This is a genomic window from Streptomyces sp. NPDC060194 (assembly GCF_042728285.1).
In the GTDB taxonomy this organism is placed as follows: domain Bacteria; phylum Actinomycetota; class Actinomycetes; order Streptomycetales; family Streptomycetaceae; genus Streptomyces.
The window spans coordinates 1-49,241 of the sequence record NZ_JBHWZH010000036.1; the positions used below are offsets into that span (position 1 = coordinate 1).

The 49,241-nt window shown below is 71.6% G+C and carries 61 protein-coding genes; 53 read left to right on the forward strand and 8 right to left on the reverse strand.

The window, feature by feature from the left end; all coding sequences use genetic code 11:
* Positions 1-450 precede the first annotated feature (450 nt).
* The 31 genes from rpsJ (at position 451) to truA (ending at position 18,276) form a co-directional block, all read left to right on the forward strand.
* Positions 451-759 carry a 30S ribosomal protein S10 gene (gene rpsJ, locus ACFWEG_RS10660; RefSeq protein WP_014054162.1) on the forward strand — a complete coding sequence of 103 codons (309 nt, stop codon included), beginning with the start codon at positions 451-453 and terminating at the stop codon, positions 757-759.
* Between the two features lie 14 nt (positions 760-773).
* Positions 774-1,418, forward strand: a complete 645-nt coding sequence (gene rplC / locus ACFWEG_RS10665) for a 50S ribosomal protein L3 (protein ID WP_387211933.1) — start codon at positions 774-776, stop codon at positions 1,416-1,418.
* Between the two features lie 7 nt (positions 1,419-1,425).
* Positions 1,426-2,079: a 50S ribosomal protein L4 gene (gene rplD / locus ACFWEG_RS10670; RefSeq protein WP_387211936.1), complete on the forward strand. Its 654-nt coding sequence runs from the start codon at positions 1,426-1,428 to the stop codon at positions 2,077-2,079.
* Positions 2,079-2,498, forward strand: a complete 420-nt coding sequence (gene rplW, locus ACFWEG_RS10675; protein WP_387211939.1) for a 50S ribosomal protein L23 — start codon at positions 2,079-2,081, stop codon at positions 2,496-2,498. The genes rplD and rplW overlap by 1 nt, the downstream gene beginning before the upstream one ends.
* Positions 2,499-2,537: 39 nt before the next feature.
* Entirely contained in the window at positions 2,538-3,374 is an 837-nt protein-coding gene (rplB, locus tag ACFWEG_RS10680; protein ID WP_387211942.1) for a 50S ribosomal protein L2, read from the forward strand.
* Between the two features lie 14 nt (positions 3,375-3,388).
* The gene (gene rpsS / locus ACFWEG_RS10685; RefSeq protein ID WP_283853425.1) at positions 3,389-3,670 is read left to right on the forward strand and encodes a 30S ribosomal protein S19; all 282 of its coding nucleotides are present in this window, start codon (positions 3,389-3,391) and stop codon (positions 3,668-3,670) included.
* A 40-nt stretch (positions 3,671-3,710) separates the two neighbouring features.
* The gene (gene rplV / locus ACFWEG_RS10690) at positions 3,711-4,058 is read left to right on the forward strand and encodes a 50S ribosomal protein L22 (RefSeq protein ID WP_004571827.1); all 348 of its coding nucleotides are present in this window, start codon (positions 3,711-3,713) and stop codon (positions 4,056-4,058) included.
* The gene (gene rpsC / locus ACFWEG_RS10695; protein ID WP_387211945.1) at positions 4,058-4,900 is read left to right on the forward strand and encodes a 30S ribosomal protein S3; all 843 of its coding nucleotides are present in this window, start codon (positions 4,058-4,060) and stop codon (positions 4,898-4,900) included. The genes rplV and rpsC overlap by 1 nt, the downstream gene beginning before the upstream one ends.
* Before the next feature lie 5 nt (positions 4,901-4,905).
* Positions 4,906-5,325, forward strand: coding sequence for a 50S ribosomal protein L16 (gene rplP, locus ACFWEG_RS10700; RefSeq protein WP_017239579.1), 420 nt, complete (start codon positions 4,906-4,908; stop codon positions 5,323-5,325).
* Entirely contained in the window at positions 5,325-5,549 is a 225-nt protein-coding gene (rpmC, locus tag ACFWEG_RS10705; RefSeq protein WP_387211948.1) for a 50S ribosomal protein L29, read from the forward strand. The genes rplP and rpmC overlap by 1 nt, the downstream gene beginning before the upstream one ends.
* Positions 5,549-5,836 carry a 30S ribosomal protein S17 gene (gene rpsQ, locus ACFWEG_RS10710; RefSeq protein ID WP_387211951.1) on the forward strand — a complete coding sequence of 96 codons (288 nt, stop codon included), beginning with the start codon at positions 5,549-5,551 and terminating at the stop codon, positions 5,834-5,836. The genes rpmC and rpsQ overlap by 1 nt, the downstream gene beginning before the upstream one ends.
* Before the next feature lie 118 nt (positions 5,837-5,954).
* Complete coding sequence (gene rplN / locus ACFWEG_RS10715; protein WP_003966950.1) at positions 5,955-6,323, forward strand: 50S ribosomal protein L14; 369 nt, start codon at positions 5,955-5,957, stop codon at positions 6,321-6,323.
* Between the two features lie 2 nt (positions 6,324-6,325).
* Entirely contained in the window at positions 6,326-6,649 is a 324-nt protein-coding gene (gene rplX, locus ACFWEG_RS10720; protein WP_387211954.1) for a 50S ribosomal protein L24, read from the forward strand.
* Positions 6,649-7,206: a 50S ribosomal protein L5 gene (rplE, locus tag ACFWEG_RS10725; protein ID WP_387211957.1), complete on the forward strand. Its 558-nt coding sequence runs from the start codon at positions 6,649-6,651 to the stop codon at positions 7,204-7,206. Before rplX ends, rplE begins: the two co-directional genes overlap by 1 nt.
* Before the next feature lie 2 nt (positions 7,207-7,208).
* Entirely contained in the window at positions 7,209-7,394 is a 186-nt protein-coding gene (locus tag ACFWEG_RS10730; RefSeq protein ID WP_024491590.1) for a type Z 30S ribosomal protein S14, read from the forward strand.
* A 254-nt stretch (positions 7,395-7,648) separates the two neighbouring features.
* Positions 7,649-8,047, forward strand: a complete 399-nt coding sequence (gene rpsH / locus ACFWEG_RS10735; RefSeq protein WP_018528360.1) for a 30S ribosomal protein S8 — start codon at positions 7,649-7,651, stop codon at positions 8,045-8,047.
* A 21-nt stretch (positions 8,048-8,068) separates the two neighbouring features.
* Positions 8,069-8,608, forward strand: a complete 540-nt coding sequence (rplF, locus tag ACFWEG_RS10740; RefSeq protein WP_387211960.1) for a 50S ribosomal protein L6 — start codon at positions 8,069-8,071, stop codon at positions 8,606-8,608.
* 3 nt (positions 8,609-8,611) lie between these two features.
* On the forward strand, positions 8,612-8,995 hold the full coding sequence (gene rplR, locus ACFWEG_RS10745) for a 50S ribosomal protein L18 (RefSeq protein ID WP_387211963.1): 384 nt from the start codon (positions 8,612-8,614) through the stop codon (positions 8,993-8,995).
* 46 nt (positions 8,996-9,041) lie between these two features.
* The gene (rpsE, locus tag ACFWEG_RS10750; protein WP_006126891.1) at positions 9,042-9,644 is read left to right on the forward strand and encodes a 30S ribosomal protein S5; all 603 of its coding nucleotides are present in this window, start codon (positions 9,042-9,044) and stop codon (positions 9,642-9,644) included.
* Positions 9,644-9,826, forward strand: coding sequence for a 50S ribosomal protein L30 (gene rpmD / locus ACFWEG_RS10755; protein WP_056552385.1), 183 nt, complete (start codon positions 9,644-9,646; stop codon positions 9,824-9,826). Before rpsE ends, rpmD begins: the two co-directional genes overlap by 1 nt.
* 2 nt (positions 9,827-9,828) lie before the next feature.
* Complete coding sequence (gene rplO, locus ACFWEG_RS10760) at positions 9,829-10,284, forward strand: 50S ribosomal protein L15 (protein ID WP_387211967.1); 456 nt, start codon at positions 9,829-9,831, stop codon at positions 10,282-10,284.
* 383 nt (positions 10,285-10,667) lie between these two features.
* Entirely contained in the window at positions 10,668-11,978 is a 1,311-nt protein-coding gene (gene secY / locus ACFWEG_RS10765; protein WP_387211970.1) for a preprotein translocase subunit SecY, read from the forward strand.
* Entirely contained in the window at positions 11,978-12,640 is a 663-nt protein-coding gene (locus ACFWEG_RS10770) for an adenylate kinase (protein WP_387211973.1), read from the forward strand. The genes secY and ACFWEG_RS10770 overlap by 1 nt, the downstream gene beginning before the upstream one ends.
* A gap of 323 nt (positions 12,641-12,963) precedes the next feature.
* Complete coding sequence (gene map, locus ACFWEG_RS10775; RefSeq protein WP_387211976.1) at positions 12,964-13,800, forward strand: type I methionyl aminopeptidase; 837 nt, start codon at positions 12,964-12,966, stop codon at positions 13,798-13,800.
* A 192-nt stretch (positions 13,801-13,992) separates the two neighbouring features.
* Positions 13,993-14,214, forward strand: a complete 222-nt coding sequence (gene infA, locus ACFWEG_RS10780; protein ID WP_003956442.1) for a translation initiation factor IF-1 — start codon at positions 13,993-13,995, stop codon at positions 14,212-14,214.
* 54 nt (positions 14,215-14,268) lie between these two features.
* Positions 14,269-14,382, forward strand: a complete 114-nt coding sequence (gene rpmJ / locus ACFWEG_RS10785) for a 50S ribosomal protein L36 (RefSeq protein ID WP_003956441.1) — start codon at positions 14,269-14,271, stop codon at positions 14,380-14,382.
* 220 nt (positions 14,383-14,602) lie between these two features.
* Complete coding sequence (gene rpsM, locus ACFWEG_RS10790) at positions 14,603-14,983, forward strand: 30S ribosomal protein S13 (protein ID WP_387211979.1); 381 nt, start codon at positions 14,603-14,605, stop codon at positions 14,981-14,983.
* Between the two features lie 72 nt (positions 14,984-15,055).
* On the forward strand, positions 15,056-15,460 hold the full coding sequence (rpsK, locus tag ACFWEG_RS10795) for a 30S ribosomal protein S11 (RefSeq protein ID WP_003948617.1): 405 nt from the start codon (positions 15,056-15,058) through the stop codon (positions 15,458-15,460).
* 152 nt (positions 15,461-15,612) lie between these two features.
* On the forward strand, positions 15,613-16,635 hold the full coding sequence (locus ACFWEG_RS10800; protein ID WP_003966937.1) for a DNA-directed RNA polymerase subunit alpha: 1,023 nt from the start codon (positions 15,613-15,615) through the stop codon (positions 16,633-16,635).
* Between the two features lie 192 nt (positions 16,636-16,827).
* Entirely contained in the window at positions 16,828-17,313 is a 486-nt protein-coding gene (gene rplQ, locus ACFWEG_RS10805) for a 50S ribosomal protein L17 (protein ID WP_387211982.1), read from the forward strand.
* A 96-nt stretch (positions 17,314-17,409) separates the two neighbouring features.
* Positions 17,410-18,276, forward strand: coding sequence for a tRNA pseudouridine(38-40) synthase TruA (gene truA, locus ACFWEG_RS10810; protein ID WP_387211985.1), 867 nt, complete (start codon positions 17,410-17,412; stop codon positions 18,274-18,276).
* Between the two features lie 36 nt (positions 18,277-18,312).
* Here truA and galU read toward each other — a convergent pair whose 3' ends face one another.
* Positions 18,313-19,224, reverse strand: coding sequence for a UTP--glucose-1-phosphate uridylyltransferase GalU (gene galU / locus ACFWEG_RS10815; RefSeq protein ID WP_387211988.1), 912 nt, complete (start codon positions 19,222-19,224; stop codon positions 18,313-18,315).
* Between the two features lie 313 nt (positions 19,225-19,537).
* Between galU and ACFWEG_RS10820 the strand changes: the two genes are divergently transcribed.
* The 5 genes from ACFWEG_RS10820 (at position 19,538) to ACFWEG_RS10840 (ending at position 26,700) form a co-directional block, all read left to right on the forward strand.
* Positions 19,538-21,163: a glycosyltransferase family 2 protein gene (locus ACFWEG_RS10820; RefSeq protein ID WP_387211991.1), complete on the forward strand. Its 1,626-nt coding sequence runs from the start codon at positions 19,538-19,540 to the stop codon at positions 21,161-21,163.
* Positions 21,160-22,191 (forward strand): glycoside hydrolase family 26 protein, encoded by a 1,032-nt coding sequence (locus ACFWEG_RS10825; protein ID WP_387211994.1) that lies wholly within the window; start codon positions 21,160-21,162, stop codon positions 22,189-22,191. The genes ACFWEG_RS10820 and ACFWEG_RS10825 overlap by 4 nt, the downstream gene beginning before the upstream one ends.
* Positions 22,188-24,119 carry a glycosyltransferase family 39 protein gene (locus tag ACFWEG_RS10830; RefSeq protein WP_387211997.1) on the forward strand — a complete coding sequence of 644 codons (1,932 nt, stop codon included), beginning with the start codon at positions 22,188-22,190 and terminating at the stop codon, positions 24,117-24,119. Before ACFWEG_RS10825 ends, ACFWEG_RS10830 begins: the two co-directional genes overlap by 4 nt.
* Positions 24,116-25,762 carry a glycosyltransferase family 39 protein gene (locus tag ACFWEG_RS10835; protein WP_387212000.1) on the forward strand — a complete coding sequence of 549 codons (1,647 nt, stop codon included), beginning with the start codon at positions 24,116-24,118 and terminating at the stop codon, positions 25,760-25,762. The genes ACFWEG_RS10830 and ACFWEG_RS10835 overlap by 4 nt, the downstream gene beginning before the upstream one ends.
* 203 nt (positions 25,763-25,965) lie before the next feature.
* The gene (locus ACFWEG_RS10840) at positions 25,966-26,700 is read left to right on the forward strand and encodes a polyprenol monophosphomannose synthase (protein ID WP_387212062.1); all 735 of its coding nucleotides are present in this window, start codon (positions 25,966-25,968) and stop codon (positions 26,698-26,700) included.
* Between the two features lie 52 nt (positions 26,701-26,752).
* Here ACFWEG_RS10840 and ACFWEG_RS10845 read toward each other — a convergent pair whose 3' ends face one another.
* Positions 26,753-27,418, reverse strand: a complete 666-nt coding sequence (locus tag ACFWEG_RS10845) for a GtrA family protein (protein WP_387212002.1) — start codon at positions 27,416-27,418, stop codon at positions 26,753-26,755.
* Between the two features lie 94 nt (positions 27,419-27,512).
* A complete protein-coding gene (locus ACFWEG_RS10850) occupies positions 27,513-28,391 on the reverse strand; it encodes a hypothetical protein (RefSeq protein ID WP_387212005.1) in 879 nt (292 codons plus the stop codon).
* Positions 28,392-28,471: 80 nt separating this feature from the next.
* Here ACFWEG_RS10850 and ACFWEG_RS10855 point away from each other — a divergent pair, with 80 nt between their 5' ends.
* The 4 genes from ACFWEG_RS10855 to glmM all read left to right on the forward strand — a co-directional run bounded on the left by ACFWEG_RS10855 (position 28,472) and on the right by glmM (position 33,048).
* The gene (locus ACFWEG_RS10855) at positions 28,472-30,091 is read left to right on the forward strand and encodes an ATP-binding cassette domain-containing protein (protein WP_387212008.1); all 1,620 of its coding nucleotides are present in this window, start codon (positions 28,472-28,474) and stop codon (positions 30,089-30,091) included.
* Between the two features lie 436 nt (positions 30,092-30,527).
* Positions 30,528-30,971 (forward strand): 50S ribosomal protein L13, encoded by a 444-nt coding sequence (rplM, locus tag ACFWEG_RS10860; protein WP_387212011.1) that lies wholly within the window; start codon positions 30,528-30,530, stop codon positions 30,969-30,971.
* 42 nt (positions 30,972-31,013) lie between these two features.
* Positions 31,014-31,541 carry a 30S ribosomal protein S9 gene (rpsI, locus tag ACFWEG_RS10865; RefSeq protein WP_387212014.1) on the forward strand — a complete coding sequence of 176 codons (528 nt, stop codon included), beginning with the start codon at positions 31,014-31,016 and terminating at the stop codon, positions 31,539-31,541.
* 148 nt (positions 31,542-31,689) lie between these two features.
* The gene (gene glmM, locus ACFWEG_RS10870) at positions 31,690-33,048 is read left to right on the forward strand and encodes a phosphoglucosamine mutase (RefSeq protein ID WP_387212017.1); all 1,359 of its coding nucleotides are present in this window, start codon (positions 31,690-31,692) and stop codon (positions 33,046-33,048) included.
* Between the two features lie 140 nt (positions 33,049-33,188).
* Here the strand turns inward: glmM and ACFWEG_RS10875 are convergent, their stop codons facing one another.
* Together ACFWEG_RS10875 and coaA are read right to left on the reverse strand one after the other, a co-directional pair.
* Positions 33,189-34,160, reverse strand: coding sequence for a DUF389 domain-containing protein (locus ACFWEG_RS10875; RefSeq protein ID WP_387212020.1), 972 nt, complete (start codon positions 34,158-34,160; stop codon positions 33,189-33,191).
* Between the two features lie 61 nt (positions 34,161-34,221).
* Positions 34,222-35,211, reverse strand: coding sequence for a type I pantothenate kinase (gene coaA, locus ACFWEG_RS10880; RefSeq protein WP_387212065.1), 990 nt, complete (start codon positions 35,209-35,211; stop codon positions 34,222-34,224).
* 128 nt (positions 35,212-35,339) lie between these two features.
* Between coaA and ACFWEG_RS10885 the strand changes: the two genes are divergently transcribed.
* The 6 genes from ACFWEG_RS10885 to ACFWEG_RS10910 all read left to right on the forward strand — a co-directional run bounded on the left by ACFWEG_RS10885 (position 35,340) and on the right by ACFWEG_RS10910 (position 41,055).
* Positions 35,340-35,711: a holo-ACP synthase gene (locus ACFWEG_RS10885; protein ID WP_387212023.1), complete on the forward strand. Its 372-nt coding sequence runs from the start codon at positions 35,340-35,342 to the stop codon at positions 35,709-35,711.
* A 397-nt stretch (positions 35,712-36,108) separates the two neighbouring features.
* On the forward strand, positions 36,109-37,554 hold the full coding sequence (locus ACFWEG_RS10890) for an NAD(P)H-hydrate dehydratase (protein ID WP_387212026.1): 1,446 nt from the start codon (positions 36,109-36,111) through the stop codon (positions 37,552-37,554).
* 79 nt (positions 37,555-37,633) lie between these two features.
* Positions 37,634-38,812 carry an alanine racemase gene (gene alr / locus ACFWEG_RS10895; RefSeq protein WP_387212029.1) on the forward strand — a complete coding sequence of 393 codons (1,179 nt, stop codon included), beginning with the start codon at positions 37,634-37,636 and terminating at the stop codon, positions 38,810-38,812.
* Between the two features lie 14 nt (positions 38,813-38,826).
* Positions 38,827-40,137 (forward strand): alpha/beta fold hydrolase, encoded by a 1,311-nt coding sequence (locus tag ACFWEG_RS10900; protein ID WP_387212032.1) that lies wholly within the window; start codon positions 38,827-38,829, stop codon positions 40,135-40,137.
* Between the two features lie 11 nt (positions 40,138-40,148).
* A complete protein-coding gene (tsaE, locus tag ACFWEG_RS10905) occupies positions 40,149-40,679 on the forward strand; it encodes a tRNA (adenosine(37)-N6)-threonylcarbamoyltransferase complex ATPase subunit type 1 TsaE (RefSeq protein ID WP_387212035.1) in 531 nt (176 codons plus the stop codon).
* Positions 40,680-40,878: 199 nt separating this feature from the next.
* Positions 40,879-41,055: a hypothetical protein gene (locus tag ACFWEG_RS10910; protein ID WP_387212074.1), complete on the forward strand. Its 177-nt coding sequence runs from the start codon at positions 40,879-40,881 to the stop codon at positions 41,053-41,055.
* Positions 41,056-41,092: 37 nt separating this feature from the next.
* On the opposite strand, the gene ACFWEG_RS10915 is transcribed toward ACFWEG_RS10910, so the two are convergent.
* Positions 41,093-41,647 (reverse strand): hypothetical protein, encoded by a 555-nt coding sequence (locus tag ACFWEG_RS10915; protein ID WP_387212038.1) that lies wholly within the window; start codon positions 41,645-41,647, stop codon positions 41,093-41,095.
* 215 nt (positions 41,648-41,862) lie between these two features.
* On the opposite strand from ACFWEG_RS10915, the gene tsaB reads away from it, so the two are divergent.
* Genes tsaB through ACFWEG_RS10940 form a run of 5 tightly spaced genes read left to right on the forward strand, consistent with a single transcriptional unit; the run spans position 41,863 to position 44,955 of the window.
* A complete protein-coding gene (tsaB, locus tag ACFWEG_RS10920) occupies positions 41,863-42,516 on the forward strand; it encodes a tRNA (adenosine(37)-N6)-threonylcarbamoyltransferase complex dimerization subunit type 1 TsaB (RefSeq protein ID WP_387212041.1) in 654 nt (217 codons plus the stop codon).
* A 29-nt stretch (positions 42,517-42,545) separates the two neighbouring features.
* Positions 42,546-42,989, forward strand: coding sequence for a ribosomal protein S18-alanine N-acetyltransferase (gene rimI, locus ACFWEG_RS10925; protein WP_387212068.1), 444 nt, complete (start codon positions 42,546-42,548; stop codon positions 42,987-42,989).
* A gap of 19 nt (positions 42,990-43,008) precedes the next feature.
* Positions 43,009-44,115, forward strand: coding sequence for a tRNA (adenosine(37)-N6)-threonylcarbamoyltransferase complex transferase subunit TsaD (tsaD, locus tag ACFWEG_RS10930; RefSeq protein ID WP_387212044.1), 1,107 nt, complete (start codon positions 43,009-43,011; stop codon positions 44,113-44,115).
* Positions 44,112-44,369 carry a hypothetical protein gene (locus ACFWEG_RS10935; RefSeq protein ID WP_387212047.1) on the forward strand — a complete coding sequence of 86 codons (258 nt, stop codon included), beginning with the start codon at positions 44,112-44,114 and terminating at the stop codon, positions 44,367-44,369. Before tsaD ends, ACFWEG_RS10935 begins: the two co-directional genes overlap by 4 nt.
* Before the next feature lie 58 nt (positions 44,370-44,427).
* Entirely contained in the window at positions 44,428-44,955 is a 528-nt protein-coding gene (locus ACFWEG_RS10940; protein WP_387212050.1) for a hypothetical protein, read from the forward strand.
* A gap of 199 nt (positions 44,956-45,154) precedes the next feature.
* Here ACFWEG_RS10940 and ACFWEG_RS10945 read toward each other — a convergent pair whose 3' ends face one another.
* Positions 45,155-46,330 carry a methyltransferase domain-containing protein gene (locus tag ACFWEG_RS10945; protein WP_387212053.1) on the reverse strand — a complete coding sequence of 392 codons (1,176 nt, stop codon included), beginning with the start codon at positions 46,328-46,330 and terminating at the stop codon, positions 45,155-45,157.
* 20 nt (positions 46,331-46,350) lie between these two features.
* Positions 46,351-46,926, reverse strand: a complete 576-nt coding sequence (locus ACFWEG_RS10950; protein ID WP_387212056.1) for a Uma2 family endonuclease — start codon at positions 46,924-46,926, stop codon at positions 46,351-46,353.
* A gap of 210 nt (positions 46,927-47,136) precedes the next feature.
* Between ACFWEG_RS10950 and groES the strand changes: the two genes are divergently transcribed.
* Both groES and groL read left to right on the forward strand, forming a co-directional pair.
* Complete coding sequence (gene groES, locus ACFWEG_RS10955) at positions 47,137-47,445, forward strand: co-chaperone GroES (protein WP_387212071.1); 309 nt, start codon at positions 47,137-47,139, stop codon at positions 47,443-47,445.
* A 111-nt stretch (positions 47,446-47,556) separates the two neighbouring features.
* Positions 47,557-49,185, forward strand: a complete 1,629-nt coding sequence (gene groL, locus ACFWEG_RS10960; protein ID WP_387212059.1) for a chaperonin GroEL — start codon at positions 47,557-47,559, stop codon at positions 49,183-49,185.
* The last annotated feature ends 56 nt before the right edge of the window (positions 49,186-49,241 follow it).

The following is a 49,241-nucleotide window of genomic DNA, read 5'->3' on the forward strand; positions in this document are numbered from 1 at the left end:
GTCCTCACGGACGGGGCGCGGGGCCCCTGGCCTGTCCCCGGGTTTGAGGTCCGTCACATCGGGGGTAATCTCTTCCGCCCGATTGGCCCTGAGAGGGTCGGGTGTGCCAGACTGTCCGGGTTGCTCGATCGAGTGCCAATGCCGTGCGCCTCCCGCCGGGAGGACCGGAAGCGAGTCCCGCAGTACTCGTCACCGCCCTTCGCGGTGGAAGTACGGGAATCTTCCGGGAAGTGCGGTGGGGTCCCTCGATCAGGCGCCTGGTGGGTGTTCTTCCCCTGCCGCTCTCCTCGAAGTGAGGCAATCCGTGTACGGATCCTTGTTGGCGGGAGTGCGACACGCCCGACCGCGTGGGTCGGAGTGAAGGACCGGAGGACCGGGTCCGTCGGAAGGAAGACGGGCACAGCGCACCAGGTCCCAGAGCGTTTCTAGAGACAGGACTACTGAGTAGCCATGGCGGGACAGAAGATCCGCATCCGGCTCAAGGCCTACGACCACGAGGTCATCGACTCCTCGGCGAAGAAGATCGTCGAGACGGTGACCCGCACTGGTGCGTCGGTCGCGGGCCCGGTGCCGCTGCCCACTGAGAAGAACGTGTACTGCGTCATCAAGTCGCCGCACAAGTACAAGGACGCGCGCGAGCACTTCGAGATGCGCACGCACAAGCGCCTCATCGACATCCTCGACCCCACGCCGAAGACGGTTGACTCGCTCATGCGTCTCGACCTGCCGGCCGGTGTCGACATCGAGATCAAGCTCTGAAGGGACGGGCCGAGATGAGCAAGAACATCAAGGGCGTCCTGGGCGAGAAGCTCGGCATGACCCAGGTCTGGGACGAGAACAACCGGGTCGTCCCGGTGACCGTCGTCAAGGCCGGTCCGTGCGTCGTGACGCAGGTCCGTACGAACGACCGCGACGGCTACGAGTCGGTCCAGATCGCCTTCGGCGAGATCGACCCGCGCAAGGTGAACAAGCCCCTCAAGGGCCACTTCGCCAAGGCCGACGTGACCCCCCGCCGCCACCTGGTGGAGATCCGCACCCCCGACTCCTCCGAGTACACGCTCGGCCAGGAGATCACCGCTGAGGTGTTCGAGTCCGGCGTCAAGGTCGACGTCACGGGCAAGAGCAAGGGCAAGGGCTTCGCCGGTGTCATGAAGCGTCACAACTTCGCCGGCGGCAAGGCCTCGCACGGTGCCCACCGCGTGCACCGCAAGCCCGGTTCCATCGGTGGCTGTGCCACCCCCGGCCGTGTCTTCAAGGGCATGCGCATGGCGGGCCGCATGGGCAACGAGCGGGTCACCACCCAGAACCTGACCGTCCACGCCGTTGACGCCGAGAAGGGTCTGCTGCTCATCAAGGGCGCCGTCCCCGGCCCCAACGGTGGCCTCGTCCTGGTCCGCACCGCGGCCAAGGGGGTTTGAGGAACCGATGAGCACCATTGACATCCTGTCGCCGTCCGGCGAGAAGAACGGGACCGTCGAGCTCCCCGCGGAGATCTTCGGTGTCGAGAAGATCAGCATCCCGCTGATCCACCAGGTCGTCGTCGCGCAGCTGGCCGCCGCCCGTCAGGGCACGCACAAGGTCAAGCGTCGTGGCGAGGTCCGCGGTGGTGGGCGCAAGCCGTACCGCCAGAAGGGCACCGGCCGTGCGCGCCAGGGCTCGACCCGCGCGCCGCAGTTCGCCGGCGGTGGCGTCGTCCACGGCCCGCAGCCGCGTGACTACTCGCAGCGGACCCCGAAGAAGATGAAGGCCGCGGCCCTGCGCCACGCCCTCACCGACCGGGCCCGCAACGCTCGCATCCACGTCGTCTCCGACGTGGTCGAGGGCGCCGTCTCCACGAAGGCCGCGAAGACGCTGTTCGCGAAGGTCAGCGAGCGCAAGCACGTGCTCCTGGTCGCCGAGCGCGCCGACGAGCTCTCGTGGCTCTCCGCCCGCAACCTGCCCCAGGTGCACATCCTGGAGCCGGGCCAGCTGAACACGTACGACGTGCTCGTCTCTGACGACGTGGTCTTCACCAAGGCCGCCTTCGAGTCCTTCGTGTCCGGCCCGCAGGCCACCGACACCGAGGGAGATGAAAGCTGATGGCTATTCGTCACCAGAGCATCGCCTCCAAGGCCGCCAAGGCCAAGAAGGCAGCCCGCATCGCCAAGGCGAAGCGCATCGAGACCCACGGCAAGATCGCCGTTGAGCCGACTCCGCTGAGCAAGTCCTTCTCCGACCCGCGCGACGTCCTCGTCAAGCCGGTCGTCTCCGAGAAGTCCTACGCGCTCCTCGACGAGGGCAAGTACACGTTCATCGTGGCGCCCGGTTCGAACAAGACCCAGATCAAGCAGGCCGTGGAAGCGGTCTTCGAGGTCAAGGTCACCGGGGTCAACACGATCAACCGCCAGGGCAAGCGCAAGCGCACCCGCACCGGTTTCGGCAAGCGTGCCGACACCAAGCGCGCCATCGTGACCCTCGCTGAGGGCGACAGTATCGACATCTTCGGCCAGGCCTCCTGACGGAGCGCCCTGGTCCGAGTATCGGACGAGGACTGAGAAATGGGAATCCGCAAGTACAAGCCGACTACGCCGGGCCGTCGCGGCTCCAGCGTCGCCGACTTCGTCGAGGTAACGCGGTCCACGCCGGAGAAGTCGCTGGTCCGCCCGCTGCACAGCAAGGGTGGCCGTAACAACGCCGGTCGGATCACCGTTCGTCACCAGGGTGGCGGACACAAGCGCGCCTACCGCGTGATCGACTTCCGTCGTCACGACAAGGACGGCGTGCCGGCCAAGGTCGCGCACATCGAGTACGACCCCAACCGCACCGCGCGCATCGCGCTGCTGCACTACGCGGACGGCGAGAAGCGCTACATCCTCGCGCCGCGTGGCACCCAGCAGGGTGACCGCATCGAGTCGGGCCCCACCGCCGACATCAAGCCGGGCAACAACCTGGCGCTGCGCAACATCCCGGTGGGTACGACGCTCCACGCCATCGAGCTGCGTCCCGGCGGCGGCGCCAAGTTCGCCCGCTCCGCCGGTGCGTCCGTGCAGCTGCTCGCGAAGGAGGGCACCATGGCCCACCTTCGCATGCCGTCCGGCGAGATCCGTCTCGTCGACGCCCGCTGCCGCGCCACGATCGGCGAGGTCGGCAACGCCGAGCAGTCGAACATCAACTGGGGCAAGGCCGGCCGCATGCGCTGGAAGGGCGTCCGCCCGACCGTGCGTGGTGTCGTGATGAACCCGGTCGACCACCCGCACGGTGGTGGCGAGGGCAAGACCTCCGGTGGTCGCCACCCGGTCTCGCCGTGGGGCAAGAAGGAGGGTCGTACTCGTGATCGCAACAAGGCGAGCAACAAGTACATCGTCCGCCGCCGCAAGACGAACAAGAAGCGCTAGGAGCGGGTTTTAAGATGCCGCGCAGTCTCAAGAAGGGGCCCTTCGTCGACGGCCACCTCATCAAGAAGGTGGACGCGCAGAACGAGGCAGGCACCAAGAACGTCATCAAGACCTGGTCCCGTCGCTCGATGATCGTCCCGGCCATGCTGGGTCACACCATCGCGGTGCACAACGGCAAGATCCACGTCCCGGTGTTCGTCACCGAGTCGATGGTCGGCCACAAGCTCGGCGAGTTCTCGCCGACTCGCACCTTCCGCGGCCACGTCAAGGACGACCGGAAGTCGAAGCGCCGCTAAGGCGGGGTGACTGACTATGACTTACACCGAAGGGACAACCATGGAAGCCAGGGCCCAGGCGCGGTACATCCGCGTCACGCCCATGAAGGCCCGCCGCGTGGTGGACCTCATCCGTGGCATGGACGCCACGGAGGCTCAGGCGGTCCTGCGTTTCGCCCCGCAGGCCGCGAGCGTGCCGGTCGGCAAGGTGCTGGACAGCGCCATCGCCAACGCCGCACACAACTACGACCACACCGACGCCTCTTCGCTGGTCATCAGCGAGGCGTACGTGGACGAGGGTCCGACCCTGAAGCGGTTCCGGCCGCGTGCCCAGGGCCGCGCCTACCGGATCCGTAAGCGGACCAGCCACATCACCGTGGTCGTCAGCAGCAAGGAAGGAACCCGGTAATGGGCCAGAAGGTTAACCCGCATGGGTTCCGCCTCGGTGTCACCACGGACTTCAAGTCCCGCTGGTACGCCGACAAGCTGTACAAGGACTACGTCAAGGAAGACGTCGCCATCCGTCGGATGATGACGTCCGGCATGGAGCGCGCCGGCATCTCGAAGGTGGAGATCGAGCGCACCCGTGACCGCGTCCGCGTCGACATCCACACCGCGCGTCCGGGCATCGTCATCGGCCGTCGTGGCGCCGAGGCCGACCGCATCCGCGGCGACCTCGAGAAGCTCACGGGCAAGCAGGTCCAGCTGAACATCCTCGAGGTCAAGAACCCCGAGATGGACGCCCAGCTGGTCGCGCAGGCCGTCGCCGAGCAGCTCAGCTCCCGCGTCTCCTTCCGCCGTGCCATGCGCAAGAGCATGCAGGGCACCATGAAGGCCGGCGCCAAGGGCATCAAGATCCAGTGCGGTGGCCGTCTCGGCGGCGCCGAGATGTCCCGGTCGGAGTTCTACCGCGAGGGTCGTGTGCCGCTGCACACGCTGCGCGCGAACGTCGACTACGGCTTCTTCGAGGCCAAGACCACCTTCGGCCGCATCGGCGTGAAGGTCTGGATCTACAAGGGCGACGTCAAGAACATCGCCGAGGTCCGCGCCGAGAACGCCGCGGCCCGTGCGGGCAACCGCCCGGCGCGCGGTGCGGGTGACCGTCCGGCCGGTGGCCGCGGTGGCGCCCGTGGTGGCGAGCGTGGCGGCCGCGGCCGCAAGCCGCAGCAGTCCGCTCCGGCGGCCGAGGCCCCCAAGGCCGACGCCCCCGCCGCGGCTGCTCCGGCTGAGAGCACCGGAACGGAGGCCTGACCGACATGCTGATCCCCCGTAGGGTCAAGCACCGCAAGCAGCACCACCCCAAGCGCTCCGGCGCGAGCAAGGGTGGTACGCAGGTCGCGTTCGGCGAGTACGGCATCCAGGCCCTCACGCCGGCGTACGTGACCAACCGCCAGATCGAGGCGGCCCGTATCGCGATGACCCGCCACATCAAGCGTGGCGGCAAGGTCTGGATCAACATCTACCCGGACCGCCCGCTCACCAAGAAGCCCGCCGAGACCCGCATGGGTTCCGGTAAGGGTTCTCCGGAGTGGTGGATCGCGAACGTCAAGCCGGGTCGGGTGATGTTCGAACTGTCCTACCCGAACGAGAAGATCGCGCGCGAGGCTCTGACCCGTGCGGCTCACAAGCTGCCGATGAAGTGCAAGATCGTCAAGCGCGAGGCAGGTGAGCTGTGATGTCGGCCGGAACCAAGGCGTCCGAGCTGCGCGAACTGGGCAACGAGGAGCTTCTCGCGAAGCTCACCGAGGCCAAGGCTGAGCTGTTCAACCTCCGCTTCCAGGCGGCGACGGGCCAGCTCGAGAACCACGGTCGGCTCAAGGCCGTCCGGAAGGACATCGCGCGGATCTACACCCTGATGCGTGAGCGCGAGCTGGGCATCGAGACGGTGGAGAGCGCCTGATGAGCGAGAGCAACGTGACTGAGACCACGAAGACCGAGCGCGGTTTCCGCAAGACCCGTCAGGGTCTGGTCGTCAGCGACAAGATGGACAAGACCGTCGTCGTCGCCGTCGAGGACCGCGTCACCCACGCCCTGTACGGCAAGGTCATCCGCCGTACGAGCAAGCTCAAGGCTCACGACGAGCAGAACGCCGCCGGCGTCGGCGACCGCGTCCTCCTGATGGAGACCCGGCCGCTGTCGGCGACGAAGCGCTGGCGCGTCGTCGAGATCCTCGAGAAGGCCAAGTAAGACCGCCCGAGGGTGAATCCGCCCTCGGGTCAGTTCCGCCAGGCTCGGCAGGGGCCCCGCCTCCCTCAGGGGGAGACGCAGCCCCTGCCGGGAACCGGCAGACAAACAGGAGATAGACGTGATCCAGCAGGAGTCGCGACTCCGCGTCGCCGACAACACGGGTGCGAAGGAAATTCTCACCATTCGTGTTCTCGGTGGCTCGGGTCGCCGCTACGCGGGCATCGGTGACGTCATCGTCGCCACCGTCAAGGACGCGATCCCCGGTGGCAACGTGAAGAAGGGTGACGTCGTCAAGGCGGTCATCGTTCGCACCGTCAAGGAGCGCCGCCGCCAGGACGGCTCGTACATCCGCTTCGACGAGAACGCCGCCGTCATTCTGAAGAACGACGGCGACCCCCGCGGCACCCGTATCTTCGGCCCCGTGGGCCGTGAGCTGCGCGAGAAGAAGTTCATGAAGATCATCTCGCTCGCGCCGGAGGTGCTGTAAGCATGAAGATCAAGAAGGGCGACCTGGTCCAGGTCATCACCGGTAAGGACAAGGGCAAGCAGGGCAAGGTCATCGCGGCCTTCCCCCGCGAGGACCGCGTCCTGGTCGAGGGTGTCAACCGGGTCAAGAAGCACACCAAGGCGAACCAGCCGGGCCGCGCCTCCCAGGCCGGCGGCATCGTCACGGTCGAGGCCCCGGTCCACGTGAGCAACGTCCAGCTCGTCGTGGAGCAGGACGGCAAGAAGGTCGTTACCCGCGTCGGCTTCCGTTTCGACGACGAGGGCAACAAGATCCGCGTGGCCAAGCGGACCGGTGAGGACATCTGATGACTACCACCACTTCTCCGCGCCTCAAGCAGAAGTACCGCGAGGAGATCGCGGGCAAGCTGCACGAGGAGTTCTCGTTCGAGAACGTCATGCAGATCCCCGGCCTCGTCAAGATCGTGGTCAACATGGGTGTGGGCGACGCCGCCCGCGACTCCAAGCTGATCGACGGCGCCATCAAGGACCTCACCACGATCACCGGCCAGAAGCCGGCCGTGACCAAGGCCCGCAAGTCCATCGCGCAGTTCAAGCTGCGCGAGGGTCAGCCGATCGGCTGCCACGTCACCCTCCGCGGTGACCGCATGTGGGAGTTCCTGGACCGTACGCTGTCGCTCGCGCTGCCGCGTATCCGTGACTTCCGCGGCCTGTCGCCGAAGCAGTTCGACGGCCGTGGCAACTACACGTTCGGTCTCACGGAGCAGGTCATGTTCCACGAGATCGACCAGGACAAGATCGACCGCGTCCGGGGCATGGACATCACCGTGGTCACCACGGCGAAGAACGACGACGAGGGTCGCGCCCTTCTCCGTCACCTCGGCTTCCCGTTCAAGGAGAACTGACCGTGGCGAAGAAGTCGCTGATCGCTAAGGCCGCCCGCAAGCCCAAGTTCGGTGTGCGTGGCTACACCCGCTGCCAGCGCTGTGGCCGTCCGCACTCCGTCTACCGCAAGTTCGGCCTGTGCCGTGTGTGCCTCCGTGAGATGGCTCACCGCGGCGAGCTGCCGGGCGTGACCAAGAGCTCCTGGTAATCCCCGAGAAATCGGGCATTGCGCAGGACTCTCGGTAAGTTACCGGGCCGGCAGGTGCCCCTCCCCGATGCCGTAGGCTTGAGGGGTTGGGCGTCTGCCGCCCTGGATCGCCTGCGAACCCCTCGAACACGAGGCGGTTCGCTGACAATCGCTTACTACGCCGTAGGTCCCCGCGCCGCACCCGTCCCGCCTCTGAGCGGGGAGAGGGATGGCGCATACAGGAAACCCCGGCGAGAGAGGCCGAAGGCCAATTCATGACCATGACTGATCCGATCGCGGACATGCTGACTCGTCTGCGTAACGCGAACTCGGCGTACCACGACACCGTGGCGATGCCGCACAGCAAGATCAAGTCGCACATCGCGGAGATCCTCCAGCAGGAGGGCTTCATCACCGGCTGGAAGGTCGAGGACGCCGAGGTCGGCAAGAACCTCGTCCTCGAGCTGAAGTTCGGTCCGAACCGCGAGCGCTCCATCGCGGGCATCAAGCGGATCTCGAAGCCGGGTCTGCGTGTGTACGCGAAGTCCACCAACCTGCCGAAGGTCCTCGGTGGCCTGGGCGTGGCGATCATCTCCACGTCCCACGGTCTCCTGACCGGCCAGCAGGCAGGCAAGAAGGGCGTAGGTGGGGAAGTCCTCGCCTACGTCTGGTAGTCGGGAAAGGAAGAGAAGCTCATGTCGCGAATCGGCAAGCTCCCCATCCAGGTTCCCGCCGGTGTGGACGTCACCATCGATGGCCGCACGGTCGCGGTGAAGGGCCCCAAGGGCTCCCTCTCGCACACCGTCGCCGCGCCGATCGAGGTCACCAAGGGTGAGGACGGCGTCATCAGCGTCACCCGCCCCAACGACGAGCGTCAGAACAAGGCCCTCCACGGCCTGTCCCGCACGCTGGTGGCGAACATGATCACCGGCGTGACCACGGGTTACGTCAAGGCGCTCGAGATCAGCGGTGTCGGTTACCGCGTCCAGGCGAAGGGCTCCAACCTGGAGTTTGCGCTCGGATACAGCCACCCGATCCTGATCGAGGCCCCCGAAGGCATCACCTTCAAGGTCGAGTCGCCCACGAAGTTCTCGGTCGAGGGCATCGACAAGCAGAAGGTCGGCGAGACGGCGGCCAAGATCCGCAAGCTGCGGAAGCCCGACCCGTACAAGGCCAAGGGCGTCAAGTACGCCGGCGAGGTCATCCGCCGCAAGGTCGGAAAGGCTGGTAAGTAAGCCATGGCATACGGTACGAAGATCGCCAAGGGTGACGCGTACAAGCGCGCCGCCATCAAGCGTCGCCACGTCCGCATCAGGAAGCACATCTCCGGTACGCCGGAGCGTCCCCGCCTGGTCGTGACGCGCTCCAACCGCAACATCGTGGCCCAGGTCATCGACGACATCGCGGGCCACACGCTCGCCTCGGCGTCGACCCTGGACACCTCGATCCGCGGCGGCGAGGGCGACAAGAGCGCCCAGGCGCAGCAGGTCGGCGCCCTGGTCGCCGAGCGCGCCAAGGCGGCCGGTGTCGAGACCGTCGTGTTCGACCGTGGTGGCAACAGGTACGCCGGGCGCATCGCCGCTCTGGCTGACGCCGCCCGCGAGGCCGGGCTGAAGTTCTGAGCCCCGGTTCCGGGACTAACGGACGTAACAGAGAGAGGTAGATCCAATGGCTGGACCCCAGCGCCGCGGGAGCGGTGCCGGTGGCGGCGAGCGGCGGGACCGGAAGGGTCGCGACGGTGGCGCTGCCGCCGAGAAGACCGCTTACGTTGAGCGCGTTGTCGCGATCAACCGCGTTGCCAAGGTTGTCAAGGGTGGTCGTCGCTTCAGCTTCACCGCGCTCGTCGTGGTCGGAGACGGTGACGGCACCGTAGGTGTCGGTTACGGCAAGGCCAAGGAAGTTCCCGCGGCCATCGCGAAGGGTGTCGAGGAGGCCAAGAAGAACTTCTTCAAGGTCCCGCGCATCCAGGGCACCATCCCGCACCCCATCACGGGTGAGAAGGCGGCGGGCGTCGTCCTGCTCAAGCCGGCGTCCCCCGGTACCGGCGTCATCGCCGGTGGCCCGGTGCGTGCCGTGCTCGAGTGCGCCGGCGTGCACGACATCCTGTCGAAGTCGCTCGGTTCGTCGAACGCGATCAACATCGTGCACGCGACCGTGGAGGCCCTGAAGGGCCTGCAGCGTCCCGAGGAGATCGCGGCCCGCCGCGGTCTGCCCCTCGAGGACGTCGCCCCCGCGGCCCTGCTCCGTGCGCGTGCAGGGGCGGGTGCGTAATGGCTCGCCTCAAGGTCACGCAGACGAAGTCGTACATCGGCAGCAAGCAGAACCACCGCGACACCCTGCGTTCGCTCGGCCTCAAGCGGGTCAACGACGTGGTTGTCAAGGAGGACCGTCCTGAGTTCCGCGGCATGGTGCACACCGTCCGCCACCTCGTGACGGTCGAGGAGGTCGACTGATCATGGGTGAGCAGAACCCGCTCAAGATCCACAACCTCCGTCCCGCCCCCGGGGCCAAGACCGCGAAGACCCGTGTGGGTCGCGGTGAGGCGTCGAAGGGTAAGACGGCCGGTCGTGGCACCAAGGGCACCAAGGCCCGCTACCAGGTTCCGGAGCGCTTCGAGGGTGGGCAGATGCCCCTCCACATGCGCCTCCCGAAGCTCAAGGGCTTCAAGAACCCGTTCAAGACCGAGTACCAGGTCGTGAACCTCGACAAGCTCGCCCAGCTCTACCCCGAGGGCGGCGAGGTCACCGTCGCCTCCCTCGTGGAGAAGGGCGCTGTTCGCAAGAACAGCCTCGTCAAGGTCCTCGGCCAGGGTGAGGTCTCCGTGGCGCTGACCGTGACGGTGGACGCCGTCTCGGGCTCCGCCAAGGAGAAGATCACCGCCGCCGGCGGCAGCGTCACCGAGCTCGTCTGAGCTCGCTGACAGCGCGAACACCCCGACCGGGGACGCCTCTTCACGGAGGCGTCCCCGGTCGTTCGTCGTTCCGGGGGTGTGTCCGCGCCCCCTCCGGACACCCCGTGCGGGTGAGAACCGACACGGGGAATGGGGGGAGTTGGGGCGAGTTGCGCTGGTGGCCGTGTGCGGGGCGGGGTGTTCGGTTCGAAGGGGTCGTTCCACGGAGCCCTGAGCGCCGGTAAGGTTGGCCGTCGCAGTGTGTGCCCTCATCCTCCGCACGAGGGCCGGTCAGAACGCCGGCCCCCGTCGCACCGGCCGGGGCGGCTGCGGGCGCAAGTCCACATACATCGATCTCAAGACCGTCACCTCTACGCAACGGCGCGGGGGTCGCAGGAGGCACCGTGCTCACCGCGTTCGCCCAGGCGTTCAAGACGCCTGACCTGCGCAAGAAGCTGCTCTTCACGCTCGGCATCATCGTGGTCTACCGGCTCGGCGCCTCGGTGCCGATCCCGGGCGTCTCCTACGAGAACGTCCAGATCTGCCTCGACCAGGCGAGCTCCAACTCGGGGCTCTTCGGCCTGGTCAACATGTTCAGCGGCGGGGCGCTGCTGCAGATCACGATCTTCGCGCTGGGCATCATGCCGTACATCACGGCGAGCATCATTCTTCAGCTGCTGACCGTGGTGATCCCGAGGCTGGAAGCCCTGAAGAAGGAAGGGCAGTCCGGCACCGCGAAGATCACGCAGTACACCCGGTACCTGACGGTCGCCCTCGCCATCCTCCAGGGCACCGGCCTGGTCGCCACCGCCCGCAGCGGCGCGCTCTTCCAGAACTGCCCGGTCGCCTCGCAGGTCGTGCCGGACCAGTCGATCTTCGTCACGGTCGTCATGGTCCTCACGATGACCGCGGGCACCGCGGCCGTCATGTGGCTCGGCGAGCTGATCACCGACCGCGGCATCGGCAACGGCATGTCCATCCTGATGTTCATCTCGATCGCCGCGGGCTTCATCGGCGCGATCTGGTCGATCAAGCAGCAGGGCAAGCTGGCCGACGGCTGGATCGAGTTCGGCATCGTGATCCTGGTCGGCCTGGCCATGGTCATGCTGGTGGTGTTCGTCGAGCAGGCGCAGCGCCGCATCCCGGTGCAGTACGCGAAGCGGATGATCGGGCGCCGCTCCTACGGCGGTACGTCCACGTACATCCCGCTGAAGGTCAACCAGGCGGGCATCATCCCCGTGATCTTCGCCTCGTCGCTGCTCTACATCCCGATGCTGATCGCGCAGTTCTCCAACGGGAACTCGGCGTGGGCGAAGTGGATCCAGCAGCACTTCATCGACGGCAAGCCGATCTACGTGGCGGTCTACTTCCTGCTGATCGTGTTCTTCGCCTTCTTCTACGTCGCCATCTCCTTCAACCCCGAGGAAGTGGCCGACAACATGAAGAAGTATGGTGGCTTCATTCCGGGCATCCGGGCCGGCCGGCCCACCGCCGAGTACCTCTCCTACGTACTCAACCGGATCACGTGGCCGGGCTCGCTGTACCTGGGCCTGATCGCTCTCGTGCCGACACTGGCGTTGGCACCTCTGGGCGCGAACCAGAACTTCCCGTTCGGCGGGACGAGCATCCTCATCATCGTGGGTGTGGGTCTGGAGACCGTGAAGCAGATCGAGAGCCAGCTCCAGCAGCGTAATTACGAAGGGTTCCTCCGCTGATGCGTATCGTCCTCGTCGGGCCGCCCGGGGCGGGCAAGGGAACGCAGGCCGCGTTCCTTGCCGAGAACCTGGGTATCCCGCACATCTCCACGGGTGACCTCTTCCGGGCGAACATCAGCCAGAAGACGGAGCTGGGGCGCGCCGCGAAGTCCTACATGGACGCGGGGAACCTGGTGCCCGACGAGGTCACCATCGGGATGGCCGAGGACCGCATGAAGCAGGCGGACGCGGCGGGCGGGTTCCTGCTCGACGGGTTCCCGCGGAACGTCGCGCAGGCGCAGGCGCTGGACGCGTTCCTGTCGGGCCAGGGGGCCGCGCTGGACGCCGTCCTCGACCTGGAGGTGCCGGAGGACGAGGTCGTCAAGCGCATCGCCGGGCGTCGGATCTGCCGCAACGACTCCGCGCACGTCTTCCACGTCTCGTACGCGCCGCCCGCCGTCGAGGGTGTCTGCGACACCTGCGGCGGGGAGCTGTACCAGCGGGGCGACGACACCGAGGCGACCGTGCGGAACCGGTTGGACGTGTACCACCGCGAGACCGAGCCGATCATCGACCACTACAAGGCGCAGGGCCTCGTCGTGACGATCTCGGCGCTCGGGAAGGTGGCGGAGGTCACCTCGCGTGCGATGGCGGCGCTCGGACGCGACGACCAGGCGGCGTAGCTTTTCTGCACCGGCGTGCGGCCGCACGGTCCCCCTCGCGGGGACTGTGCGGCCGCCGCCGCGTTTCCGGGCGCGGCCCGGTCTTTCCCCACCCCGCCCCTTCCCGAATCCCTCACGCGCCGGGCGGCTCAGCGCCTGCGGCGCGTGCACGGGCTGCGCCCGCGCGACCTCAAGCGCCTGCCGGGCTGGAGTTCTTGGTGCCGCCCCCCTGAGGCACCCACCGCCTTGAGGGACGGGGTGGGGCGGGGGTGGTCGTATCGTGGAAGGGTGCGGGCCGGCCGATACGCGGGTGGTCCAGGTCGGACGGAAGGCAGGTCGCAGGCGTGGTGGAGATCAAGACCCCGGAGCAGATCGCGAAGATGCGCGAGGCGGGGCTTGTCGTCGCCGCCATCCACGAGGCGACGCGCAAGGCGGCCGTGCCGGGGGCGACGACGCGGGACCTGGACGAGGCCGCGCGCAAGGTGATCGCGGAGCACGGGGCGACGTCGAACTTCCTGGGGTACGGGGGCTTCCCGGCGACGATCTGCACCTCGGTGAACGAGGTCGTCGTGCACGGGATCCCGGACGAGAAGACCGTCCTGAAGGACGGCGACCTGATCTCGATCGACTGCGGCGCGATCGTGGACGGCTGGCACGGGGACGCGGCGTACACCGCGTTCGTGGGGGAGGGGCACAGCCCCGAGCTGATCGAGCTCTCCCGGGTGACGGAGGAGTCGATGTGGGCCGGCATCGCCGCGATGAAGCCCGGCGGCCGGCTCGTGGACGTCTCGCGGGCGATCGAGGCGTACATCCGCCGCCAGCCCCGCCCGGGCGGCGGCAAGTACGGCATCGTCCAGGACTACGGCGGCCACGGCATCGGCTCGGCCATGCACATGGAGCCGCACGTCCTCAACTACGTCGAGCGCCGCCGCGGCCGCGGGCCGAAGCTCGTGCCCGGCCTCTGCCTCGCCATCGAGCCCATGGTCTCCCTCGGCACCCCCCGCACCCGCGTCCTCGAGGACGAGTGGACCGTCGTCACCACCGACGGCACCTGGTCCTCCCACTGGGAGCACTCCATCGCCCTCACCGAGTCCGGCCCCTTCGTCCTCACCTCCCCCGACGGCGGCGCCGCGAAGCTCGCGGAGCTGGGCGTCGCGGTCGCCCCGGACCCGCTGGGCTGAGCGGGGAGTCCGCCGGGCGGGAGGGGTGCGGGTTGGCGGGAGATCCGGTTAGGGATCTCCCGCGGTGGGCATTCTTAGCGGATTCGTCTTTTCGGGTGCCCTGGCGTAGACTGACTCGTCGGCTCTCGTGCACCCGCATGCCTGCATGTGCGTACGAGCGTCGATCAAGGTAGCCGATTCGAAGGGCATAGCGTGGCCAAGAAGCAAGGTGCCATCGAAATCGAGGGCACCGTGATCGAGTCCCTCCCGAACGCGATGTTCAAGGTGGAACTCCAGAACGGTCACAAGGTCCTCGCGCACATCTCGGGCAAGATGCGCATGCACTACATCCGCATCCTCCCGGATGACCGGGTCGTGGTGGAGCTCTCTCCGTACGACCTGACGCGTGGACGGATCGTCTACCGCTACAAGTAGATCCTGCCGTCCGCGCCCCGGCGTGGACGCACCGAGCCCGGAGAACCTCACCTCATGAAGGTCAAGCCGAGCGTCAAGAAGATCTGCGACAAGTGCAAGGTGATCCGCCGCCACGGCCGGGTCATGGTCATCTGCGACAACCTGCGCCACAAGCAGCGCCAGGGCTGACGCACCGACCGTAGGACCTGCACCCCGCAGTTCTTCGCGCGACGCGAGCAAGCAGTACCCAGCAGTACCTGTACACAAGCAGCACCCGACCGCCGTGGCGACACGGTGTCGACACCTCCAGCGGAGGCTGGGGACCCGGAACGTACCACCCCTCGTACGAGGGGGGTCGGCGGCCGGGAACGGTGCTGCGGAAGACCTCCGAACCAATCAGGAGCCATAGATGGCACGCCTTTCCGGCGTTGACCTCCCGCGCGACAAGCGCGTCGAGGTCGCTCTCACCTACGTCTTCGGCATCGGGCGCACCCTGTCGCAGAAGGCGCTGGCCGAGACCGGTGTCAACCCCAACACCCGTGTGCGCGACCTGGCCGAAGAGGACCTGGTCAAGCTCCGCGAGTACGTGGACAACCACTTCAAGACCGAGGGTGACCTCCGTCGCGAGATCGCCGCCGACATCCGCCGCAAGGTCGAGATCGGCTGCTACCAGGGTCTGCGTCACCGCCGCGGTCTCCCGGTCCACGGCCAGCGCACCAGCACGAACGCCCGTACCCGCAAGGGTCCGCGTCGCGCGATCGCCGGCAAGAAGAAGCCGGGCAAGAAGTAGTCCCCACAGCGGACGCTTATCAGCGGTCTTCGCTGTAGGACCGATCACCTCCCTCTCCAGCTGGAGTAAGACATGCCCCCCAAGGGTCGTCAGGGCGCAGCCAAGAAGGTGCGTCGCAAGGAAAAGAAGAACGTCGCTCACGGCCACGCGCACATCAAGAGCACGTTCAACAACACCATCGTCTCGATCACGGACCCCACGGGCAACGTGATCTCCTGGGCCTCCGCCGGCCACGTCGGCTTCAAGGGCTCGCGCAAGTCGACCCCGTTCGCCGCGCAGATGGCCGCCGAGTCGGCCGCGCGCCGCGCGCAGGAGCACGGCATGCGCAAGGTCGACGTCTTCGTCAAGGGCCCCGGCTCCGGCCGTGAGACCGCGATCCGCTCGCTGCAGGCGACCGGGCTCGAGGTCGGCTCGATCCAGGACGTGACGCCCACCCCGCACAACGGGTGCCGTCCCCCCAAGCGTCGCCGCGTCTGATCCCACGGCCTGCGGGCCGCTGGATCGCGCACGTCGCTCGACCTGAGTGACCGGGCGGTACGGCCTTCGCGGCCGTGCCGCCCGTACTCTTGAAACAGCACCACCCCATCGGGCATCAAATAGCGGGTGTCCATGACTGAAGGAAAAAGCGCATGCTGATCGCTCAGCGTCCGTCGCTGACCGAAGAGGTCGTCGACGAGTTCCGTTCGCGGTTCGTGATCGAGCCCCTGGAGCCCGGTTTCGGGTACACCCTGGGCAACTCGCTCCGCCGCACCCTCCTCTCCTCCATCCCCGGCGCCGCTGTCACCAGCATCCGGATCGACGGTGTCCTGCACGAGTTCACCACCGTGCCGGGCGTCAAGGAGGACGTCACCGACCTGATCCTCAACATCAAGCAGCTGGTCGTCTCCTCGGAGCACGACGAGCCGGTCGTGATGTACCTGCGCAAGCAGGGCCCGGGTCTGGTCACCGCCGCCGACATCGCGCCGCCGGCCGGTGTCGAGGTGCACAACCCCGACCTCGTCCTCGCCACGCTGAACGGCAAGGGCAAGCTGGAGATGGAGCTGACCGTCGAGCGCGGTCGCGGCTACGTCTCCGCGGTGCAGAACAAGCAGGTGGGTCAGGAGATCGGGCGCATCCCGGTCGACTCGATCTACTCGCCGGTCCTCAAGGTCACGTACAAGGTCGAGGCGACGCGTGTCGAGCAGCGCACCGACTTCGACAAGCTGATCGTGGACGTCGAGACCAAGCAGGCGATGCGTCCGCGTGACGCGATGGCCTCCGCCGGTAAGACGCTGGTCGAGCTGTTCGGTCTCGCGCGCGAGCTCAACATCGACGCCGAGGGCATCGACATGGGCCCGTCGCCGACGGACGCGGCCCTGGCTGCGGACCTCGCCCTGCCGATCGAGGAGCTCGAGCTCACCGTCCGGTCGTACAACTGCCTCAAGCGTGAGGGCATCCACTCGGTGGGGGAGCTCGTCGCGCGGTCCGAGGCGGACCTGCTCGACATCCGCAACTTCGGTGCGAAGTCGATCGACGAGGTCAAGGCGAAGCTGGCCGGGATGGGCCTCGCGCTCAAGGACTCCCCGCCCGGGTTCGACCCCACCGCGGCGGCGGACGCGTTCGGTGCGGACGACGACGCCGATGCGGGCTTCGTTGAGACCGAGCAGTACTAAGAGCTCGGAGCTCGACGTTCGCTCTCGGGTGCGGGTGGATTGTGGCTGGTCGCGCAGTTCCCCGCGCCCCTGGAGGGGCTGCGCCCCCAGGAAAGCCTCCGGACTCTGTCCGGATCTCCGACAGGCGGCCGCCTGCTCGGACACTGACTTCGGTACCTGATACGGCCGGGGCAGATCACAAGGAGTAACACCATGCCGAAGCCCGCCAAGGGTGCCCGTCTGGGTGGCAGTGCCGCGCACGAGAAGCTGCTGCTCGCGAACCTCGCGAAGTCGCTGTTCGAGCACGGCAAGATCACGACGACGGAGGCGAAGGCGCGCCGGCTGCGGCCCGTCGCCGAGCGTCTGATCACGAAGGCGAAGAAGGGCGACATCCACAACCGTCGCCAGGTGCTGCAGACGATCACGGACAAGAGCGTCGTCCACACGCTGTTCGCCGAGATCGGCCCGCGCTACGAGAACCGCCCCGGTGGTTACACGCGCATCACCAAGATCGGTAACCGTCGTGGGGACAACGCCCCCATGGCCGTCATCGAGCTGGTCGAGGCCCTGACCGTGGCCCAGCAGGCCACCGGTGAGGCCGAGGCCGCCACGAAGCGTTCGGTGAAGGAGCAGGAGGCCAAGAAGGCCGACGAGACTCCCGCCGCCGAGGCTCCGGCCGAGGAGAGCAAGGACGCCTGAGGCGTCTGAGCACTGCTTGCCGAGTCGGGCCCGCACTCCCCGCAGGGGGTGCGGGCCCGCTCTCGTTCCCCACCGTTGGCGCAGGAAGGCGTGTTGATGAGTGACGAGGTGGCGCCCGGCCACGTGCGGGTGCGGTTCGACCTGTCCTACGACGGGACGGACTTCTCCGGCTGGGCCCGGCAGCCCAGCGGGCGGCGGACCGTGCAGGGCGAGATCGAGGAGGCGCTGCGGACGGTGACCCGCGCCCCGGAGGTCTTCCCGCTGACGGTCGCGGGCCGCACGGACGCGGGCGTGCACGCGCGCGGACAGGTCGCGACGGCGGACCTGCCGGACGCGGTGTGGGCCGAGCACGGCGAGAAGCTGCTGAAGCGGCTCGCCGGACGCCTGCCGCGCGACGTGCGGATCTGGCGCGTCGCCGAGGCGCCGGCCGGGTTCAACGCCCGCTTCGCCGCGGTCTGGCGCCGGTACGCCTACCGGATCACCGACCACCCGGGCGGCGCGGACCCGCTGCTGCGCAACCACGTGCTGTGGCACGACTGGGAGTTGGACGTCGACGCGATGAACGCGGCGGCTGAACTCCTGCTCGGCGAGCACGACTTCGCCGCGTTCTGCAAGAAGCGCGAGGGCGCCACGACGATCCGCACCCTGCAGCGGCTCGACCTCGTGCGGTCCGAGGCGGACGGGATCGTCACCGCGACCGTCCAGGCGGACGCGTTCTGCCACAACATGGTGCGCTCGCTGATCGGCGCGCTGCTGTTCGTGGGGGACGGCCACCGCCCCGTGGAGTGGGCGGGCGAGGTGCTCGCGGCCGGTGTGCGGGACTCCTCCGTGCACGTCGTGAAGCCGCACGGGCTGACGCTGGAGGAAGTCGGCTACCCGGCCGACGAGTTGCTGGCGGCCCGGGCCCGGGAGGCGCGCAACCTGCGCACGCTTCCCGGGACTTCGGGCGGCGGGTGCTGCTGAGCGGGTGCTGCCGAGCCCCGCGCGGGACGACGCGGGTCAGTCGGTCAGCTCGTTGGCGACGAACTTCCGCAGCCAGTCGCGGAACTCGGGGCCGAGGTCCTCGCGCTCCGCGGCGAGCCGGACCGTCGCCTTGAGGTAGTCGGCGCGGTCGCCGGTGTCGTAGCGGCGGCCGTCGAAGACGACGCCGTGGACCGGTTCGCCGTTCGCGGCAAGGGTGTTGAGGGCGTCGGTGAGCTGGATCTCGCCGCCGGCGCCGGGCGCGGTCTCGCGCAGCACGTCGAAGACGGCCGGGTCGAGGACGTACCGGCCGATGACGGCCAGGCTGCTCGGCGCGGTGCCGGGGGCCGGCTTCTCGACCAGCTCGGTCAGGCGCAGGACGTCCTCGCCGGCGTCGGTGGGCTCGACGGCGGCGCAGCCGTACAGGTGGCTGCGGTCGGCCGGGACCGGGGTGAGGGCGACGACGGTCCCCCCGAAGCGCTCGCGGACCTCGATCATGCGGGTGAGCAGCGGGTCGCGCGGGTCGATGAGGTCGTCGCCGAGCAGCACCGCGAAGGGCTCGTCGCCGACGTGCGCCGCGGCGCAGAGGACGGCGTGGCCGAGGCCCTTGGGGTCGCCCTGGCGGGCGTAGTGGACCTGGCCGAGGTTGCTGGAGGCGTCGACCAGGGCGAGCTTGGCGGTGTCGCCCTTCTTCGCGAGCAGCGACTCCAGCTCGTAGTTGCGGTCGAAGTGGTCCTCGAGGGCGCGCTTGTTGCGGCCCGTGATCATGAGGATGTCGGTCAGGCCGGCGGACGCGGCCTCCTCGACCACGTACTGGATGGCCGGCTTGTCGACCAGCGGCAGCATCTCCTTCGGGTTGGCCTTGGTGGCCGGAAGGAAGCGGGTGCCGAGTCCGGCGGCCGGGATCACGGCCTTGAGCAGTGGCTTGGTGGTGTGCTGTGAAGACGTCATGGACGCGTGCCCGAGCCGGTGGCCGGGCGTCCCTCCCCTGGGTGTGCGCGATTCCGACTCATCCTAGGGGCAGTCGGGCCGTGCTCCCGTCCGTTCGTTCGCGACTGAACAGAATGTCGGTTGGTGAAACAATCCGTTCACCCTTCCGACGCGCATATTTATCAGAGATGAACGGCAACGGCCGCCCCGCGAAAGGAAGTCATCCGTCGTCCGTCGAATTCCTCGTATAAGCTCAACCGATCCCGGCCCTGGGTGTGTCATGGGGTGGGCCGGGGAAACGCCGGTGACATGGCCGGTCGGCCGGGGGGCTTCGATGAGCGCGGTGCGGTACGCGGAGGCGAGGGGGCGGGAGCGGCGGCGCCGCCGCGGAAGCGGCAGTTCCGCGGGCCGGAGCGGACCGGCGGGAGCTGCGCACGGCCTGCTGCCGGTGCCGCCCGACGACCGGGAGAAGTACGCCTACGCCACCCGCCACCTGTGGGTTCTCACCTTCGGTTCGCTCGTCGGATTCGCCTGTCTGGCGATGAGCCAATTCCTTTTCACCGCCTCCAGTCCGTGGTTCTGGCTGATCCTTCCGCTGCTCGCATTCGCGGTCGCGGATTACCTGATCTCGCTGTACCTCGACGGGTTCAGCAAGGATTTCGATCTTCGCCGGCACCGTTCCCTGGTGCGCGACTGGCGGCCGGTGGACCCGCCGTCGGTGGACGTGTTCCTGCCGGTCTGCGGCGAGCCGCTGGAGGTGCTGCACAACACCTGGGTGCACGTGAACCGGCTGGCCGGCACCTACCGCGGCCCGGTGCGGACCTATGTGCTCGACGACGCGGCCGACCCCGAAGTGGAGGCGATGGCTGCCGACTTCGGGTTCGTCTACGTGGTGCGGCCCCGGCGCGGCTGGTTCAAGAAGGCCGGGAACCTCCACCACGCGTTCGGGATCACCGGCGGCGACCACATCCTCATCCTGGACGCGGACTTCGCCCCGCGCGCCGACCTCCTGGACGAGCTGCTGCCGCACATGGACGACGACCCGGCCGTCGGGATCGTCCAGTCGCCGCAGTTCTTCCGCACCCTGGACCGGCAGAACTGGATCGAGCGCGGCGCGGGCGCCGTGCAGGAGCAGTTCTACCGCTCGGTGCAGACCTCGCGGGAGGACAAGGAGGGCTCGATCTGCGTCGGCTCCTGCGCGGTGTACCGGCGGGCGGCGCTCGCCGACATCGGCGGGATCTCGCTGATCGAGCACTCGGAGGACATGTACACCGGCTTCGACCTGCGCGCGCTCGGCTGGCGGCTGCGGTACGTGCCGGTCGCGCTCTCCGCCGGCGTCTGCCCGGACAGCGCGTCCGCGTTCCACCACCAGCAGTACCGCTGGTGCATGGGCTCGCTGTCGCTGCTGACCAGCAGGCGGTTCTGGGAGATGGACCTCCGCTTCAAGACCCGGCTCTGCTACGTGTCGGGCTTCCTGTACTACCTGCAGACCGCGCTGCTGACCTTCCTCGCCCCGCTGATCCCGCTCTCCCTGCTGGTCCTGCGGCCCGACCTGCTGCGTGCCGAGGCGAGCCTGCTCGTGCTCCCGAGCCTCGCCTACGTCACCCTCGTGCTGCCGCTGTGGCACCGGGCGCCCTACCGCCTGGAGGCGTGGGCGGCCCGGCTGATGTACGGCTGGTCGCACGTCTTCGCCGTCTGGGACGTGCTGCGCGGCCGGGAGATGGGCTGGCGGCCGACGGGCTCGGACGGGGCCAGGAAGAGCGGCATGGGCCGGTACTGGACCGGGATGATCGGCTGGTCCGGCGGCACGGCCGCGCTGTGGGTGGGCCTCGCGGTGTACCGGCTGCTCACGGGCTACCCGCCGGACTACGCGCTGATGCTGTCCGCGGGCCTGTTCTACGCGATCGTCGTCGCCCGGGTGCTGGTCCAGCCGCGCGCCGCCGAGGCGGTGGCCGTGTGAGGGGCGCCGGAAGGGTACGCGGCCTGCTCGCCGCCGCGGTCCTGGCGGGGCTGCTCGCCGGGTGCGGGACGTTCTCCGACGAGGGCCGCGAGGAGTACCGCCGCAGCCAGGGCGAGGCCGCGCCGCCCGCGGGACCGGAGGCGTCGCCCTCCGCCGAGGAGCAGGCGGAACTCCCCTTCGACGTTCGCCCGTTGCTCGATCCGGAGAAGAAGTACTTCGGCGTCGCCGCCGACGGGGCGCCCGCCTCCCTGGAGGCCGTCGAGCGGTACGCGCGGGACGCCGGGAAGAAGCCCAACGTCATCGAGTTCTACGCGGCCTGGGGCGACCGCTACGAGACGGACCTCGTCGGCAACGCCTGGCGCTACGGTGCCGTGCCGTACATCGCCTGGGAGCCGTTCGCGAAGAGCCTGAAGAGCATCGCGGCCGGCGGCAGCGACGCCTACATCCGCGAGTGGGCCGTCGCGGTGCGGGAGTTGAACGTGCCGGTGGCGCTCAGCTTCGCGCACGAGATGAACGGCCACTGGTACCCGTGGGGGACGGGGAAGGCGACCCCGAAGGAGTTCCGCGACGCCTACCGGCGGGTCCACGACATCTTCGTCGAGGAGCGCGCCACCCAGGCGATCTGGGTCTGGAGCCCGAACGTCGTCAACCCCATGCCGGACGTCGAGTTGGAGCCGTACTGGCCCGGCGAGACGTACGTCGACTGGATCGGGGTCGTCGGCTACTACGGGGCGCAGGGGCCCGCGACCTTCGACACCCTCTACGGGCCGACGATGCGTCAGATCCGCACGTTCAGCGACAAGCCTTTCCTGATCGCGGAGACCGCGGCGGAGGCGGGCGAGACGAAACCGGCGGCCGTCGCCGACCTGTTCAGGGGGGTCGCCGCCCGGAAGGACGTCATCGGGTTCGTCTGGTTCAACTTCGACAAGGAGTCCGACTGGCGGATCACCAGCGGCCCCGCCTCGCTCAAGGCCTTCCGCGCCGGGGCGCGCAACCCCGCTTTCGGCTTCGACGTGGGCGCACCGTGAGCGGCCGCCCCCGCCCGCCGCGTTGGGCCCGCGACCGGACCCCGGACCCGCAGGAGTACGACGAGACGGCGGCGTACGGGCAGTACCCGGCCGTGGAGGCCTACCGGCAGGGCGGCGCACCCGGCGCGCAGACGCCGTCGTACGCCGACACCGGTGCGTACGCCCACGCCGGAGCCGCGCAGGCCCCGGTGCGGGAGTACGTCTCCCACCCGGACGCGCCCTACGCGCCGAACCCCGACTTCGGGACGGTGGAGGTGCGGGCGTGGGACCCGTACGCGGTCGGCCGGCGGCCGCAGCCGTTCGTGCCCGTGCACGAGACGCAGCCGACACCCGTCCACGGGACGCCGAAGGCGGTGGTGCGGGAGCCGGGGTACACCCTGCCGGCGGTGCCCGAGTCGGCGTGGTCGGTGAGCTCGCGGCGCGGCGTGCTGCTCGGGCGGGTGGTGCTGTGCCTCGTGCTGCTCGTGCAGGCGGGCCTGTCGCTGCGGCTGAAGGGCACCGCGTTCGTCGACGAGGCGCTGTACATCTCCGCCGGCGGCTACCAGCTGGAGCAGTGGCGCGAGGGTACCCCGCTGCCGCAGGACTTCGCCGGGTACTTCTCCGGCCACCCCAAGCTGTACCCGGTGCTCGCCGCGCTCGTCGACGAGCGGTTCGGGCTCGGCGGGGTCCGGCTGACGAGCCTGGCCTTCATGCTCGCGGCGACCGCGCTGCTCTACGCCCTCACCCGGCGGCTCTTCGACATCCGCTCGGCGCTGGGCGCGGCCGGGCTGTTCTCGGTGCTCCAGTCGACGATGTTCCTCGGCAACTTCGCCACCTTCGACGCGGCCGCCGTCCTGCTGCTCGCCCTCGGCGCCTGGGCGGTCGTCCGCACCGGCTCCGCGCACCCGCTCGCCGTGCTGCTCGCCGCCCCGCCCGCCGCGCTCGCCTTCGGCGTGAAGTACGCCGCCGGGCTCTACCTGCCGACCCTGGTGGTGCTCGCCGTGATCACCGCCGGCCGCCGGCCGGGCCTCGACCGCGGGACCGGCGCCGGGCGCGGGGCGGCCGGGGCGCTCGGCCGGGGCCTGCTGCTCGGTGCGGGCATCGCCGGCCTGCTCGCCCTCGGCTACCTGTACTCCGAGCCGCTGGGCGGGATCAGCGGCACCACCACCGGCCGCGCCAAGGGCACCGACGCCCCGCTCGACCTGCTGTACGCGAGCGCCGAGTGGGGCGGACTCGTCTTCGCGGCCGCGCTCGGCGGCTCGATCGCCTACGCGCTGCGGGCGCGGATGGTCGAGCGGCCCTGGATCGACGGGATCGCCCCGGGCCGGGCCCGCCGGATCGCGCTCGGCACCCTGCTCACCGGCACCGCGCTGCTCGCCCCCGCCTACCAGATCCACCTCCAGTCGCAGATCTCGCTCTTCAAGCACGTCGGCTTCGGCCTGCTCTTCGCCGCGCCGATGGCCGGCCTCGGCCTCGCCCGGCTCGTCGGCCCGCACTTCCGCCACCCCCAGCTCGGCATCCTGCTCTACGTCTCGACGCTGGTGTTCGGCATGGTGCAGGCGCAGTCCGGCTACAGCGTCGCCGACTCCGCCCCGATGACCGCCTACCTGCGCACGGTCGTCGACGGCGAGGGCCGCTACCTCGCCGACGAGTCCGAGATCACCACCTACTACCTGCGCGACCGGACCGACTGGGGGCAGTGGCAGAACACCTTCGGCATGGAGTACCGGCCGGAATCCGGCGAACCCCTCGCCGGGCCCGAGGCGTTCGCCGCCGCCGTCCGCGACGCCCGCTTCGACGCGATCGTGCTGCGCGGCGACATCTACCCGCAGAACACCGACGCCGCCGAGAAGGCGCTCAAGGGCAACCCGCACTACCGGCTGACCGCGGTGTTCCCGATCACCACCTCCTTCGGCACCGGCAGTTACCGGATCTGGGTGAAGCGATGACCCTCGACGCCCCGGCCCGCCGCCGGAACCGCGCACCGTCGCCCGACCCGGCCGGCGCCCCCGGCGGGCGGGCCGCCGCGCGCCGGGCCCGGGAGAAGGCGCGGCAGGGCGCCCGCGGGCCGGGCCGCGGCGGGCGGGCGGTCGCCGCCGGACTCTTCCTGCTCCCCACCGCGCTCGCCCTCGCGCTGATCCTGCCGGGGATCGGCGACCGCCAGCTGTGGCGCGACGAGCACGCCACCTGGTGGGCCGCCACCCTGTCGATGCACGACCTGAGCGTCCTCATCCGCACCATCGACGTGGTGTTCACGCCCTACTACGTGGCCATGCACGCCTGGATCGCCGCCACCGGCGACTCCGAGACCGCGCTGCGGATCCCGGCGGCGGTCGCCATGGCCTGCTCCGCCGGTCTGCTCGCGCTGCTCGGCCGGCGGATGTTCGTCCCCCGGGTCGGGCTGATCGCCGGGCTCGCCTACGCCGTCGTCCCCACCGTCACCCGGTTCGGCCAGGAGATCCGGCCGTACGCGTTCGCCGTGGCCGCCGTGCTGCTGTCGACGGTGCTGCTCTGCCGGGCGCTCGACCGGCCGACGTTCAGGGTGTGGGTCGGGTACACGGTGTCCGTGCCGCTGGTCGGCTGGAGCCATCTGGCGTCCCTCGCGGTGCTCGCCGCCCACCTGGTGATCGTCCTGACCGCCCGCCGGGACGGCGACCGGATCGCCGGCTGGGCGTACGCGGCGGCCGCCGGGCTCGGGGTCTGCTTCGTGCTGCCGATGGCGCTCTCCGGCTCCGGGCAGAGCGGGCAGATCGCCTGGAACAACCCCGGCCGCAGGGAACTCCTCGATTTCCCGACGAACCTGTTCGGCAGCTGGGAGGTCGCCGCGCCCGTCATGGCGCTCGGCCTGCTCGGGCTCTGCTTCGCCGGCCGGCGCGCCCTGCCGCTGGCCGTCTGGGTGCTCGCGCCCCCGGCGCTCACCTACGCCACCGCCGCCCAGCTGCACCTCTTCCTGCCGCGCTACCTGCTCTTCACCGCCCCCGCCTGGGTCCTCCTGGCCGCGGTGCTGATCGGCCGGCTCGGCGGCCCGGTGACGGGCCCGAAGGCACTGCGGCCCGGCGGCGGGCGGGCGGCGTGGCGGGCGCTCGCGACCCTCCTCGCGCTGGCCGCCGTGGCGGGCCTCGGGCTCCGGGCGCAGCCGGGGATCGAGGCGGCCCGCCGGCACGCCCCGAGCGAGCCGGACTTCCGGGGCGCGGCCCGCTTCATCGAGGCCCGCCAGAAGCCCGGCGACGGCATCGCCTTCAGCGGCGTCCAGACCGAACGCCGCGCGTTGGACTACGAGTTCAGGGCGAACGAGGGCCGGCCCGAGGACGTCCTGATGTACCGGACACCGCGGCAGACGGGCCGGTTCGACGCCGACGAGTGCCCGCGGCCCGCCGAGTGCCTCCTCGACACCCGCCGGCTGTGGCTGGTGGCGACGGCGCTCGACATGAACCCCTACACCGACATGCCGCCGCGGACGGCCGCCGTGATCCGGCGGGACTTCCGGGTGGTCGAGACCGAGAAGCTCGCCAACGTCCAGGTGCTGCTGTTCGAGCGGGCCGCGCCGAAGGGGCCCGGGAAGGGGGCGGCCGACCGCGAGGTGCACTCCTAGCGGCCGGCCCCGCCGCACCGCACCCGCATGACAACCGCGGGTCCGCCGACCACGCACGTCCGCACGTACCGCCGGGCGGTTCCCGCCCGTACCGTCCGTCCCGATCGCCGTCCGTCGAGGAGTGAACCGTGCCGAGCCTTCCCGAACCGCCCGCCGCCTCGGAGATACCGGGCGAGTGGGCCGCGCTGCCGCTGACCGTGGTGATGCCCACCTACAACGAGGCGGCCAACCTGCCGCGGATCGCCGAGGCCGTCATGGCGCTGCCGCTGCCCGGCCTCCACCTGAAGGTCGTCGACGACGACAGCCCCGACGGCACCGGCCGGATCGCCGACGAGCTGGCCGCCAAGTACAACGCCGGCGCGGGCGCGTCGCCCGACCGGCCGCGGATGAGCGTCCTGCACCGCGCGGGGAAGGACGGCCTGGGCCGGGCGTACGCGGCGGGGATGCTCGCCGCGCTCGACGAGGGCGCGCGCTTCGTGGTGCAGATGGACGCCGACGGCAGCCACCCGGTGCACGTCGTCCCGCAGTTGCTCGGCACCGCCCTGTCGACCCGGGCGGGCTTCGTCGTCGGTAGCCGGTACGTCGACGGCGGGACCCTCGACGAGGAGTGGGGCCGCCACCGCCAGCTGCTCTCCCGGTTCGCCAACCGGTACGCGCGGACCGTCCTGGACACGAAGATCCGCGACATCACCGCCGGGTTCAACCTGTGGACGCACCGTGCCCTGCGCGACGTCGACCTGGCCTCGCTCGACAGCGCGGGCTACAGCTTCCAGGTGGAGCTGAAGTTCCTCGCCGTCAGGCGCGGCCACAACGGCGTGGAGATCCCGATCCGCTTCGAGGAGCGCACCGAGGGCGTCTCCAAGATGAACGTGGCCACCCAGGTCGAGTCGGCGCTGGTCCCGCTGCGGCTCCGCGTGCGCAACCGGCGGGGGCGGTAGGGCGGATCGGGCCGGCCGGGGGCGCGGCGGCCCGGGTGCGGCGTCGGTGGCGTCAGCGCCCGGGCGGCGACGCCACCACGGTCAGCGGCAGCGTCTCGGCCTCCGAGAAGGCGCCGTGCGCCACGTCGGTGAACAGGCCGTTCACCGCGCCGAGCGGGCGAGGCGGGCCGGAGGCCGCGGGTGCGGGTGCGGGTGCGGGGACGGGGAGTGGGCCGGTGGGCCCGGCCCCGGTCTCCGCCCCGGCCTGCACGGCCCCAGTCCCCGCCCCGGCCCCGGCCTGCGCGGCCGCGGCGCGGAAGACCCAGGTGCGGTAGGACCAGAAACGGAACAGGGTGGCGACGCCGATCCCGGCGAACTTGGCGAGGTTGGTCAGCAGCGGCCCGTCCAGGCCGAGTCCGTGCGCGGCGGTGAACAGCACCCCGTTCTCGATGACGAGCCCGGCCGCGCTGAACACCGCGAACAGCGTCAGCTCCCGGCGGCGGCCGCCCGCGGGCCGGTCCCGGTAGGTGAAGTAGCGGAAGCCCAGGTAGTTGGTCGCGACGGCGACGGCCGTGGCCAGGACGCTCGCCCGGACCGGCGGCAGCTGGGTGGTGAGCCGCAGCAGGTTGAAGACGGCCAGGTTGACGGCGATGCCGGAGAGCCCGACGAGGCCGAACCTGGCGATCTCCGCGAAGATCCTGCGCAGCGGTGACGGCAGGGCGTGCCGGCCGCCGCTCATCGTCGTCCCACCCCTGAGATCCCCCCGCCGACTTCCCCCCGGGCACCGCCGTGGGCCCCACGCTAGTGGGGCCGCGGGGGCGCACGGGGCGGTGTTACGGGGAATTCACAGCGGCGGACGCCTGCGCCTCGCCCCGGCGCTGGATCTGCCGGAAGGCGAACTCGGCGAGGTCGTCGCCGATGCGGAAGACGTCCTTGTCGGCCTTGGTGACGGGATCGCCGTCCAGGTGCCCGCCGAGCGTGAAGTAGGCGTACCGACCGGTGGAGTTGGCGGTGTTGCGGCACACCGTCGCCCGGCAGAACGCGGCGACCCCGGACCCGGTGAGCGGCAGGACGCTGCTCCCGGCCGGTTTGGCCGCCTTGACCTTCGCGGCCTGCGCGCGGGTGTCGAAGACGGCGACCGCGACCGTCACCGCGGCCCCGTCCCTGGTGTACGTGGCGCGCAGCAGCTGCCGGCAGCCGTTCGCGTCGAGCACCCCGGCCATCGCCGGCTGCACGCCCTTCGCGCACGACCGGTCCTGGTCGAGCGGGCCCTTCCTGTAGACGATTCCGGCCATGGTCAGCGTCCGGCCGGGGAACAGGGCCTCCACGCGCAGCGGGGCGGTGTCCTTCGCGGCGCTGTCGATGAACTCCTGCGGGTCGGGCAGGACCGGCGGGGCGACGGAGGAGAAGCTCGGGGCTGCGGTCGTCGGGCCGCCGGGCGGTTCGCCGCCCGCGGGCAGCTCGGCGGCGGGCGGCCGGGCGTCGGAGGAGCCGGCGGGCCGGTCGGCGGAGACGATCGCGTAGGCCACGGCCGCGCCGATCCCGACGATCGCCAGGGCGGCCCCGCCGATCCCGAGCAGCTTCCGCCGCCGGTTGCGCGCGGCGGCGGCGTCGGCGAGCGCGGCCCAGTCGGGAGTGGCGGGAGCGTGCGTGTACGGCTCCCCGTGCCGCGGCTCGCGCCGCGCCCAGGGGTCCCAGCCGGGATCGGTCATGCCCGGCATCCTAGGGCCTGGCGCGCACCCCGGACGGAACTCGTTTGGCCGCCCCCGCGGCCGACGGTGACAATGCGCCCATGGGACATCTGGAAGCCGCACACCTCGAGTACTACCTCCCCGACGGGCGGCCACTGCTGGGCGACGTCTCGTTCCGGGTGGGGGAGGGGGCGGTCGTGGCCCTGGTCGGGCCGAACGGGGCCGGCAAGACCACCCTGCTGCGGCTGCTGCAGCGGGAGCTCCAGCCGCACGGCGGCACGGTGACGGTCACCGGCGGGCTCGGCGTGATGGGGCAGTTCGTCGGCTCGGTCCAGGACGAGCGGACCGTGCGCGACCTGCTCGTCTCCGTCGCCCAGGACCGGATCCGCGAGGCGGCCGCCGCCGTCGACCGCGCCGAGCACGCGATCCTGACCGTCGACGACGAGAAGGCGCAGATGGGTTACGCGCAGGCGCTCTCCGACTGGGCGGAGGTCGGCGGGTACGACGCCGAGACCGTCTGGGACATCTGCACCACCGCCGCGCTCGGGATGCCGTACGACCGGGCGCAGTTCCGCGAGGTGCGCACGCTCAGCGGCGGCGAGCAGAAGCGGCTGGTCCTGGAGGCGCTGCTGCGGGGGCCGGACGAGGTGCTGCTGCTCGACGAGCCGGACAACTACCTCGACGTGCCCGGCAAGCGGTGGCTGGAGGAGCGGCTGAAGGAGACCCGCAAGACGGTGCTCTTCGTCTCGCACGACCGCGAGCTGCTGTCCCGGGCCGCGGAGAAGATCGTCAGCCTGGAGCCGGGCCCGTCCGGCGCGGACGCGTGGGTGCACGGGGCCGGGTTCGCGACCTTCCACGCGGCGCGCGAGGAGCGGTTCGCCCGCTTCGAGGAGCTGATGCGGCGCTGGGAGGAGGAGCGGGCGCGGCTGAAGGCGCTGGTCCTGCGGCTGCGGCAGCAGGCGGCGAACAGCCCCGACATGGCCTCGCGGTACCGGGCGATGCGGACCCGCTTCGAGAAGTTCGAGGAGGCGGGGCCGCCGCCGGAGCCGCCGCGCAAGCAGGACATCCGGATGCGGCTGCGGGGCGGGCGGACGGGGGTGCGGGCGGTGGTCTGCGAGCAGCTGGAGCTGACCGGGCTCATGAAGCCGTTCGACCTGGAGGTCTACTACGGGGAGCGGGTCGCCGTGCTCGGGTCGAACGGGTCGGGCAAGTCGCACTTCCTGCGGCTGCTCGCGGGCGAGTCCGTCGCGCACACGGGGTCCTTCAAGCTGGGCGCGCGGGTCGTCGCCGGGCACTTCGCGCAGACGCACGCGCACCCGGAGCTGATGGGGCGCACCCTCGTCGACATCCTGTGGTCGGAGCACTCCAAGGACCGCGGGGCGGCGATGGGGGCGCTGCGGCGGTACGAGCTGGAGCGGCAGGGGGACCAGGGGTTCGAGCGGCTCTCCGGCGGGCAGCAGGCGCGGTTCCAGATCCTGCTGATGGAGTTGGCCGGGACGACCGCGCTGCTGCTGGACGAGCCGACGGACAACCTCGACCTGGAGTCGGCGGAGGCGCTGCAGGAGGGGCTCGAGCAGTACGAGGGCACCGTGCTCGCCGTCACCCACGACCGGTGGTTCGCCCGCGCCTTCGACCGGTACCTGGTCTTCGGCTCGGACGGCGTCGTCCGGGAGACGGCGGAGCCGGTCTGGGACGAGCGCAGGGTCGTGCGCGAGCGGTAGGCGGCTCCGCGGGGGCCTTGGGCGGCGGCAGCGAGGAGCTTCGCGGCTCCGCCGCGGGGGCCTTGGGCGGCGGCGACGAGAGGGTTCGCGGCTCCGCCGCGGATACCGGCCTCCGGCCGGTGGCCTCAAGCGCCGGCCGGGCTGGATTTCTTTGCCGGCCTGGGCGGGGATGCTGCCGGTGCCGGGCCGGGAAGCTGCTGGTTGTCGGCCGGCTCGGCACCGCGTTTTGACCCGTCCGGGCGGGCTTGGGTATTCTGCTGGTTCGTTATGCGTATTGGCTTGGTCGTTCTCACGCGAGGGGCCCTTACGCAGGTCCGCCGGACCGGTGGGAAGCGGTAGGTGCCCGGGTTGCGTCCCCGAGGTGCCACCAGTGCTGCCCCAGGGCTCGGCGGCCTTGTCAGGACCACTCACTGAAGAAGCGAAGAAGGCTACGAACGTGCGTACGTACAGCCCCAAGCCCGGCGACATCACTCGCCAGTGGCACGTCATCGACGCCCAGGATGTCGTCCTGGGCCGTCTGGCGACCACCGCCGCCAACCTCCTGCGCGGCAAGCACAAGCCGATCTACGCGCCGCACGTCGACGCCGGCGACTTCGTCATCATCATCAACGCGGACAAGGTCCACCTCTCGGGCAACAAGAAGACCCAGAAGCTGGCCTACCGCCACTCGGGCTTCCCGGGCGGTCTGCGTTCGGTGCGCTACGACGAGCTGCTGGCGAAGAACCCGGAGAAGGCCGTCGAGAAGGCCATCAAGGGCATGATCCCGAAGAACACCCTGGGTCGTCAGGTGCTCTCGAAGCTCAAGGTCTACTCGGGCTCCGAGCACCCGCACGCCGCTCAGCAGCCCGTGCCGTACGAGATCACCCAGGTCGCGCAGTAAGTCCGGCCACCCCCTAAGACGAACAGAAATCTGAGGAGCATCGTGGCCGAGACCACTGCCGAGACCCCCGTCGAGAACGTCGAGGGCGAAGAGAACTACGCGGAGGTCACCACCTTCGAGTCCGAGGCGCCGCTGGAGGGTGAGTACACCTCCGAGTCGAACGCGGCCCGCTTCGGCGACCCGCAGCCGGCCGCCGGCCTGGGCCGTCGCAAGAACGCGATCGCGCGCGTCCGCATCGTGCCGGGCACCGGCAAGTGGAAGGTCAACGGGCGCACGCTCGAGGACTACTTCCCGAACAAGGTGCACCAGCAGGAGGTCAACGAGCCCTTCAAGGTGCTCGAGCTGGACGGCCGCTACGACGTCATCGCCCGCATCTCCGGCGGCGGCGTCTCCGGTCAGGCCGGTGCGCTCCGTCTCGGTGTCGCCCGCGCGCTGAACGAGGCCGACGTGGACAACAACCGCCCGGCGCTGAAGAAGGCCGGCTACCTGACGCGTGACGACCGTGCGGTCGAGCGCAAGAAGGCCGGTCTCAAGAAGGCCCGCAAGGCCCCGCAGTACAGCAAGCGTTAACCAGCGCCTGCCCGCAGGACAGCTCCACGCGTACGCCCCGGCCGCACTTCGTGTGCCGCCGGGGCGTTCGTTTATCACGCAGCAGGACACACAAGGCTTCAGTTCGGCGCGGGTCAGGGACGGCCCGGTAGATCTTCGGAGGACGACAGTGGGACGACTCTTCGGCACGGACGGCGTGCGCGGGCGGGCCAACGCGGATCTGACGGCGGAGCTCGCGCTCGGCCTCTCCGTGGCGGCGGCGCACGTCCTGGGCGAGGCCGGCTCCGCGGCCGGCCCCCGGCCGGTGGCGGTCGTCGGACGCGACCCGCGGGCCTCGGGCGAGTTCCTGGAGGCCGCGGTCGTGGCGGGCCTGGCCAGCGCCGGTGTGGACGTGCTGCGGGTCGGTGTGCTGCCCACCCCGGCCGTGGCGTACCTCACGGGCTCGCTGGGCGCCGACTTCGGCGTCATGCTGTCCGCCTCGCACAACGCGATGCCCGACAACGGCATCAAGTTCTTCGCCCGCGGCGGCCACAAGCTCGCCGACGAGCTGGAGGACCGCATCGAGGCCCTCTACGAGGAGCACCGCACCGGCGAGCCCTGGGACCGGCCCACCGGCGCCGGCGTCGGCCGCGTCAAGGACTACGACCAGGGCTTCGACGCCTACGTCGCCCACCTCGTCGCCGTGCTGCCGAACCGGCTCGACGGGCTGAAGGTCGTCCTCGACGAGGCGCACGGCGCGGCCGCGCGGGTCTCGCCGGAGGCGTTCGCCCGGGCCGGCGCCGAGATCGTCACCATCGGCGCGACGCCCGACGGCCTCAACATCAACGACGGCTGCGGCTCCACCCACCTCGACCTGCTGAAGGCGGCCGTCGTCGAGCACGGCGCCGACCTCGGCATCGCGCACGACGGCGACGCCGACCGCTGCCTGGCCGTCGACGCCTCCGGCGCGGAGGTCGACGGCGACCAGATCCTCGCCGTGCTCGCCCTCGCGATGCGCGAGCAGGGCACCCTGCGCGGCGGGACCGTCGTCGGCACGGTCATGTCGAACCTCGGCTTCAAGCTCGCCATGGAGCGCGAGGGCATCGCCCTGGAGCAGACGGCCGTCGGCGACCGCTACGTGCTCGAGTCCATGAAGGAGCACGGCTACGCGCTCGGCGGCGAGCAGTCCGGGCACGTCATCGTCCTCGACCACGCCACCACCGGCGACGGCACCCTCACGGGCCTGCTGCTGGCCGCGCGCCTGTGCGCGACGGGCCGCACGCTCGCCGACCTCGCCTCCGTCATGGAGCGGCTGCCGCAGATCCTGGTCAACGTCCCGGACGTCGACAAGTCCCGCGTCGACAGCTCGCCCGAGCTGCGCTCCGCGGTCGCCGACGCGGAGCGCGAGCTGGGCGCGACCGGCCGCGTACTCCTGCGCCCCTCGGGCACGGAGCCGCTGGTCCGCGTCATGGTCGAGGCGGCCGACATCGACCAGGCCCGCTCGGTGGCGGGCCGCCTGGCGGACGTGGTGAAGTCCTCGCTCGGATAGGGCGGGTCGACGGTCACGGGCCCCGCCGGGCGGTGTTCCGGCGGGGCCCGCGGCGTTCGAGGGGGCCGCTGCGTTCCAGGGGCAGCGGCTTACTGCCCGCCCGTACGGCTCCCGTGCCCGGTGGCCCCGGATCGGCGCGGTCAGAGGGTCGAGGCGCGGCCCGGCCCCGCGCCGGTGCCGTCGCCTGCGCGGCGGCGTCCGACGCGCCACAGGAGCTTCTGCGCCAGCAGGGTGAGGACGCCCGCCACGACGATGCCGACCAGGTTGAGCAGCAGCTGCTCGGTGGAGCTCCACGCCTGCTTCTGGTCCTCGTAGAGGAACGCGACCGCCGCGTTGGCCGCGGCGGGGACGGTCGTCACCGAGATCGCCACGCCGACCAGCGCGCCCGACTTCGCCGAGGTCAGCGAGAGCATGCCCGCCGCTCCGGCCAGCACGGCCACGACGAAGGAGAACTCGTCGGGGGCGTAGATGAAGGCCGTGTTCGGGCGCTTGGCCTCCAGCTGATTCTCCGTGAAGAGGCCCATGGCGTCCATGAACCAGCTGAACCCCAGCGTGACCAGCATCGCCACCGCGAACCCCGCGAGGAGCGCGACCAGCGACCGCAGCGCGAGGCGCGGCCTGCGCTGCACGACGGCCGTGCACACCCCGGCCAGCGGCCCGAACTCGGGTCCGACCGCCATCGCGCCGACGATCAGGATCGCGTTGTCGAGCACCACACCGCACGCGGCGATCATGGTGGCGAGGGTCAGGAACGCCAGGTAGGTGATCGAGAGCGTCGACTCCTCGTGGGTCGCCTCCGTCAGCTGCTCCCAGAGCACCGCGTCCGCGCCCTCGCCGGGCGCGTCCTTCTCGGCCTGCTCGGCGCGCGACGACAGGGTCAGGTCGACGTCCTCGACGCTGATCGCCCCGCACTCGTCGATCCCCGCCCGCCGCAGCTCGGCGATCAGCCCGTCCCCCGCCTCTCGGGCCACGTCGCACAGCACGACGTCGCCCGCCGGGATCCGGGCGGCCCCGTCGAGCACGGCGAGGTGGGCGGTGCCGACGGTCTTCTCGATGAGTGCGACCACCTCGGCCGTGCGGTCGGCCGGGACGATCATCCGCAGGTGCAGCATGCGGGCAGGGTAGCCGCCGCGGCACGGGCGGGGCGCGGGCCGGGGTGGTAGTGGGGCCGGGCTAGAGCTTGCGCAGGCTGAGCCGCTTGACCTTGTGGTCGGGGCCCTTGCGGACGACGAGGTCGGCCCGTCCGCGGGTCGGGGCCACGTTCTCCACCAGGTTCACCTTGTTGATGGTCCGCCAGATCGTCCGCGCGTACGCCATCGCCTCCTCCTCGGAGACCTGCGTGTACTTGCGGAAGTACGACGACGGGTCCTGGAACGCGGTCTCGCGCAGCGCGCGGAACCGGTTGAGGTACCACTGCTCCAGGTCCTCGGCGCGCGCGTCGACGTACACCGAGAAGTCGAAGTAGTCGGCGAGACCGACCCGGGTCCGGCCGTCCTTGCCGGGCAGGGCGGGCTGCAGGACGTTGATGCCCTCGACGATCAGGATGTCCGGGCGGCGGACGGTGAGCCGCTCGCCGGGCACGATGTCGTAGATCAGGTGCGAGTAGACCGGCGCGGAGACCTCGTCCTTGCCGGCCTTGATGTCCGCGACGAACCGGGTCAGCGCGCGCCGGTCGTACGACTCGGGGAACCCCTTGCGCGCGGTGAGCCCGCGCGCCTCCAGCTCCTTCATCGGCAGCAGGAACCCGTCCGTCGTCACCCGCTCCACCCGCGGGTGCTCCGGCCAGCGCGCAAGGAGTGCCTGCAGCAGCCGGGCGACCGTCGACTTCCCCACGGCGACGCTCCCCGCCACGCCGATCACGAACGGCGTCCCGGCCTGGCTGCCGGTCTCGCCGAGGAACGTGTTCAGGCTGGCCCGCAGGCCGTCCGTCGCCTGCACGTGCAGGTTGAGGAGCCGGGACAGCGGCAGGTAGATGTCCCGCACCTCGTCCAGGTCGATGACGTCCCCGAGCCCCCGCACCCGCTCCACCTCCTCCGCGGTGAGCGGCAGCGGCGTCTTGTCCCGCAGCGCCACCCACTGCTCCCGGGTGAGGTCGACGTACGGCGTCGGCTCGGCCGGCCGGCGGGGGGAGGTGGCGGCTGCGCCACGCGTCGAGACGGCTATCACCCGCCCATTCTCCCGCGCGACGGGCGCGAGTGGCGGGTGGGGTGTGTCACCCGAGGGCGGAACGGGGGCCGCGGCGCTGCGGCCGCCCGCCGTGCGGTCCGGCCGGTCGGGCTATCGTGCGGCCCATGAGCATCATCGGCGTCGGCATCGACGTGGCCGGGATCGACCGCTTCGCCGCGGCGCTCGCGCGCACGCCCCAACTCGCCACCCGCCTCTTCGTCGACGCGGAGCTGACCCTCCCCGGCGGCGAGCGCCGCGGCCCCGCCTCCCTCGCCGCGCGCTTCGCCGCGAAGGAGGCCCTCGCCAAGGCCCTCGGCGCCCCCGCGGGCCTCCTCTGGACCGACGCGGAGGTCTACGTCGAGCCCAGCGGGCAGCCCCGTCTGAAGGTCACCGGCACCGTCGCCGCGCGTGCGTCCGCGCTCGGCGTCCAGAGCTGGCACGTCTCCCTGAGCCATGACGCGGGCGTCGCCTCGGCGGTGGTCATCGCGGAGGGCTAGTGCGGGTGGGGCCGACGCCGGGCAGGGTGCGGTCGCTGCACTGGGCACGTTGCGCTGTGCCCACCCTTCCCCGAGCTCTCGGCTTCGCTCGAGCAGGGGAGACCCCACTCACCCAGCGGCACGATGGCCCACAGCGGGTAGCGGCTGACATTGCCGCCGAGCGGCACGAATCCCAGAGCGAGCTGGGCATTCTCAGCCAAGCCGGCAAATATCTCAGCCCGTCCGGCGTTCGAGGCCGCCCGGGCGGAGCCCGGGTACTGCGCCGCTAGGCGCAAAGCCGCCCGGCGAGGGCCACGCAGCGGAGCTGCACGTCGATACTGCGGGAAGGGGCGGGTGGGGGAGAAGTCCCCGCGGAGCGGGTCCACCGGCCCGCGGCCGAACGAGTGAGGAGAACCGTATGCGTCAGGCGTACAGCGTCGAGCGGGTCCGCTCCGCCGAGCGGGAGCTGATGGCCGCGCTCCCCGACGGCGCACTGATGGCGAGGGCCGCCGCCGGCCTCGCCGCGACGTGCACCCGCCTCCTCCGCCGCACCGGCAAGCTCTACGCCACCCCCGTCACCCTCCTCGTCGGCACCGGCGACAACGGCGCCGACACCCTCCTCGCCGGCGCCCGCCTCGCCCACCGCGGCGCCGCGGTCCGCGCCGTCCTGCTGAACCCCGACCGCACCCACCCCACCGCCCTCGCGACCTTCCTCCGCAGCGGCGGCCGCCTCTCCACCGACCCGCTCGCCGACATCGCCCGCGCCGCCCTCGTCCTCGACGGCATCACCGGCATCGGCGGCAAGGGCGCCCTGCGCGACAACGCCGTCCCCCTCGCCCGCGCCGCCGCCGCCTCCGCGGCCACGACCGTCGCCGTCGACGTCCCCAGCGGCGTCGACGCCGACACCGGCGAGGTCGCCGGCGAGGCGGTCCGCGCCGACGTGACCGTCACGTTCGGCGCGTACAAGCCCGGCCTGCTCGTGGACCCCGGCCGTGGGCACGCGGGCACGGTCCACCTGGTCGACATCGGCCTCGACATCCCCGGCGCGCCCGACGCGGAGTCGCCGCAGCACGCGGACGTCGCCGCCCTCCTGCCCGGCCCGACCGCGGAGAGCGACAAGTACCGCCGCGGCGTGGTCGGCGTCGTCGCCGGCTCCCGCCGCTACCCCGGCGCCGCGGTCCTCGCCGTCGCGGGCGCACTGCACGGGGGCGCGGGCGCGGTGCGGTACGTGGGCTCGCCGGAGACCTCGGACGCGGTGCTCGCGCGGTTCCCCGAGGTCCTGGTCGGCACGGGCCGCGTCCAGTCCTGGGCGGTCGGCCCCGGCCTCGGCGACGAGCCCGACGCCCGCGCCGCCGTCGCCGACGCGCTCGCCTCCGACGTGCCCGTCCTCCTCGACGCCGACGGCCTCGGCCTCGCCGACCCCGCCGCCGTCCGCGCCCGCACCGCCCCCACCCTCCTCACCCCGCACGCCGGCGAGGCCGCCCGCCTCCTCGGCGTCGAGCGCTCCGCCGTCGAGGCGGCCCGCCTCGCCCACGCCCGCCGCCTCGCCGCGGAGTTCTCCGCGACCGTCCTCCTCAAGGGCTCCACCACGGTCATCGCCTCGTCCCCTGCCGCCCCCGGCCTCGCCGCCCCCGTCCGCGCCAACCCCACCGGCACCCCCTGGCTCGCCACCGCCGGCAGCGGCGACGTCCTCTCCGGCCTCACCGCCTCCCTCCTCGCCACCGGCCTCTCCGCCCCCGACGCCGCCGCGACCGGCGCCTACCTCCACGGCCTCGCCGGGCGCACGGCGTCGGACGGCGCCCCCGCCACCGCGATGACCGTGGCCGCCGAGCTCGCCGCCGCCTGGCGCTCGGTCACGGGCTGAGGGACCCCGGCCGGGCGGGCCCGGTCCGCCCCGTGAACGCGCCGCCGTCCCGCCCGACCCCTCTGAGACACTGTGCGCGATGAACGAGACAGCGACGCCACCGTCCCGCGCCCGTGCCGAGATCGATCTCGCCGCGGTGCGCGGCAATGTGCGCGCGCTGCGGGAGCGTGCGCCCGAGGCCGCGTTGATGGCGGTGGTGAAGGCCGACGGGTACGGGCACGGGGCGGTGCCGGTGGCGCGGGCCGCGTTGGAGGCGGGGGCGGGCTGGCTGGGGACGGCGACCCCGCAGGAGGCACTGGCGCTGCGGGCGGCCGGGCTCACCCGGGTGCCCGTGATGTGCTGGCTGTGGACGCCGGGCGGACCGTGGCGGGAGGCCGTCGAGGCGGACGTCGACGTGTCGGTGAGCGGGATGTGGGCGCTGCGGGAGGCCGTGGCCGCGGCCCGCGCGGCGGGCCGGACCGCACGGGTGCACCTGAAGGCCGACACCGGCCTGGGCCGCAACGGCAGCGCGCCCGCCGACTGGCCGGAACTCGTCGCCGCGGCCCGCGCCGCGGAGGCCGAGGGCGCGGTGAAGGTGACCGGCCTGTGGTCGCACTTCGCGTGCGCGGACGAGCCGGGCCACCCCTCGATCCAAGCCCAACTCGACCTCTTCACCGAGCTCGTGGCGTACGCGGAGGCCGCCGGCCTCGACCCGGAGGTCCGCCACCACGCCAACTCCCCGGCCACCCTGACCGTCCCCGCCTCGCACCTCGACCTGGTCCGCACCGGCATCGCGCTCTACGGCATCTCGCCCAGCCCCGAGCTCGGCTCCTCCGCCGACCTCGGTCTGCGCCCGGCGATGACCCTCACCGCCGACCTCGCCCTCGTCAAGCGCGTTCCCGCAGGCCACGGCGTCAGCTACGGCCACCACTACGTCGCGCCCGGCGACACGACGCTCGGTCTCGTCCCCGTCGGGTACGCCGATGGCATTCCCCGCCACGCATCGGGTACCGGTCCGGTACTGATCGGTAGCAAGTTGCGCACCGTGGCGGGGAGGGTGGCGATGGACCAGTTCGTGGTGGACCTCGGCGGCGACACGCCCGCCGCCGGCGACCGCGCGGTGCTCTTCGGCCCCGGCGACCGGGGCGAGCCCACCGCCGAGGACTGGGCGCGCGCGGCCGGGACCATCGCGTACGAGATCGTCACCCGCATCGGCCCGCGGGTCCCGCGGATCTATCGCAACGGGACGGCCGGAGCGGCGAACGGCAGCAGCCAGTAAGGGAGTTCGGCACGGTGAGCGAGACCAGCAAGGGGCGTGACGCCGCCGCGGCCGTGACCGCCGCCGTCGACGCCGTACCGGCCGAGGGCTCCTGGCGCAGGGCCGGCATCGCGGGGGCCGCGATCGGCGTGATCGCCGTCGGCGCGGCCGCCGGGGTCACCCTGGAGCGGCTCACCATAGGCCGCGGCATGCGCAGGAAGGCCCGCCTCGCCCTGGACTCCGCCGGCCCGTACGGCACCCTGCGCGGCACCCCCGGCACCGCGGTCTCCGACGACGGCACGAAGCTCGCGTACGAGGTCGACGACGTGGCCCCCGAGCCGGCGCCCGCCGCACGCCGCCGCCGGCGCTTCGGCCGCCGCCGGGCCGCCCCCGTCACCGTCGTGTTCAGCCACGGCTACTGCCTCACCCAGGACTCCTGGCACTTCCAGCGCGCCGCCCTGCGCGGCGTCGTCCGCACCGTCCACTGGGACCAGCGCAGCCACGGCCGCTCGGCGCGCGGCGTGGCGCAGCAGCGCGGCGAGCCGGTCACCATCGACCAGCTCGGCCGCGACCTCAAGGCCGTCATCGACGCGGCCGCGCCCGAGGGCCCGATCGTGCTGGTCGGGCACTCGATGGGCGGCATGACGGTGATGGCGCTCGCCGCGCAGTACCCGCAGCTGATCCGCGAGCGGGTGGTGGGCGTCGCGCTCGTGGGGACCTCGGCCGGCGGGCTCGGCGAGGTCAACTTCGGGCTGCCGGTCGCGGGCGTCAACGCGGTGCGGCGGGTGCTGCCCGGTGTGCTCAAGCTGCTCGGCGACCGCGTCGACATGGTCGAGAAGGGCCGGCGGGCCACGGCCGACCTGTTCACCGGCCTCGTCGCCCGGTTCTCCTTCGGCTCCGACGACGTCGACCCCGCCGTCGCCCGGTTCGCCGAGCGGCTCATCGAGGGCACGCCGATCGACGTGGTCGCGGAGTTCTACAACGCGTTCGGCGAGCACGACAAGGCGGCCGCGCTCGACCGCTTCGCCGACCTGCCGGTCCTCGTCCTCGCCGGGGCGAAGGACCTGGTCACCCCGAGCGGCCACAGCGAGGCGATCGCAGCCCTGCTCCCCGACGCGGAGCTGGTCGTCGTCCCCGACGCGGGCCACCTGGTGATCCTGGAGCACCCGGAGACGGTCAACGCCCACCTCGCGGGCCTGCTGCGCCGCGCCGGGGTCGGCGGGGGGACGGGCCGGCCGGCGGATCCGGCCCGCCAGGACCGGCCGCAGCCGGTGGCACCCGGCCGGGCGCGGCCGCGGCGTGCGGGTCGCTCCGGTCGCGGGGGAGATCCGCCGGCCACCCCCTAGCATCGGATCCCATGGGAACACCGCAGAATCCGGCGGGCGCAGGCCCCGCCGAAGCCGTCACCGCAACCGCCTCCGCCCGGCTGACCGTCGAGTCGCCCGAGGCGATGAAGGCCTTCGGCCTCCGGCTCGCGAAGCTGCTGCGCCCCGGGGACCTGGTGCTGCTCACCGGGGAGCTGGGCGCGGGCAAGACCACGCTGACCCGCGGCCTCGGCGAGGGCCTCGGCGTCCGCGGCGCGGTCACCTCGCCCACCTTCGTCATCGCCCGCGCCCACCCGTCGCTGACCGGCGGTCCGGCGCTCGTCCACGTCGACGCGTACCGCCTGGGCGGCGGGCTCGACGAGATGGAGGACCTCGACCTCGACGTCTCGCTCCCGGAGTCCGTGATCGTCGTCGAGTGGGGCGACGGCAAGGTCGAGGGGCTGTCCGACAACCGGCTGCACGTCGTCATCGAGCGGGCGACCGGCCAGACCGACGACGACGTCCGGCAGGTCGCGCTCCACGGCGTCGGCGAGCGGTGGGCGGGGGTCGCGCTGGACGGCTGAGGGCGTGCGGGCGGGGGTCCGGTCGTATCGTCCGACGGCCGTCAACATCCCGACAGCCCGTCGGGAAGATGTTGCGCAACGGGTGTGGGCCGTGGTGACATGGGGTATTCCCCCTTTGGTTAGGTCTACCTAACCAGAGCCGGCCCCCGTCCTTCAGGAGGCGACAGTGCCGACACCGGAACGTGGGACACGCCCACCCGTGTCCATGCGCGACCTGCTGGCCTCCTGTGCGGCGGCCGCGACCGTCTCCACCCCGCCCGAGCCGTCCGCGTCCGCGGAGGACGAGGAGCGCGCCGCGCGACCGCGGGCCCTGCGCCGGGACGGGCGGGAGGGGACCGCGGGCCCCGCGGAGCCCCTGGAGCGCGGCGCGGCCTAGTGCCGGAGGCGCGTGCGGGCCGGGCGGGGGCGTGCCGCTACGGGACGACGACCACGTCGGTGCCGATGCCGGCGAAGAGCCACATCGCCTCGCCGTCGGCGCGGGACTCGCGGATGCCGCCGGTCTCGCGGTCCGGGTCCGGCGCGGGGGTCGAGCCGTCGACCGCGGCGCTGAAGCCGATCGGGGTCTCCGAGCCGCCGCCGAAGCGGACCACGTGCTCGATGCGGGCCCCGTCCGAGCCGGTCGTCGACTTCGAGCGGGAGGACACCGGGGTGGTGCCGAGCGCCGGGTCGACGGTGCCGGGCGTGACCTCGAAGGTGCGCGAGACGTCCCCGGTCTCGGTGACGAGCCAGACCCGGTCCTGCCCGAGCGAGTAGACGACCCGCTGCCCGGTGCCGGAGTCGGCGGGCAGCGCCTTCGGGTCGGTCTTCTTCCCGGGGGCCTTCGGGGCGGTGGACTCCTTCGAGGAGCCGCCCTGCTCCTTGCCCAGGTCGGCCGGCACGTTCGCCGAGGCCTGCCAGCCGAGGAATCCGACGACCGCGAGGGCCGCGGCGGTCAGCCCGGCCACGATTCCCGAGCTGCGACTTGCCACCCTGGCTCCCCATTCCGCCTGCGAAGCACCTGCTCCGGCGCCGCTTCCGCTTTCGCGGCTGACGTTAGCAGCACCGCCCCCGCCCGCCACCGGGGCAGGCCGGACGGCTCGACGGCGACCCCGGCGGCCCCTCCGCCCTGCCCCCCGAGGCCTCCTGGACGGTGCCCTTGCCGTTCCGTTCCGCGTCGCGTGCCGGGAGCGCCTACTCTGTTGACGTGCTTCTGCTCGCTCTGGATACCGCCACGCCCGCCGTCACCGCCGCGCTCCACGACGGCGAGCGCGTCGTCGCCGAGACGTCCCAGGTCGACGCCCGCCGGCACGGCGAACTGCTCCTCCCGGCCGTCGACCGGGTCCTCGCCGACGCCGGCCTGAAGCTGGAGGCCGTCACCGGCGTCGTCGTCGGCACCGGCCCCGGCCCGTACACCGGCCTGCGGGTCGGGCTCGTGACCGCCGCGTCCTTCGGCTCCGTGCTCGGCGTGCCCGTGCACGGCGTGTGCACGCTCGACGGGCTCGCCTACGCCGCCGAGGTGGAGGGACCGTTCGTCGTCGCGACGGACGCCCGCCGCAAGGAGGTCTACTGGGCGCGGTACGAGGACCGGCGCACCAGAACGGGCGAGCCGGCCGTCGACCGGCCCGCGGAGATCGCCGAGCGGGTCGCCGGGCTGCCCGCCGTCGGCGCGGGCGCGCTGCTCTACCCCGACACCTTCCCCGACGCCCGCGCCCCCGAGCACGTCTCCGCCGCCGCGCTCGCGGCGCTGGCGGCCGAGCGGCTCGCGGCCGGCGAGGCCTTCCCCGACCCGCGCCCGCTGTACCTGCGCCGCCCCGACGCGCAGGTGCCGAAGAACTACAAGGTGGTCACCCCGAAGTGACCCCGCCGAACGCCACGACCCTGCGCGAGATGCGCTGGTGGGACATCCGCGCCGTGCTCGCCCTGGAGAAGGAGCTGTTCCCGCAGGACGCCTGGTCCAAGGGGATGTTCTGGTCCGAGCTGACCCACTCCCGGGGGCAGGGCGCCACCCGCAGGTACGTGGTCGCCGAGGACGCCGGGGGCCGCCTCGTCGGCTACGCGGGCCTCGCCGCGGCGGGCGACCAGGGGGACGTGCAGACGATCGCCGTCGCCGAGGACCACTGGGGCAGCGGCGTCGGCGCCCGGCTCCTCACCGACCTCCTCGAACACGCCTCCGCGTTCGACTGCGCCGAGGTGCTCCTGGAGGTGCGCGTCGACAACGTCCGCGCGCAGAAGCTCTACCACCGCTTCGGATTCGAGCCGATCGGCTTCCGGCGCGGCTACTACCAGCCCGGCAACGTCGACGCGCTCGTCATGCGGCTCGGGAAGCTCTGAAGGGAACGAAAGACAGGCCATGGCTGACGAACCGCTCGTCCTCGGCATCGAGACCTCCTGCGACGAGACCGGCGTCGGCGTCGTCCGCGGCACGACCCTGCTCGCCGACGCGGTCGCCTCCAGCGTCGACGCGCACGCCCGCTTCGGCGGCGTCGTGCCCGAGATCGCCTCGCGCGCGCACCTGGAGGCGATGGTCCCCACCGTCGAGCGCGCGCTGAAGCAGGCGGGCGTCGCCGCGTCCGACCTCGACGGCATCGCCGTGACGGCCGGCCCCGGCCTCGCCGGCGCGCTGCTCGTCGGCGTCTCGGCGGCGAAGGCGTACGCCTACGCGCTCGGCAAGCCGCTGTACGGGGTCAACCACCTCGCCTCGCACATCTGCGTCGACCAGCTGGAGCACGGGCCGCTGCCCGAGCCGACGATGGCGCTGCTCGTCTCCGGCGGGCACTCCTCGCTGCTGCTCGCCCCGGACATCACCACCGACGTCCGCCCGCTCGGCGCGACGATCGACGACGCGGCCGGCGAGGCGTTCGACAAGATCGCCCGGATCCTGAACCTGGGATTCCCCGGCGGCCCGGTCATCGACCGCTACGCGCGCGAGGGCGACCCGGACGCGATCGCCTTCCCGCGCGGGCTCACCGGCTCGAAGGACCCGGCGTACGACTTCTCGTTCTCCGGGCTGAAGACGTCCGTCGCCCGCTGGATCGAGGCGAGGCGGAACGCGGGGGAGGAGGTGCCGGTGCGGGACGTGGCGGCGTCCTTCCAGGAGGCGGTCGTGGACGTGCTGACCCGCAAGGCGGTGCGCGCGTGCAAGGACGAGGGCGTCGACCACCTGATGATCGGCGGCGGGGTCGCGGCGAACACGCGGCTGCGGGCGCTGGCGGCGGAGCGGTGCGAGAAGGCGGGCATCCGGCTGCGGGTGCCGCGGCCGGGGCTCTGCACCGACAACGGGGCGATGGTCGCCGCGCTCGGCGCGGAGATGGTCGCGCGGAACCGGCCGGCCTCCGCGTGGGACCTGTCGGCGGACTCCTCGCTGCCGGTGACGGACCCGCACGTGCCGGGCCGTGCGCACGGGGGCCACTCCCACGACCACGTGCACGAGACCGCGAAGGACAACCTCTACTCATGACGGTCGCCCTGATGTGGGAGGCGAAGGCCGCGCCCGGCCGGGGCGCGGAACTCCTCGCCTGGGCCCGCGCGTGCGTCCTCGCCCCCGCGCCGGTCCGCCGCGAGACCTACACCGCCCCTGCGGACCGCGTCCTCGTCATCACCCACTGGGACGCGGCGTTCGACGCACCGCTGCCCGAACTCCCGCCCCCACCCGACGAGTTGACGGCCCGCCCGCCGCACCGGTGGCGCTTCGAGGCGGCCGCGGAGGACTGAACGGGGCGGGGGCGGTCATCCGATGTGCATGGAGACTTCGGACGCTCAACTCGTGCCCGTGGCCGGAAAGTTGATGGAGTTCACCGGCGTGGTCTGGCAGGACCTGCTGCTCAACGCCCTGACCGCCGCGGCCGCGTACGGCGTCATCGTCTGGTTCATCTGGTGGCGCCGGGAGTGGAAGTACGGCAACGAGGGCGCCGTCAAGCGCTACAAGGGCGACGAGCAACGCAACGACGGTCTGCGGGCCCGGTCGCGCTGGATCATGGCGGCCGTCTCCATCCCGGCCGCCCTGATCCTGGCCGGGTACGGCCTGGTGCTCTGGCTCGGCACCTCGGGCAAGGCCTCCGGCGGCGGGCTGCTCGCGCTCGTCCTGGCCGGCGTCCTCCTCCTCGCCTGGCCGGTCCTGCTGCGCTTCGCCCGCCCCGGCATCCCCCGCCCCGCCCGCGCCCCCCACGACGGCGGCCGCGTCGCCCGCGAGAAGGTCAAGGCGCGCGAACGCGAGGAGAAGCTCCGCGAGGAGGGCCGCAAGGCCGTGGCCAGCCTCCGCCCGCTCCCGGGCACCCCCGGCCGACCGCGCGAGCGCTGAGCGCGCGGGGCCGTACCGGGCGAGGCCCCGCCTCCGGCTCGGCGGCGCCGCCTCACCAGCTCGGGCCCGCCCCTGTGGTCCCGCGTCGCCTCTGCCGCCCGCTCGCCGGTGTGCGCGGCCGGACCGGGCGTCGTTCCGGACCCGCCGTCGCCGCGCTCCGGCCGCGGAGGTCCTCGCCGCGCTGACGGGGCCGGTCCGGTCAGCCCTTCGCCGGGTGGCCGATCAGCATGGTCGGGGCGCCCGCGACGCGGGTCAGGAAGACCGTCGCCGCGTTCGGGCCCGAGAGCTTCATCTTGCGGCGCAGTTCCTCGGGCTCGACGGCCGAGCCGCGCTTCTTGACGGTCAGGACGCCGACCTCGCGTGCGCGGAGGAGCGCTTTGAGCTTCTTGACGCCGAAGGGGAGGACGTCGGTGATCTCGTACGCGGTGGCGTACGGCGTCTCGCGCAGTTCGTCCGCGGTGACGTACGCGATCGTCTCGTCGATGAGCCCGCCGGCTAGGTCGTCGGCGACCTCGGCGACGAGGTGCGCGCGGATGACGGCGCCGTCCGGCTCGTAGAGGTAGCGGCCGACGGACCGCACCGGCGGGTCGGGCAGGCCGCGACCGGTCAGGGTCGCGGCCGACGGCAGCAGGGTCGCGCGGACGCGGCCCGGCTCGCCGCCCCGCCACAGGACCGCCTCCTTGACGTCGCCGCCGTCGGAGATCCACTCCGCCTCGAAGCCGTCGGGGACGGCGTCGTGCGGGATGCCGGGCGCGACCTTCAGCGCGGCGAAGGGTGCGCGGCGGGCGGCCGCGGTCGCCCAGGACAGCGGGGGCGAGTACGCCTCGGGGTCGAAGATCCGGCCGCGCCCGCCGCGCCGCGCGGGGTCGACGAAGACGGCGTCGTAGGGCGCGGTGTCGACCTCGGTGACGTCGGCGCAGCGGACCTCGATCAGGTCCGCGAGGCCGAGCGCGTCCGCGTTGGCGCGCAGCACCTCCGCGGTGAGCGGGTCGCGGTCGACGGCGAGCACCGCGATGCCGGCCCGGGCGAGCGGGATCGCGTCCCCGCCGATCCCGCAGCACAGGTCGGCGACGCTCCGCACCCCCCGCGCGGCGAACCGCGCGGCCCGGTGCTCGGCGACCGCCGCACGGGTCGACTGCTCGACCCCGTTCGGCGTGAAGAACATCCGGTACGCGTCCTCCGCCCCGAACTTCGCCACCGCCCGCTGCCGCAGCCGCGCCTGCCCCAGCGCCGCGGACACCAGCTCCGCGGGGTGCTCCCGCCGCAGCCGCGTCGCCGTCGCCAGCTCCCGCGCCGGATCGTGGTCCCGCAGCCCGTCGAGCAGCGCGAGACCCGCGGGCGAGCGGAGGGCGGCGAAGGCGTCGAGATCGTTCACCGGGCCATTGTCGGCCTTGGTCAGTAGAGCGTGTCCAGCGCGATGGTCATCGGGAACGGTGCCGCGATGTCCAGCGTGCCGCGGTGGATGCCGGTGGCGACATAGGCGCCGGTGGTGTCGTCGAGCTCGTAGGTGTGCACCACCGGCTTGTCCTTCTCGTTCTCGATCCGCCAGAAGTGCCGGATGCCGGCCTGGGCGTACTTGAACGGCTTGGTCTGCCGGTCGCGTTCCTCGGACTCGGCGGAGACGATCTCGACCGCGAGCACGACCTCGGAGGGCAGGTACTGCGTTCGTGAGCCCTGACGGGGGGCATTCACGATCAGCACGTCCGGTTCGGGGCCCTGCCGTTTCGCCAGCCGCACGGTCATCTCAGTGACGACGCGCAGTGGGGGTTCGTCTGCCGGAACGACATCCTCTATGGCGTTGGCCAGCCGCCGCATTACCACGCTGTGAAAGTCGGTCTGCGGCGACATCATGATGAGCGCTCCGTCGATGAGCTCGAACGCCGGGGCGTCGGCCGGAAGCCGGGACAGGTCGTCCACCGTCCAGCCGCCGGGCGGAGGGTAGAACCAGTCGGGGATCGGTTCTGCGGTCATGCCGCTCAGGGTAGTCCCGAGCCACCCACGCGGGTACGCGATTGGCACTCCGCTTGACCGAGTGCTAATCGCGGTCATAGTCTCGGGCCTGGCACTCACCGCAGGAGAGTGCCAACCAGCGACCGGACGGTTCGGCCCCCGCGACGGCGGACCCACCTGGTCGCCACCCCATGACGTAAAACCCCGTAGATCTCCGAAGGGGGAGACCGGATCGTGACCGCAAGCTCCAAGGTTGCCATCAAGCCGCTCGAGGACCGCATCGTGGTCCAGCCGCTCGACGCCGAGCAGACCACCGCCTCTGGCCTGGTCATCCCGGACACCGCCAAGGAGAAGCCCCAGGAGGGCGTCGTCCTGGCCGTGGGCCCGGGCCGCTTCGAGAACGGCGAGCGCCTCCCGCTCGACGTGAACGTCGGCGATGTCGTGCTCTACAGCAAGTACGGCGGCACCGAGGTGAAGTACAGCGGCGAGGAGTACCTCGTCCTCTCGGCCCGCGACGTGCTCGCGATCGTCGAGAAGTAATTCTCCTCGCACTTTCTGCATGTGATCCGCGCTCCTGGCCCCTGCTACTCATCGAAGCCGGGCGGCAGGGGCGCGGTTCGTCTTTCCCCCGAGAGGACTGACTGAAGCTCCATGGCGAAGATCCTGAAGTTCGACGAGGACGCCCGTCGCGCCCTTGAGCGCGGCGTCAACAAGCTTGCCGACACGGTCAAGGTGACGATCGGCCCCAAGGGCCGCAACGTCGTCATCGACAAGAAGTTCGGCGCGCCCACCATCACCAACGACGGTGTGACGATCGCCCGCGAGGTCGAGCTCGACGACCCGTACGAGAACCTCGGCGCTCAGCTGGTGAAGGAGGTGGCGACCAAGACCAACGACATCGCGGGCGACGGTACGACCACCGCCACCGTGCTCGCCCAGGCGCTGGTCCGCGAGGGTCTGCGCAACGTCGCCGCGGGCGCCTCCCCGGCCTCCCTGAAGAAGGGCATCGACGCCGCGGTCCGCGCCGTCTCCGAGGAACTCCTCAAGACCGCGCGCCCGATCGACGACAAGTCGGACATCGCCGCCGTCGCCGCGCTCTCCGCGCAGGACCCGCAGGTCGGCGAGCTGATCGCCGAGGCGATGGACAAGGTCGGCAAGGACGGTGTCATCACCGTCGAGGAGTCGAACACCTTCGGTCTCGACCTGGACTTCACCGAGGGCATGGCCTTCGACAAGGGCTACCTCTCGCCCTACATGGTCTCCGACCAGGAGCGTATGGAGGCCGTCCTCGACGACCCGTACATCCTGATCCACCAGGGCAAGATCGCCTCGATCCAGGACCTGCTCCCGCTGCTCGAGAAGGTCATCCAGGCCGGCGCGTCGAAGCCGCTGCTGATCATCGCCGAGGACGTCGAGGGCGAGGCGCTCTCCACCCTCGTCGTGAACAAGATCCGCGGCACGTTCAACGCCGTGGCCGTCAAGGCCCCCGGCTTCGGCGACCGCCGCAAGGCCATGCTCGGCGACATCGCCACCCTCACCGGTGCGACCGTCATCGCCGAGGAGGTCGGCCTCAAGCTCGACCAGGCCGGTCTGGACGTGCTCGGCACGGCCCGCCGCGTGACCGTCACCAAGGACGACACCACCATCGTCGACGGCGGCGGCGACGCCTCCGAGGTCACCGGCCGCGTCAACCAGATCAAGGCCGAGATCGAGTCCACGGACTCCGACTGGGACCGCGAGAAGCTCCAGGAGCGCCTGGCCAAGCTCGCCGGCGGCGTGTGCGTCATCCGCGTCGGCGCGGCGACCGAGGTCGAGCTCAAGGAGAAGAAGCACCGTCTGGAGGACGCCATCTCCGCGACCCGCGCCGCGGTCGAGGAGGGCATCGTCTCCGGTGGCGGCTCCGCGCTCGTCCACGCCGCGAAGGTCCTCGAGGGCAGCCTCGACAAGACCGGCGACGAGGCCACGGGTGTCGCGGTCGTCCGCCGCGCCGCGGTCGAGCCGCTGCGCTGGATCGCCGAGAACGCGGGCCTCGAGGGCTACGTCATCACCTCGAAGGTCGCCGAGCTGGAGGCCGGGCAGGGCTTCAACGCGGCCACCGGCGAGTACGGCGACCTGGTGAAGGCCGGCGTCATCGACCCGGTCAAGGTCACCCGCTCCGCGCTGGAGAACGCCGCGTCCATCGCCTCGCTGCTCCTGACGACCGAGACCCTCGTCGTCGAGAAGCCCGCCGAGGAGGAGGCCGACGCCGGCCACGGCCACGGTCACGGCCACTCCCACTGAGTCCCGGCGCCGACGCGCCGCACCGCTCCTTCCGGAGGCCCGGCCCCGTCTCGCAC

Bases quoted from the DNA above. Each gene is read 5' to 3' on its own strand.
- rpsJ (WP_014054162.1), top strand. From the start codon at position 451: ATGGCGGGACAGAAGATCCGCATCCGGCTCAAGGCCTACGACCACGAG.
- rplC (WP_387211933.1), top strand. From the start codon at position 774: ATGAGCAAGAACATCAAGGGCGTCCTGGGCGAGAAGCTCGGCATGACC.
- rplD (WP_387211936.1), top strand. From the start codon at position 1,426: ATGAGCACCATTGACATCCTGTCGCCGTCCGGCGAGAAGAACGGGACC.
- rplW (WP_387211939.1), top strand. From the start codon at position 2,079: ATGGCTATTCGTCACCAGAGCATCGCCTCCAAGGCCGCCAAGGCCAAG.
- rplB (WP_387211942.1), top strand. From the start codon at position 2,538: ATGGGAATCCGCAAGTACAAGCCGACTACGCCGGGCCGTCGCGGCTCC.
- rpsS (WP_283853425.1), top strand. From the start codon at position 3,389: ATGCCGCGCAGTCTCAAGAAGGGGCCCTTCGTCGACGGCCACCTCATC.
- rplV (WP_004571827.1), top strand. From the start codon at position 3,711: ATGGAAGCCAGGGCCCAGGCGCGGTACATCCGCGTCACGCCCATGAAG.
- rpsC (WP_387211945.1), top strand. From the start codon at position 4,058: ATGGGCCAGAAGGTTAACCCGCATGGGTTCCGCCTCGGTGTCACCACG.
- rplP (WP_017239579.1), top strand. From the start codon at position 4,906: ATGCTGATCCCCCGTAGGGTCAAGCACCGCAAGCAGCACCACCCCAAG.
- rpmC (WP_387211948.1), top strand. From the start codon at position 5,325: ATGTCGGCCGGAACCAAGGCGTCCGAGCTGCGCGAACTGGGCAACGAG.
- rpsQ (WP_387211951.1), top strand. From the start codon at position 5,549: ATGAGCGAGAGCAACGTGACTGAGACCACGAAGACCGAGCGCGGTTTC.
- rplX (WP_387211954.1), top strand. From the start codon at position 6,326: ATGAAGATCAAGAAGGGCGACCTGGTCCAGGTCATCACCGGTAAGGAC.
- rplE (WP_387211957.1), top strand. From the start codon at position 6,649: ATGACTACCACCACTTCTCCGCGCCTCAAGCAGAAGTACCGCGAGGAG.
- rpsH (WP_018528360.1), top strand. From the start codon at position 7,649: ATGACCATGACTGATCCGATCGCGGACATGCTGACTCGTCTGCGTAAC.
- rplF (WP_387211960.1), top strand. From the start codon at position 8,069: ATGTCGCGAATCGGCAAGCTCCCCATCCAGGTTCCCGCCGGTGTGGAC.
- rplR (WP_387211963.1), top strand. From the start codon at position 8,612: ATGGCATACGGTACGAAGATCGCCAAGGGTGACGCGTACAAGCGCGCC.
- rpsE (WP_006126891.1), top strand. From the start codon at position 9,042: ATGGCTGGACCCCAGCGCCGCGGGAGCGGTGCCGGTGGCGGCGAGCGG.
- rpmD (WP_056552385.1), top strand. From the start codon at position 9,644: ATGGCTCGCCTCAAGGTCACGCAGACGAAGTCGTACATCGGCAGCAAG.
- rplO (WP_387211967.1), top strand. From the start codon at position 9,829: ATGGGTGAGCAGAACCCGCTCAAGATCCACAACCTCCGTCCCGCCCCC.
- ACFWEG_RS10770 (WP_387211973.1), top strand. From the start codon at position 11,978: ATGCGTATCGTCCTCGTCGGGCCGCCCGGGGCGGGCAAGGGAACGCAG.
- rpmJ (WP_003956441.1), top strand. From the start codon at position 14,269: ATGAAGGTCAAGCCGAGCGTCAAGAAGATCTGCGACAAGTGCAAGGTG.
- rpsM (WP_387211979.1), top strand. From the start codon at position 14,603: ATGGCACGCCTTTCCGGCGTTGACCTCCCGCGCGACAAGCGCGTCGAG.
- rpsK (WP_003948617.1), top strand. From the start codon at position 15,056: ATGCCCCCCAAGGGTCGTCAGGGCGCAGCCAAGAAGGTGCGTCGCAAG.
- ACFWEG_RS10800 (WP_003966937.1), top strand. From the start codon at position 15,613: ATGCTGATCGCTCAGCGTCCGTCGCTGACCGAAGAGGTCGTCGACGAG.
- rplQ (WP_387211982.1), top strand. From the start codon at position 16,828: ATGCCGAAGCCCGCCAAGGGTGCCCGTCTGGGTGGCAGTGCCGCGCAC.
- truA (WP_387211985.1), top strand. From the start codon at position 17,410: ATGAGTGACGAGGTGGCGCCCGGCCACGTGCGGGTGCGGTTCGACCTG.
- galU (WP_387211988.1), bottom strand. From the start codon at position 19,224: ATGACGTCTTCACAGCACACCACCAAGCCACTGCTCAAGGCCGTGATC.
- ACFWEG_RS10820 (WP_387211991.1), top strand. From the start codon at position 19,538: ATGAGCGCGGTGCGGTACGCGGAGGCGAGGGGGCGGGAGCGGCGGCGC.
- ACFWEG_RS10835 (WP_387212000.1), top strand. From the start codon at position 24,116: ATGACCCTCGACGCCCCGGCCCGCCGCCGGAACCGCGCACCGTCGCCC.
- ACFWEG_RS10840 (WP_387212062.1), top strand. From the start codon at position 25,966: ATGCCCACCTACAACGAGGCGGCCAACCTGCCGCGGATCGCCGAGGCC.
- ACFWEG_RS10845 (WP_387212002.1), bottom strand. From the start codon at position 27,418: ATGAGCGGCGGCCGGCACGCCCTGCCGTCACCGCTGCGCAGGATCTTC.
- ACFWEG_RS10850 (WP_387212005.1), bottom strand. From the start codon at position 28,391: ATGACCGATCCCGGCTGGGACCCCTGGGCGCGGCGCGAGCCGCGGCAC.
- ACFWEG_RS10855 (WP_387212008.1), top strand. From the start codon at position 28,472: ATGGGACATCTGGAAGCCGCACACCTCGAGTACTACCTCCCCGACGGG.
- ACFWEG_RS10875 (WP_387212020.1), bottom strand. From the start codon at position 34,160: ATGCTGCACCTGCGGATGATCGTCCCGGCCGACCGCACGGCCGAGGTG.
- ACFWEG_RS10885 (WP_387212023.1), top strand. From the start codon at position 35,340: ATGAGCATCATCGGCGTCGGCATCGACGTGGCCGGGATCGACCGCTTC.
- ACFWEG_RS10890 (WP_387212026.1), top strand. From the start codon at position 36,109: ATGCGTCAGGCGTACAGCGTCGAGCGGGTCCGCTCCGCCGAGCGGGAG.
- alr (WP_387212029.1), top strand. From the start codon at position 37,634: ATGAACGAGACAGCGACGCCACCGTCCCGCGCCCGTGCCGAGATCGAT.
- tsaE (WP_387212035.1), top strand. From the start codon at position 40,149: ATGGGAACACCGCAGAATCCGGCGGGCGCAGGCCCCGCCGAAGCCGTC.
- rimI (WP_387212068.1), top strand. From the start codon at position 42,546: ATGCGCTGGTGGGACATCCGCGCCGTGCTCGCCCTGGAGAAGGAGCTG.
- tsaD (WP_387212044.1), top strand. From the start codon at position 43,009: ATGGCTGACGAACCGCTCGTCCTCGGCATCGAGACCTCCTGCGACGAG.
- ACFWEG_RS10935 (WP_387212047.1), top strand. From the start codon at position 44,112: ATGACGGTCGCCCTGATGTGGGAGGCGAAGGCCGCGCCCGGCCGGGGC.
- ACFWEG_RS10950 (WP_387212056.1), bottom strand. From the start codon at position 46,926: ATGACCGCAGAACCGATCCCCGACTGGTTCTACCCTCCGCCCGGCGGC.
- groL (WP_387212059.1), top strand. From the start codon at position 47,557: ATGGCGAAGATCCTGAAGTTCGACGAGGACGCCCGTCGCGCCCTTGAG.